This window comes from Mycolicibacterium austroafricanum, assembly GCF_902705885.1.
GTDB lineage: Bacteria > Actinomycetota > Actinomycetes > Mycobacteriales > Mycobacteriaceae > Mycobacterium > Mycobacterium vanbaalenii_A.
Genome location: NZ_CACSIP010000076.1, coordinates 115,343 through 173,013 on the forward strand (window position 1 = coordinate 115,343; position 57,671 = coordinate 173,013).

The 57,671-nt window shown below is 69.0% G+C and carries 46 protein-coding genes (2 of these 46 running past the window's edge); 15 read left to right on the plus strand and 31 right to left on the minus strand.

The window, feature by feature from the left end:
- Positions 1-1,587 carry the 5' portion of a dihydroxy-acid dehydratase gene (ilvD, locus tag BEMPMBAN_RS32165; RefSeq protein ID WP_159235512.1) on the minus strand. The gene continues 264 nt to the left of window position 1, outside the view, so 1,587 of the gene's 1,851 nt are visible here — the first part of the coding sequence; the start codon lies at positions 1,585-1,587; its stop codon lies beyond the left edge, outside the window.
- 79 nt (positions 1,588-1,666) lie between these two features.
- Between ilvD and BEMPMBAN_RS32170 the strand changes: the two genes are divergently transcribed.
- On the plus strand, positions 1,667-2,494 hold the full coding sequence (locus tag BEMPMBAN_RS32170; protein WP_159235513.1) for a helix-turn-helix transcriptional regulator: 828 nt from the start codon (positions 1,667-1,669) through the stop codon (positions 2,492-2,494).
- A 1-nt stretch (position 2,495) separates the two neighbouring features.
- On the opposite strand, the gene BEMPMBAN_RS32175 is transcribed toward BEMPMBAN_RS32170, so the two are convergent.
- Complete coding sequence (locus tag BEMPMBAN_RS32175; RefSeq protein WP_159235514.1) at positions 2,496-3,065, minus strand: TetR-like C-terminal domain-containing protein; 570 nt, start codon at positions 3,063-3,065, stop codon at positions 2,496-2,498.
- 169 nt (positions 3,066-3,234) lie between these two features.
- Here BEMPMBAN_RS32175 and BEMPMBAN_RS32180 point away from each other — a divergent pair, with 169 nt between their 5' ends.
- Positions 3,235-3,978 (plus strand): MBL fold metallo-hydrolase, encoded by a 744-nt coding sequence (locus tag BEMPMBAN_RS32180; RefSeq protein ID WP_159235515.1) that lies wholly within the window; start codon positions 3,235-3,237, stop codon positions 3,976-3,978.
- Between the two features lie 88 nt (positions 3,979-4,066).
- Here the strand turns inward: BEMPMBAN_RS32180 and BEMPMBAN_RS32185 are convergent, their stop codons facing one another.
- From BEMPMBAN_RS32185 to BEMPMBAN_RS32205, 5 genes are all read right to left on the minus strand, one after another.
- Positions 4,067-7,471: an ATP-binding protein gene (locus BEMPMBAN_RS32185; protein ID WP_159235516.1), complete on the minus strand. Its 3,405-nt coding sequence runs from the start codon at positions 7,469-7,471 to the stop codon at positions 4,067-4,069.
- Positions 7,464-8,174 (minus strand): DUF4194 domain-containing protein, encoded by a 711-nt coding sequence (locus BEMPMBAN_RS32190; protein ID WP_159235517.1) that lies wholly within the window; start codon positions 8,172-8,174, stop codon positions 7,464-7,466. Before BEMPMBAN_RS32190 ends, BEMPMBAN_RS32185 begins: the two co-directional genes overlap by 8 nt.
- Positions 8,171-9,640: a DUF3375 domain-containing protein gene (locus tag BEMPMBAN_RS32195; RefSeq protein ID WP_159235518.1), complete on the minus strand. Its 1,470-nt coding sequence runs from the start codon at positions 9,638-9,640 to the stop codon at positions 8,171-8,173. The genes BEMPMBAN_RS32190 and BEMPMBAN_RS32195 overlap by 4 nt, the downstream gene beginning before the upstream one ends.
- An 85-nt stretch (positions 9,641-9,725) precedes the next feature.
- Positions 9,726-10,319 (minus strand): TetR/AcrR family transcriptional regulator, encoded by a 594-nt coding sequence (locus BEMPMBAN_RS32200; RefSeq protein ID WP_159235519.1) that lies wholly within the window; start codon positions 10,317-10,319, stop codon positions 9,726-9,728.
- Between the two features lie 131 nt (positions 10,320-10,450).
- Positions 10,451-10,753 (minus strand): hypothetical protein, encoded by a 303-nt coding sequence (locus BEMPMBAN_RS32205; protein WP_159235520.1) that lies wholly within the window; start codon positions 10,751-10,753, stop codon positions 10,451-10,453.
- 175 nt (positions 10,754-10,928) lie between these two features.
- On the opposite strand from BEMPMBAN_RS32205, the gene BEMPMBAN_RS32210 reads away from it, so the two are divergent.
- Entirely contained in the window at positions 10,929-13,262 is a 2,334-nt protein-coding gene (locus BEMPMBAN_RS32210) for an esterase-like activity of phytase family protein (protein WP_159235521.1), read from the plus strand.
- A 23-nt stretch (positions 13,263-13,285) separates the two neighbouring features.
- Here the strand turns inward: BEMPMBAN_RS32210 and BEMPMBAN_RS32215 are convergent, their stop codons facing one another.
- From BEMPMBAN_RS32215 to BEMPMBAN_RS32230, 4 genes are all read right to left on the minus strand, one after another.
- Positions 13,286-14,392 carry a serine hydrolase domain-containing protein gene (locus BEMPMBAN_RS32215; protein ID WP_159235522.1) on the minus strand — a complete coding sequence of 369 codons (1,107 nt, stop codon included), beginning with the start codon at positions 14,390-14,392 and terminating at the stop codon, positions 13,286-13,288.
- A gap of 63 nt (positions 14,393-14,455) precedes the next feature.
- A complete protein-coding gene (locus tag BEMPMBAN_RS32220) occupies positions 14,456-15,580 on the minus strand; it encodes a baeRF11 domain-containing protein (protein ID WP_234897820.1) in 1,125 nt (374 codons plus the stop codon).
- Between the two features lie 166 nt (positions 15,581-15,746).
- Positions 15,747-16,781: a threonine aldolase family protein gene (locus BEMPMBAN_RS32225; protein WP_159235523.1), complete on the minus strand. Its 1,035-nt coding sequence runs from the start codon at positions 16,779-16,781 to the stop codon at positions 15,747-15,749.
- Positions 16,782-16,823: 42 nt separating this feature from the next.
- Positions 16,824-19,115 carry an AAA family ATPase gene (locus BEMPMBAN_RS32230; protein ID WP_234897823.1) on the minus strand — a complete coding sequence of 764 codons (2,292 nt, stop codon included), beginning with the start codon at positions 19,113-19,115 and terminating at the stop codon, positions 16,824-16,826.
- Between the two features lie 191 nt (positions 19,116-19,306).
- Here BEMPMBAN_RS32230 and BEMPMBAN_RS32235 point away from each other — a divergent pair, with 191 nt between their 5' ends.
- The gene (locus tag BEMPMBAN_RS32235; protein WP_159235525.1) at positions 19,307-19,537 is read left to right on the plus strand and encodes an antitoxin; all 231 of its coding nucleotides are present in this window, start codon (positions 19,307-19,309) and stop codon (positions 19,535-19,537) included.
- On the plus strand, positions 19,534-19,932 hold the full coding sequence (locus BEMPMBAN_RS32240) for a TA system VapC family ribonuclease toxin (RefSeq protein ID WP_159235526.1): 399 nt from the start codon (positions 19,534-19,536) through the stop codon (positions 19,930-19,932). Before BEMPMBAN_RS32235 ends, BEMPMBAN_RS32240 begins: the two co-directional genes overlap by 4 nt.
- Positions 19,933-19,954: 22 nt before the next feature.
- On the opposite strand, the gene BEMPMBAN_RS32245 is transcribed toward BEMPMBAN_RS32240, so the two are convergent.
- Positions 19,955-20,644, minus strand: a complete 690-nt coding sequence (locus BEMPMBAN_RS32245) for a TVP38/TMEM64 family protein (protein WP_159235527.1) — start codon at positions 20,642-20,644, stop codon at positions 19,955-19,957.
- Positions 20,645-20,683: 39 nt separating this feature from the next.
- On the opposite strand from BEMPMBAN_RS32245, the gene BEMPMBAN_RS32250 reads away from it, so the two are divergent.
- From BEMPMBAN_RS32250 to BEMPMBAN_RS32275, 6 genes are all read left to right on the plus strand, one after another.
- Positions 20,684-21,298, plus strand: a complete 615-nt coding sequence (locus BEMPMBAN_RS32250) for a hypothetical protein (protein ID WP_159235528.1) — start codon at positions 20,684-20,686, stop codon at positions 21,296-21,298.
- Positions 21,298-24,417, plus strand: a complete 3,120-nt coding sequence (locus BEMPMBAN_RS32255; RefSeq protein ID WP_159235568.1) for a helicase HerA domain-containing protein — start codon at positions 21,298-21,300, stop codon at positions 24,415-24,417. The genes BEMPMBAN_RS32250 and BEMPMBAN_RS32255 overlap by 1 nt, the downstream gene beginning before the upstream one ends.
- 102 nt (positions 24,418-24,519) lie before the next feature.
- Positions 24,520-24,816, plus strand: coding sequence for a DUF732 domain-containing protein (locus tag BEMPMBAN_RS32260; RefSeq protein WP_159235529.1), 297 nt, complete (start codon positions 24,520-24,522; stop codon positions 24,814-24,816).
- Positions 24,817-24,881: 65 nt separating this feature from the next.
- On the plus strand, positions 24,882-25,721 hold the full coding sequence (locus BEMPMBAN_RS32265) for a sulfurtransferase (protein WP_159235530.1): 840 nt from the start codon (positions 24,882-24,884) through the stop codon (positions 25,719-25,721).
- Positions 25,722-25,748: 27 nt separating this feature from the next.
- On the plus strand, positions 25,749-26,165 hold the full coding sequence (locus BEMPMBAN_RS32270; RefSeq protein WP_200846203.1) for a pyridoxamine 5'-phosphate oxidase family protein: 417 nt from the start codon (positions 25,749-25,751) through the stop codon (positions 26,163-26,165).
- 56 nt (positions 26,166-26,221) lie between these two features.
- The gene (locus BEMPMBAN_RS32275) at positions 26,222-27,076 is read left to right on the plus strand and encodes a DUF4344 domain-containing metallopeptidase (protein ID WP_159235532.1); all 855 of its coding nucleotides are present in this window, start codon (positions 26,222-26,224) and stop codon (positions 27,074-27,076) included.
- 4 nt (positions 27,077-27,080) lie between these two features.
- Here BEMPMBAN_RS32275 and BEMPMBAN_RS32280 read toward each other — a convergent pair whose 3' ends face one another.
- Together BEMPMBAN_RS32280 and BEMPMBAN_RS32285 are read right to left on the minus strand one after the other, a co-directional pair.
- On the minus strand, positions 27,081-28,115 hold the full coding sequence (locus tag BEMPMBAN_RS32280; protein WP_159235533.1) for an esterase family protein: 1,035 nt from the start codon (positions 28,113-28,115) through the stop codon (positions 27,081-27,083).
- A gap of 121 nt (positions 28,116-28,236) precedes the next feature.
- A complete protein-coding gene (locus BEMPMBAN_RS32285) occupies positions 28,237-28,917 on the minus strand; it encodes a phytanoyl-CoA dioxygenase family protein (RefSeq protein WP_159235534.1) in 681 nt (226 codons plus the stop codon).
- Positions 28,918-29,139: 222 nt separating this feature from the next.
- Here BEMPMBAN_RS32285 and BEMPMBAN_RS32290 point away from each other — a divergent pair, with 222 nt between their 5' ends.
- Positions 29,140-29,595, plus strand: coding sequence for a MarR family winged helix-turn-helix transcriptional regulator (locus tag BEMPMBAN_RS32290; protein WP_159235535.1), 456 nt, complete (start codon positions 29,140-29,142; stop codon positions 29,593-29,595).
- A complete protein-coding gene (locus BEMPMBAN_RS32295) occupies positions 29,592-30,539 on the plus strand; it encodes an endonuclease/exonuclease/phosphatase family protein (RefSeq protein ID WP_159235536.1) in 948 nt (315 codons plus the stop codon). Before BEMPMBAN_RS32290 ends, BEMPMBAN_RS32295 begins: the two co-directional genes overlap by 4 nt.
- Here BEMPMBAN_RS32295 and BEMPMBAN_RS32300 read toward each other — a convergent pair.
- Positions 30,460-31,242 carry a TspO-related membrane protein gene (locus BEMPMBAN_RS32300; protein WP_159235537.1) on the minus strand — a complete coding sequence of 261 codons (783 nt, stop codon included), beginning with the start codon at positions 31,240-31,242 and terminating at the stop codon, positions 30,460-30,462. The two genes, BEMPMBAN_RS32295 and BEMPMBAN_RS32300, sit on opposite strands and share 80 nt — an antisense overlap.
- A 149-nt stretch (positions 31,243-31,391) precedes the next feature.
- On the minus strand, positions 31,392-33,914 hold the full coding sequence (locus BEMPMBAN_RS32305; RefSeq protein ID WP_159235538.1) for a glycogen/starch/alpha-glucan phosphorylase: 2,523 nt from the start codon (positions 33,912-33,914) through the stop codon (positions 31,392-31,394).
- A 163-nt stretch (positions 33,915-34,077) separates the two neighbouring features.
- Between BEMPMBAN_RS32305 and BEMPMBAN_RS32310 the strand changes: the two genes are divergently transcribed.
- Positions 34,078-36,021 (plus strand): sensor domain-containing diguanylate cyclase, encoded by a 1,944-nt coding sequence (locus tag BEMPMBAN_RS32310; protein WP_159235539.1) that lies wholly within the window; start codon positions 34,078-34,080, stop codon positions 36,019-36,021.
- Here BEMPMBAN_RS32310 and BEMPMBAN_RS32315 read toward each other — a convergent pair.
- The 5 genes from BEMPMBAN_RS32315 to BEMPMBAN_RS32335 all read right to left on the minus strand — a co-directional run bounded on the left by BEMPMBAN_RS32315 (position 35,938) and on the right by BEMPMBAN_RS32335 (position 41,644).
- Entirely contained in the window at positions 35,938-36,972 is a 1,035-nt protein-coding gene (locus tag BEMPMBAN_RS32315; RefSeq protein WP_159235540.1) for an NAD(P)/FAD-dependent oxidoreductase, read from the minus strand. The genes BEMPMBAN_RS32310 and BEMPMBAN_RS32315 overlap by 84 nt on opposite strands.
- The gene (locus tag BEMPMBAN_RS32320) at positions 36,969-37,472 is read right to left on the minus strand and encodes an isoprenylcysteine carboxyl methyltransferase family protein (RefSeq protein WP_159235569.1); all 504 of its coding nucleotides are present in this window, start codon (positions 37,470-37,472) and stop codon (positions 36,969-36,971) included. Before BEMPMBAN_RS32320 ends, BEMPMBAN_RS32315 begins: the two co-directional genes overlap by 4 nt.
- Positions 37,473-37,474: 2 nt before the next feature.
- Complete coding sequence (locus BEMPMBAN_RS32325) at positions 37,475-38,536, minus strand: type III polyketide synthase (protein ID WP_200846205.1); 1,062 nt, start codon at positions 38,534-38,536, stop codon at positions 37,475-37,477.
- A gap of 22 nt (positions 38,537-38,558) precedes the next feature.
- Positions 38,559-40,826, minus strand: a complete 2,268-nt coding sequence (locus BEMPMBAN_RS32330; RefSeq protein ID WP_159235542.1) for an MMPL family transporter — start codon at positions 40,824-40,826, stop codon at positions 38,559-38,561.
- An 83-nt stretch (positions 40,827-40,909) separates the two neighbouring features.
- Positions 40,910-41,644 (minus strand): M15 family metallopeptidase, encoded by a 735-nt coding sequence (locus BEMPMBAN_RS32335; RefSeq protein WP_234897821.1) that lies wholly within the window; start codon positions 41,642-41,644, stop codon positions 40,910-40,912.
- Between the two features lie 159 nt (positions 41,645-41,803).
- Between BEMPMBAN_RS32335 and BEMPMBAN_RS32340 the strand changes: the two genes are divergently transcribed.
- Positions 41,804-42,025 (plus strand): hypothetical protein, encoded by a 222-nt coding sequence (locus BEMPMBAN_RS32340; protein ID WP_159235543.1) that lies wholly within the window; start codon positions 41,804-41,806, stop codon positions 42,023-42,025.
- An 8-nt stretch (positions 42,026-42,033) separates the two neighbouring features.
- Here the strand turns inward: BEMPMBAN_RS32340 and BEMPMBAN_RS32345 are convergent, their stop codons facing one another.
- The 10 genes from BEMPMBAN_RS32345 to recC form a co-directional block, all read right to left on the minus strand.
- Positions 42,034-43,086: a tartrate dehydrogenase gene (locus BEMPMBAN_RS32345; RefSeq protein ID WP_159235544.1), complete on the minus strand. Its 1,053-nt coding sequence runs from the start codon at positions 43,084-43,086 to the stop codon at positions 42,034-42,036.
- Between the two features lie 84 nt (positions 43,087-43,170).
- Positions 43,171-44,508, minus strand: a complete 1,338-nt coding sequence (locus tag BEMPMBAN_RS32350; RefSeq protein ID WP_159235545.1) for a trimethylamine monooxygenase — start codon at positions 44,506-44,508, stop codon at positions 43,171-43,173.
- A gap of 17 nt (positions 44,509-44,525) precedes the next feature.
- Positions 44,526-46,817 (minus strand): trimethylamine N-oxide demethylase, encoded by a 2,292-nt coding sequence (locus BEMPMBAN_RS32355; protein WP_159235546.1) that lies wholly within the window; start codon positions 46,815-46,817, stop codon positions 44,526-44,528.
- Positions 46,818-46,860: 43 nt separating this feature from the next.
- Entirely contained in the window at positions 46,861-47,235 is a 375-nt protein-coding gene (locus BEMPMBAN_RS32360) for a cupin domain-containing protein (protein ID WP_159235547.1), read from the minus strand.
- A 295-nt stretch (positions 47,236-47,530) separates the two neighbouring features.
- Positions 47,531-49,927, minus strand: a complete 2,397-nt coding sequence (locus BEMPMBAN_RS32365; RefSeq protein ID WP_159235548.1) for a lysylphosphatidylglycerol synthase transmembrane domain-containing protein — start codon at positions 49,925-49,927, stop codon at positions 47,531-47,533.
- A gap of 130 nt (positions 49,928-50,057) precedes the next feature.
- Entirely contained in the window at positions 50,058-50,384 is a 327-nt protein-coding gene (locus BEMPMBAN_RS32370) for a hypothetical protein (protein WP_159235549.1), read from the minus strand.
- Positions 50,385-50,515: 131 nt separating this feature from the next.
- Positions 50,516-50,824, minus strand: a complete 309-nt coding sequence (locus BEMPMBAN_RS32375) for a hypothetical protein (protein ID WP_159235550.1) — start codon at positions 50,822-50,824, stop codon at positions 50,516-50,518.
- A gap of 205 nt (positions 50,825-51,029) precedes the next feature.
- Positions 51,030-52,748 carry an exodeoxyribonuclease V subunit alpha gene (recD, locus tag BEMPMBAN_RS32380; protein ID WP_159235551.1) on the minus strand — a complete coding sequence of 573 codons (1,719 nt, stop codon included), beginning with the start codon at positions 52,746-52,748 and terminating at the stop codon, positions 51,030-51,032.
- On the minus strand, positions 52,745-56,041 hold the full coding sequence (gene recB, locus BEMPMBAN_RS32385) for an exodeoxyribonuclease V subunit beta (protein ID WP_159235552.1): 3,297 nt from the start codon (positions 56,039-56,041) through the stop codon (positions 52,745-52,747). The genes recD and recB overlap by 4 nt, the downstream gene beginning before the upstream one ends.
- Positions 56,041-57,671, minus strand: partial view of an exodeoxyribonuclease V subunit gamma gene (recC, locus tag BEMPMBAN_RS32390; RefSeq protein WP_159235553.1) — the 3' portion only. It continues 1,675 nt past the right edge of the window; only the last 1,631 of its 3,306 coding nucleotides appear in the window; its start codon lies off the right edge, out of view — the gene reads right to left on this strand; the stop codon is at positions 56,041-56,043. Before recC ends, recB begins: the two co-directional genes overlap by 1 nt.

Sequence of the window (57,671 nt, forward strand, 5' to 3'; positions counted from 1 at the left end):
GTGGCCGACCGAGAGCCCCGACGAACCACCGGAGAACCGGCCGTCGGTTACCAGGGCGCACACGCCGGCCAGCCCACGACCCTTCAGAAACGAAGTGGGATAGAGCATCTCCTGCATTCCCGGCCCACCCCGGGGCCCTTCGTAGCGGACCACCACCACATCACCCGGCTGTACCCGGCCCGACAGGATGGCCTCGACCGCGTCCTCCTGCGACTCGACCACCACAGCCGGGCCGGAGAACTTCAGGATCGACTCGTCCACGCCTGCGGTCTTGACGATGCAGCCGTCCGTCGACAGGTTGCCGCGCAGTACCGCCAGCCCACCGTCCTCGGAGTAGGCGTGCCGCACATCACGGACACACCCGGCCGCGGCGTCGGTGTCCAGGCTCTCCCAGCGCTGCGACTGCGAGAACGCCGTCGCCGACCGCACACACCCGGGCGCGGCGTGGAACAGCTCGACGGCGTGACCCGATGCCGAACCACCGCGAATGTCCCAGCGGCGCAGCCATTCCGCCAGTGAATCGGCGTGCACCGCGTGCACGGTCTCGTGCAGTAGTCCACCGCGCCACAACTCACCCAGGATCGCCGGGACGCCACCGGCCCGATGCACGTCCTCCATCAGGTAGTGCCCGTTGGGCGCCACCTTGCACAGGCAGGGCACCGCCCGGCTGCGCTTTTCGATGTCCTCCAGCGTGTAGTCCAGCTCCGCTTCCCGGGCGGCCGCCAGCAGGTGCAACACCGTATTGGTGCTGCCGCCCATCGCGATGTCCATCGCCATCGCGTTGTCGAACGCGTCGCGGCCGGCGATCGCGCGGGGCAGCACCCGCGCGTCGTCGTCGTCGTAGTAGCGGTGGCACAGTGCCATCACCGTGCGCCCGGCGTCCTCGTACAGCGCGCGCCGCGCGGTGTGGGTGGCCAGCGTCGACCCGTTGCCCGGCAGCGCCAGCCCCAGCGCCTCGGTCAGGCAGTTCATCGAGTTCGCGGTGAACATGCCCGAACACGACCCGCACGTCGGGCACGCTGCCTCCTCGATGCGGGCCAGGTCGGGATCGGACACCTCGTTGTTCACCGAGTCGGCGACCGCGGTGATCAGGTTGAGCCGGGTGCGCACCGTGCCGTCGACCAACTCGGCAGAGCCGCCCTCCATCGGCCCACCGGAGACGAACACCGTCGGGATGTTCAACCGCAGCGCGGCCATCAGCATCCCGGGGGTGATCTTGTCGCAGTTGGAGATGCACACCAACGCGTCGGCGCAGTGCGCATTGACCATGTACTCGACGGAGTCGGCGATCAGCTCCCGCGACGGCAGCGAGTACAGCATGCCGCCGTGACCCATCGCGATGCCGTCGTCGACGGCGATGGTGTTGAACTCCCGCGGCACCCCACCGGCCGCCGTGACGGCCTGCGACACGATTCGCCCGACCGGCTGCAGATGGGTGTGCCCCGGCACGAACTCGGTGAAGCTGTTGGCAACCGCGACGATCGGCTTGCCGATGTCGTCGCCGGCCACCCCCGACGCGCGCAGCAGCGCCCGCGCCCCCGCCATGTTGCGTCCGTGGGTGACCGTACGTGATCTCAGAACCGTCATGACGTCCACGCTGGTACCGCGGCCGTTCCCCGGGAAGTCGGCGCTGATGCTAGTAGTGCCGGTACTAGCCTGAGGTGTCGTGGACAAACGCGCGCAGCAACGCCTCGCCCTGGGCGAGTTCCTGCGTGCGCGCCGCGAGGCCGCGCCGCGCGCCGAACTGGGGCTGCCCACCGTGCCGCGGATGCGCACCAGCGGCCTGCGCCGTGAGGAGGTCTCGGTCGAAGCCGGGGTGAGCGTCACCTGGTACACCTGGCTCGAGCAGGGGCGCGACATCAATCCGTCCCGGCAGGTACTCGACGCCGTCGCCCGCGCGCTGCGGCTGAGCGCCGCCGAACACGAATACGTACTCGCGTTGGGCGGCTATGCCGCCGAGTCGGCGGGGTCCGGCGGCCCGCTGCCGGCGCAGATCCAGCGGTTCCTCGACGCGCTGGCCGGCTACCCGGCGTTCGCCATCGCACCGGACTGGGAGATCGTCGCCTGGAACGGGGCCTACGCCGCGCTCTACCCGAACATCGAGCACACCGCCGCGGCCGACCGCAACCTGCTGTGGCTGGTGTTCATGGACCCCTACATCCGTGACCTGCTGCCGGACTGGGACACCGACAGCCGCCGCTTCCTGGCCGAGTTCCGCGCCGACGCCGGCCCGCGGGTGGGGGAGCCATCGGTGACGGCGCTGGTCGATCGGCTGCTGGGCGCCAGCGACCACTTCGCCGAGGCGTGGCGGGCCACCGGCATCGAGCGCTTCACCTCCCGCGAACGCCGATTCCGGCACCCCGTCGTCGGCGACCTGTTGCTCGAACATCACCAGGTCGCACCGGTCGACGTCCCCGACATCCACATCGTCGCCTACCTGCCGGGCGCCGAAACCGTTGATGCGCAACGGCTTCGGCGGCTGATCGGGCAGTGACTCAGACGGCTGCCACCGCCCGGTAGACCAGATCGGAGACAGTGTGGCAATAGTCGTCATCAACCGGCTCACCGGTGTACAACGCGCGCATGTTGATCGGGGCGAACAGCAGTTCCAGCGCGTGGAGGAAGTCGACCCCGCTGCGTAGCTCACCGCGTTCGCGGGCACGGTCGAAGACCACACTGAGGCTGGCGGCACGGTCCCGCCACACCGTCTGCCGGATTTCGACACTGGAGATGTGGGCGTCACCGATGAGGTGCCCGCCGTGCAGCTTGCGGCCGGCCGCCGAGCTCACCAACGTGGCCATCCGGACCGCCAGCATGAACAGATCGCTGCGCAGGGATCCGGTGTCGGGCGGCCCGTCGGCATCACCGGGCCGGTGGGCCAGCGCGTCGCGGATCAGGGCGTCGGCGTCGGGCCAGTGCCGCAGAATCAGCTGCTCGTCCAGCCCGTGGTGATGCGCCATCGAGGCGAGGTTGAAGCGGTCGAGGCCCCAACGGGCCACTTCTTCGTGGACGGCAGCGACTATCCGATCCCGGTCATAGTCTGCCAGTGGATGGTCGTCCACCATCGGCTCTTCCTTTCAGCGCAACCCCCTCGCAGCTGATCCAGCAAACTCCAGTGTGCCACAGTTCGGGGCCCGGCAGCGAAGCGTTCGGCAAACTCCGGCCGGAGGTGGAGTCCGTTCGCGTCTACCATGAACGATGGCCGGCCGACGCCGATCGTCGAAGGGGAATCCGATGTCACTGATCGTCGAGCATTACGGCGACATCGGCATCACCCGACTGTCGCGGTGGATCTTCAACTGCTACCTCATCCACGGTGACCGGTCCTGCGTGGTGGTGGACCCCGGATTGCCCGGCAGCCGCGACGACGTCGCCGGGGTGCTTTCGGTGCTCGGTGGGACGGTCACCGCGGTGGTGGCGACCCACGGCCACAGCGACCATGTTGCCGGGGCGCCCGCTCTTGTCGGGGAAAGCGGTGCTGCGCTTCATCTCCCGGCGGTGACGGTCGGCTACCTGGACGGGTCGCAGCAACCGCGCACCCCCTCGCTGTCGAAGGTGGCGCAGATCTGGCCGACCCTGCTGAGTCAGCCGCTGGACACCGCGGCGCTCATCGGCTTCGTCCGCGGCGCGCAGATCGCCGGTTACGGCGGAGCCAAGGGAATGGTCGGTCAAGCGTTGCGGGGCGCCCGCCCCCTCGTCGACGGACAGCCCCTGCCAGGGGTGCCCGGCTGGGAGATCCTGTCGGTGCCAGGGCACACCGATGACTCCACCGCGTTCTGGCACGCCCAGAGCGCGACGCTGATCTCCGGCGACGCAGTGCTCAGCGCAGGTGATCGCGCGTGGTTCACCCCCGAGACCGTCGACGACGGGGCCGCCGCCCGCACCGAGGGACGATTGCGCGAGCTGCCGGTCGAGCACCTGCTGCCCGGCCATGGGCTGCCGGTACACAGCCGCGACGTCTGGGTCGACCGCCGCTGACGGGCCGACCTGTCGTTCAGACTGCGCTGGCGGCGGGCGCTTCTCGCACTTTGTCGCCGCCTTCGCAGTCTGAACGCATGGGGGCGCCCTATACCCCGGCAGGCACCCTGGCGCCGGACCGCATCTCCTGACGCAGCGTGTTGAACTCCGAGATGGTGCGGGTCGCGACGGTGGCGACCGGACGGGCATTGCGGCCGGTCGCCTCGGTCTTGGACACCATCACCACACTGTCGATGTAGGGCTGGATCGTCGTCGCGTTCTGCACCGTCGCCACGATCACCAGCTGGAAACCGAACTTGCGGAACGCCTGCAGCGCCTGCTGGGCAAACTGCGGATCCGACTTGGAGAAGGCCTCGTCGAGCATCAGCTGCGCAAACACCGGCCGGTTCGCTTCGTTCGTTCCCGCGTCACCGGGCGCCGCAAGGTTGAAGCTCAGCGCGCCGGCCAGACAGAACGCCATCAGCTTCTCCTGCTCGCCCCCGGAATTGTCCCCGGCGTTGCTGTGCGTACGGATCAGCTCGTCGGTGCTGACATCCCATTCCGCGCAGTCGAAGGTGAAGCGGTTGCGCACATCCAGGGCATCCCGCGTCCACGCCCTGTCCTCCGGCGCCGCCGACGCCAACCGGTTGCGCAACCGCAGGATGTCGGCGTACTGGTCCAGGATCGCCTGCTTGTCCCCCAACCCCACCTCGGCGATGCGCCGCGAGATTGCCCGCACGATCTCTGTCAGCTCCGACACCGCCGCCAGCGCCCGCGGGGTGGCCCGCAGCGTCAACCGGGTACCGCGATTGAACTCCACCGCGCCCAGGCCTGTGTTCACCCGGTCGATCTGCTCGCTGATCCGCCGCGCCTCCTGCTCGGCCACCCGGTGCAACGTCAGGATGGCATCCGGGGCCTGCTCGGTGACCAGCCGCATCATCCGCTCGTAGGCCTCCGGCAGTTCCCGCTCGTCGATGTGGCGGCACAGCGCCACGTAGTCGTGCACCCGCTCGTCGAAATCGTCCGAGTCGTTCGGCACCGCGTCCGGGAAGGCGGTGTCGAACGTGTTGAGGATGCGGGCCAGCTCGTCGTAGGACCGCCGCCGGCTCTCCCGCAGCTGTTCGCGTTCCCGCTTGATCGCGGCGAAGAGCGCCTCCCGGTGCGGCTCGGGGTTGAGCAGCTCCAACGACACCGGGATCTGCGCGGCGTAGCGGTTCAGCAACTCGGTCAACGGTTCGGACACGAATCGAGGCTCGTCGCGCGAGCGCCCATCGGCCGCCGGCGCCAACCGCTCGGACAGCTCCAGCAGCTGGGTCCGGCGCCCGTCCAGATCGTCGCGACGGGTCTGCACCGCGCCCCGGCGTGTCATCAGTTTCTGGATCTGCGACCAGCATTCGTCGGCGCGGGCGTTCAACGCCTCGATGTCGGGATGCTCGGCGAGCAGCAGTTCGTACTGTTCGCGCAGCCGGTCGGCGTGCCCGTCGGCGGTCTCGATGTCGATCTGGCTCCACTGCGGGTACTGCTCGCAGATCGCCTTGCACGCCGCGGCGCGGTCGCGCCACTGCTGGCGCTGGGCGGCGATCTCGTCGGCCGCGCGGCGCGCCTTCTGATAGGTCTCCTCCGCGGCGGCCAGATCCATGGTCAGCGCGTTGATCTTGGCCGACACGTCGCCCTGGTACAGGTACTCCGACTGTTTGAGGGGACGCCGGTCGTCCTTGATCGCCAGCCGGTCGGAGTCCTTGTACAAGCCGGTGTCGGTGACTGCGCGGCGGAACCGGCTGAACACCTCGGGGGTGTCGACGCAGATGTGGTCACCGGCGCTGCTGACGATGTCGACCGCCTCGGCGGCGCACGGGTGTGTCGGATCGACCGTGAACAGCTTGCCTGCCAACGTGTTCGGCTCGGGCTCACCGGGCACGGCGCCGAACGAGTTGACGCGGACATGGTGCAGGGCCAGCCGGCCGCGCATGTTGGTGTCGTTGACGAACCGCAGCACCTTGGCGTGGTGCCGGTCGGGGACCAGCAAGCGCAGACCGGCGCCGCGCAGCACCTTCTCCACCGCGACCCGCCACCGGTTCTGCTCCGGCCGCAGGTCCATCAGCTCGGCGACGTAGGGGAGTTCGGTAGCCTCGACACCGATTGCGGCGCAGATGTGTTCGCGCATCGTCAGCGCGAACTCCGGCAGCGCCGACCCGACGTGCTCGACGCGTTTGAGTTCCTTGGCGGCCTCATCACGGGTGATGCGGGCCGCCTTCTGGGCGTACTCGGCGTCGGTGGAGGCTTCCCGGTTGCGTTCCACCCGGGCCAGCAGCTCGGTGGCCTGGGCGAGCAACTCCTCGCGCAGGTTCCAGAACTCGTCGGCGCTGTCCGGGATGTCGAGGCCTTGGGCGGCGAGTAGATCCTCGTAGCCGTTGCGGCGCCGCGACACCTGCTCGGCCTCGGTCTCGGCGGCGGTGACCTGCGACTGCAGCGGGCCGATGCTGGAGCTGGTCCCGCTGATCTGGGCGTTGAGCGAATCCGCTTCGGCCTTTGCCAGATTCAACGACCGGGTGACGTCCTCGTATTCATTGTCGAGCTGGTCGACGGTGGTGTCCAAGGTCGCGATCTGCGTGGGGCACTGCGCCAACCGGACATGATCGGTGAACGCCCGCACCATGGGCGCGTCGACCAGATCTATGATCCCCAGATCCGAGGACTCCGAGGCGTAGCGCTGCTGGATGGTCTCGATATCGCCGAGGATCTTGCGTTTGCGCTGCGCGACGGCCAGCAGCTCGCGGGCTTCCACCAGCGGGTCGATCTGCTTGAGCGCCTCCGGCAGCCGGGCCAGGCTGCCCGGCTCGTCGAGCATGAACTCCCGGACGAACTGTTCCAGTCCGCCAACACTTTTCAGCGACTTGGCCTTGCCCAGCAGCTGCTGGGCGGCATCGGAGGCGCGGATGCCGATGGTCGCGTACAGCTGGGCCAGGTACTGCGACTCGACCTTCGTGGTGAACCGCCAGCCGTCACACTTGAACACGCCGGTGTCGAAGCGGCCCGCGGCCCAGCGGTTGCACACGTCCTCGATGTCGAGGTCGCCGTCCCCGAGGACGAAGCGGCTCGACGAGTCCGAACGGGATTCCCCGGTCAGCCATTTGAGCACCAGGCCGGTGACGGTGCGTCCGGAGTCGCCGGCGTAGGTGACCGCGACGGCCGACCAGGCGGTGCCCTCGCCGCGCAGATACATCACCCGGCTGGTGCCGCCGTCGCTGCGTTGCCCCCATGCGCCGCGCACGTACTTGTCGACGGTGCGCCGGCCGGCACTGGATCCGGCGGCGGTGTTGTCGCCGGAGGCGTTGAAGTTGCGCCGGTTGAACGGCAGAAAGCCCAGCGAAATCGCGTCCAGCAGTGAGGATTTACCACTTCCGGAGGCGCCCGCGATCAGCGCTCCGCCCGCGCTGAACGGAATCGAGTGGTACCCGTCGAACACGCCCCAGTTGATGACCTGCAGCCGGGACAGATGGAACTGCTCAGTCATCGATCGCAACTTCTTCCTGGTCCTGCGGGCTTTCGCCGCGCATCAGCAGCTCGAACTGCTGTTGGAGCTCGGTGATGACCGAGGCGGTCATGATCGCGGAGATCACCGGGCTGATGGTGTAGCTGTCCTCGTCGTCGCGGCTGCGGCGCAGGATCTCCAGCCCGGCGAGCCGGGCGATGGCACCGTCGACGCGCGCGGTGAACGTGACCGCGTCGCGGTCGGTGTCGTTGAGCACGCCGGAGAACAATCCGTGCATCTCCTCCCGGCTGATCAGCACCGCCTGCCCGCCCGAGGCGCGCATCATCTGCGCCAGGTGCAGCGCCAGGATGGAGTCGTAGGTGCCCAGCGGCTCGCGGCGCAGAAGCTTGATGCCCCTGGCGGATTCGTAGCGGGCCTGCTCGACGAAGGCCACTGCGTCCGTTTCGAAGGCTCCGTCGACGACGCGCAGCATCAGGTCGAGCTCGGAGAGCCGGACACTGAGCTGGTCGCGGTACTCGAGCACCCAGCGGTAGACGTCGGCGTCGGTTTCGGCGCTGATGTAGCGACGGGTCAGCAGGTGCTGCAGCGCCCAGCAGGCACGGTCGGGCAGCTCGGAGACGTCCCCGTCGAAGCGTGGCCTGCGCTGGTGCGGCGGCCGGGTGGTGGAGTCCACCTCCGGCAGCTGCGAGAACGCGGCGAAGTCGGCTTCGTGGTCGGTCGTCACTGTGCTGCTCCGACGAGGGTGGAGATCGGCTCGGTGAACATCAGATGCGGGACCTCGATTTCGCGGTCGTGGCCGTCGAGCGAGCGGAACCGGACCGTGCTGGACGTGCAGACCTCCGCCGCGGTGGGTTGCTTGAGCGCCCAGGACCACAGCACGATGACGTGGCCCAGGTACGCGGCCTCCAGCAGCCCGACCGCGTCCGGGAGAGACACCGGACCGTTGGTGAGCGCGGAGTTGATGGTGTCCGACATCGCCGGCGCGTCGACCTGGGTGGTCAGGGCGGCGAAGCTGGTCAGGTCGATCTCGGTGCCGCCTGGCTGGGCCGGTCTGGGGTTGGACAGGTCCCCGATCTTGAAGCTGAGCGCACCGACCGAGCTGATCGCGTGCCGGGCCAACGGGACGTCGATGTCCAGCCGGGAATCGGTCAGCGAGGTCTTGAGCAGGCCGCGCGCTGCGCCGATCGCCTCGTTGAGCTGACGGGCCAACCCGCGGCTCTGCTCCAGCGTGCCGAACGCGGTGAACCGCTTGACCCGCTGGGCGCAGCGCTGCTGGATCCGTTCGACCTCGTCGATCTGGTGGCCGACCAGCTCGAAGAATTCGGCCATCACCTTGCGCAGCGCCGGATCCAGGTCCGGCAGCGCCTCGGCGACCGCGGCCACGTCGGCCTCGAATTCGGCGCGCTGGTCGGGGTCGTTGATCATCCGCAGGAACGCGCGGTGGGAGTCGCGGCCCTGGGAGTCCCACGCCGCCTGGTAGTCGGTGTACATCTGGCGCTGCCGGTCGCGGTAGGCGAGGTTGCTGTCGATGGGGTCGTCGAGGGCGGCGGTGGCCTGCTCGATCATCGTGCCGTACTGGCCGATGTCGGTGATCAGCCGTTCCATCTGCAGGGCGATGGCGCGGGCCTCGTCGTAGGAGTCGGTGACATCCGGGGCGGGCCGCTCCCCGGCGTCGAGTTCGTCGAGTTCGGCCTGCAGCAGCGTGATCTCGGCCTCGATGTGCTTGCGGACGCGTGCCGGGTCGTTGCCGACGCGCACGGCCACCTGCTTGAGCCGGGAGGCGATGCCGTTGATCGAGCCGCCGGTGGCGATGGTGTCGTTGCGCCGCATCCCGCGGACGAAGTCCAGCGCGCGGCGCGCGTCCTGGGTCAGGTAGCAGATGTTCTGGTCGTGGCGCTGGGCTCGGGTGTCCACGATGCGGTGCAGCCAGCCCTGGCTGGCCCAGGACTTGATCAACGCCAGCCCGGACTGCCCGTCGGGATGGTCGAGCTCGGCGAGGTCTTGCTCGAGCCGCACCACCAACTCGGTCTCGGGGACGGCGCCGCCGATGAGGTGGCGCTCCATCAGCGTCGCGTACAGCCCCAGATTCAGCGTGGCCAGCAGCCGCAGCGCGCGGGATCCCTGCACGTCACGGTTGAGTTCGAGCAGCTCAGCGGCCGACAGCGCAGCGCCGTCGGGGGTTCCGTCCACGTGGGCTCCTCGATGCGTCTGGCGTCTTCGTCGGACGGTCCAAGATAGGTCACCGCGCCGACACGGGCGGCGCAGGGGTGAGGGGTCAGCACAGCCTGTCGTCGAGCACCGACAGTGCCTGCTCGAGCGCGGCCTGGGGCAGCGGGATGCCGTGTGAAGTCACCATGATCACGCCGACGATGGCGCTGGCCATGACCTGACGCTCCTGCTCGTCGGCAGGGCCGTCGGGCCGTCGCAGCAGTGCCGTGGCGACGAGGTCGGCCAGCCGAAGGTAGGCCGAGTACACCAGCCCGCGCGCCTCGGGGACCGTGTAGAGGATCCGCTGACCGGTGAGGGCATCCTCGCGCTGGTCTGGGTCCAGCGACCCGAACACCGAGGTGACGGCGTGGCGATACGCCCGGACGTAACCGAGGTTGGCAGGGGCGTTGACGAAAGCCTCGACGATGGGCGAGATGTGGTCGTCGGACAACAGCAGCCCCTCTTTGCCGCCGAAATACCGGTACAGCGTGCGGGGTGACACCTCGGCGGCCGCGGCAATCTGTTCGACGGTGGTGTCGGCGTACCCTTGCTGCTCGAACAGGCGGAACGCCTCGCGGCGAATCGCCAGGCGGGTTCGCGTCTTCTTGCGCTCTCGGAGGCCTCCCGAGCGGTCTGACGACGCCGGATCAGTGCTGTTCATCAGCGGGCGACGCTATCGGAAAGCAGCTCACCGTGCGCGCGCTTCAGTGCAGCTGCGTCGGCAGCGCACGTTCGGTAGCGCCGCATCGGGGTGCCTGAAACGGGCACCGCCCGGCGACGTCGACCCACGCCTCACTCCTTCTTGAGCATCCATGCCGGGATCCAGTGCGTCACCAGGTCGCACCTGGGACCGTGGCTGACCGGGTAGCTGACCAGTCCCCACCAATGGCCCTGCTCGCACATTCCCCAGCGGGTCAGTTCGCCGCGGACCACCTTGTGCATCTGCAACCCGAACGGGTGGTACCGGCCGTGGCTGTGCGGTTCGCGGGGGAACAGCGCGGCCAGATCCACCAGTACGTCCTGCGGTGGGTCGACCGCGCGGAAGACCACGGGGGTCGGCTGACCGCCGTGGCCGATGCTCTGCAGATCACCCACCACTCGATCATATGTTCGACTGGATCGAGTGCGGTGTCGAAGCGGCGGAATCGTAGAAGTGGTACGGCGCGGCTGTTCAGCGATCCGTTGCCTCGTGTTCACCAGCTGACCGCCCTGCCATCACTCGCTCGCGCCAGGGTGGCTCGACGCAACGGCACAACTGAAGAGGTGACGCATGACGGGGAATGTGGTGCGAGCGGCGACCGCGGTGACGGTCACAGCGCTGATGGTGGTCAGCTGCAGTACCGACAGCCAGGACGATGCCACTGATTCGCCGGCACCCGACACGCCACGCGCCACCTCGCCGATCGACTGGAACCTGCCGGCGGCCCAGCGCTTCCACCGCACGTCGACCTACCCGGTGTACCTCAACAAGCCCACCGGGGAACCCGTCGAGGACGAGACCGTCGCCGAGATCTCCACGGTCACCCCCGACGGGAACACCGTCATCTACACCGACGCCGCCGCCAAACGCATCGGGTTTCTCGACGTGCGGAACCCCGCGCAACCCGTTGGCCTGGGCACACTTTCGCTGAGTGAACTCGGCAATGCCGACGACCAGCCCACCTCGGTGGCCGCCGTCGGCGAGTTCGTCCTGGTGGTCGTCGACACCACCGGTGGTGACTTCCCCAACCCGTCAGGGCGCGTCGACGTGGTGCGGGTGGGCGACCGGACCCGGGTGCACAGCATCGACCTGAGCGGGCAACCGGATTCGATCGCGATCAGCCCGGACGGGTCGTTCGCCGCGATCGCCATGGAGAACCAGCGCGACGAGGAGTTCACCCCGCCCGGCGGAGAGGAGGGGGACCTGCCGCAACCGCCGACGGGTTTTGTGCAACTCATCGATCTCGCGGGCGCCCCCACGGGCTGGACGCCGCGCCGGGTCGACTTCGACGTCGAGCAGGCCCGCGCCGCCGGACTCGACACCCCGGAGGACCTCGAGCCGGAGTACGTCAGCATCAACTCCCGCGGCCAGATCGCGGTCACGCTGCAGGAGAACAACGGCATCGCGGTGATCGACGGGCGCACCGGCGAGGTGACCCGGATCTTCTCCGCCGGAACCCGATCCGTCGACGGCATCGACACCGCCGAGGACGGCACGATCGACCAGACCGGCTCGATCCCGGACTCCCCGCGCGAGCCGGACGCGCTCGGCTGGATCGGCGACGACCACGTGGCCACCGCCAACGAGGGTGACTGGAAGGGCGGTACTCGCGGCTGGACGATCTTCGACGCGAACACCGGCGAGGTGGTCTGGGACGCCGGCAACAGCTTCGAACAACTCGCGGTGCGCGCGGGCCTGCACATCGAGAGCAGGGCCGAGTCCAAGGGGCCGGAACCGGAAGGCCTGGCGATCACCGAGATCGGCGGTCGACCCACGGCATTGGTGGCCTCGGAGCGCAGCAACTTCGTCGCCGTCTACGACGTCAGCGACGTGACCTCGCCGCAGTTCCGTCAGCTCCTACCGACCACTCCCGGACCCGAAGGCATCCTGGCGGTTCCGTCCCGCAACCTGCTGGTCATCTCGTCGGAGGCCGACGACGCCGAGGCCCGGGTGCGCGCCGCGGTCAACCTCTACGGATTCGGCGACGAGTTCGCCGGTGACTCAACTCCTTTCCCGTCCATTGTCTCCGGTGACGTCGACGGGGTGCCGATCGGCTGGGGCGCACTCGGCGCACTCAGTGCCGACCCGGCCGACGAGAACCGTCTCTACACCGCCACCGACATCGCCTACGGGCCGGCTCGGGTGCTCGGCGTGGACGTGGCACAGACACCGGCGTTGATCGACAGCGAGCTGGCGATCACCGAGGACGGGCAGCCGGTCGCCCTCGACGTCGAAGGCGTCTCGGCGCGACCCGATGGCGGGTTCGTGCTGGCCGTGGAGGGTGAAGAGGGACCCGGCAACGAGCTGGTGTACGTCGCCGCCGACGGCAGCATCGAGAACCGGGTGCCGCTGCCCGGTGATATCGCCGCCGAGCTGGGTGGTCAGGGAATCGAAGGTGTTGTCGTAGAGGGTGATACCGCCTGGGTTGCGTTACAGCGCGAGCTCCGCAGCGATCCGCCCGGGGTGGTCCGGATCGGGCGCTACAGTCCTGACGGAGACAGCTGGGAGTGGTTCGGCTATCAGCTGGATAGCACCGACGTCGAGGGCGACTGGATCGGTTTGTCCGAGATCGCGGTGTACGACGGCGCGCTGCTGGTGCTGGAACGGGACAAACTCAACGGCCCCGACGCGCGGGTGAAGGCGATCTACCGGGTGGCGATGCCCGACGGGTCGGGTGTGACGTCGGCAGGGCAAGAGCCACAGGTTCTTTCGAAGACCCTGGCCCGCGACCTGCTCCCCGACCTCGCGGCGAGCAACGGCTTCGTGCAGGAGAAGGTCGAGGGCTTCGCGATCGCGGGTAACCAGAACCTCTACGTGGTCACCGACAACGACGGACTCGACGACGCCAACGGCGAGACCGTCTTCCTGGACCTCGGCCCGGCGGGGGAGGCACTCGGCGGGTAGGTCTCAGGAGTACCCCGAAAGGTCTATCCCGCAACCGCCGCGCGGAACCCGTCGAGCACCTCGGCCCCTTCGGGCCCGTCCCACAGCACCTGGGTCAGCAGCAGGTCGGCGGTGCCGGTGCGCGGGTCGGTGCGCCACCCGGTGCCCAGGCCGCCGTCCCAGCCGTAGCGTCCGTCGGCTTCCACGCACAGCCCGTAACCCCAGCCCGCGCCGCCGAGGAACACGTCGGCATCGGCGCGTTGCTGCGGTGTCAGGTGATCGGTGGTCATCGCCGTCAACGACTCGGTCGAGATCAGCCGCCCGTCCCGCAGCGCATCGGTGAACGCGATCAGATCGTCGATCGTCGACACCAAACCAGCGGAGCTCAGCGGGAATTCGGGGACACCGGCCCACATGCCGTCGACTGGATCGAACACCGCGAAGCCGTCGTGGTGGCGTGCCAGCTGCGGAACGAAGCGGTGCAGCTTGTCGGGGCCCACGTGAAAGCCGGTGTCCACCATGCCCGCCGGGTGGAAGACCCGCTCGGTGAGCACCTCGGGCAGCGGGCGGCCGGCCACCCGCGACAGCAGCACCCCGAGCAGATCCGCCGGCGTCTGGTACAGCCAGCGGCTTCCCGGCGCGGCGATCAGGGGAAGTGCCGCCAGCCGCCGCACCCATTCGTCGGGCGGCGGCGGCGCATACCTGCCGGGCGGACCGTCGCTGCCCAATTGTGCTTCGGCGTAGGCCAACTGGATCGGGGCGTCCATCGGAAACCGCGGCAGCATGCCGTCACCGCACCGGAACGTCAGGACATCCTCCACGGTGACCTCGCGGGACGTGGGCACGGTGTCGTCCAGCGCCGCGTCCTCGGCCCGCAACACCGGCCGGCCGACGAGTTCGGGCAACGAGCGTGCGATCGGATCAGCCGGCGCGATCTCGCCGGAGTCCACCATGGCCAGTGCAGCCGCAGCGACGATCGGCTTGGAGATTGACGCGATCCGCATGATGGTGTCGCGCCGCAGTGGCGACCCGAAGCCGTCGTCACCGCCGACGTAGATCGCCGGCCCACGCCCGGGGGCCGTCACCGCGGCGATGGCGCCGGGCACCTTGCCCGCGGCGATCGCGTCGTCCAGCACCTGTTCGAAGCTCATACCGGTACCGACCGTCCGGCCCGCCCGGAATCATCGCGCGGTTCATCGCGTGGGTCTGGGCCGTCAGCTCAGCGGGAACCGCAGCCCCGCCACCGCCGTGCCGGTCCAGATGTCGGCGGTGACCTCCTCGGGACGCACCGCGATCACCTCGCCGCCCCTGTCGAGCACGGTGACCGCGATCCGCGACAGCAGGTCGTAGCCGTCGTCGTCATAGGTGATCGTGCCGTTGGCGTCGTCGAGCCGACCGAGGATGTCGACGGTGAAGTCGTACACCAGCGTCGAGACCGCCCCGGCGACCGCGGCCCGGCCGATGTCGACGAGGTCGGTGGCCACCAGCCCGCGGGCCACTCCGTCACCGATGTCGTCGACGAGTCTGTTGGTGCGCTGCGCGTTCAGCGTCGACAGGGATTCGCGGATGGCGTCGTCGATCTGGTCGGGACGCAGCGAGTCGGGGGCGCCCGGAACCGGCACGATCTGGCGCTTGTGATCGAGGCCGCGGTACAGGTCGAGCAGGGGATCGGTGGCGAACAGGAACAGCGGTGTCTTCGCCGACGGATCACTGTGCCCCAGCTCGGATTCGACTGCCTCGGCGACACGTTTGGCGTAGGTCTCCAGCAGCACCTTCTTGCCTTCGTCGCCGACGAGCTTGCCCACGTGGTCGCGATCGCGGATCGTCGTGCGGTTGGTCGCGTCGGCGGCGTCGGTGGCGTACTCGCCGATCAGCGGAAGTTCCTCGGCGCGGGTGCTGGCGGTGGCCCGCCACAGATTCCACCCATTGGCCGACAACGTCAACGCGAACGCCTGCTGCGGGCTGGTGACCGCCCGCGCCAGCTGGCCGATGTCGAAGTACGCACCCACCTGTGACTGGTTCTGCAGCGCGTTGGGCAGGACGTACACCTCGTGGAAGTCGTCGGCGATGAAGATCGCCAGCGACCGGGACAGCCGCAGCCACAGGTCGGACTCGGCGATTTCGGTCCACCGGTCACGCAGTTGCTGCTCGACGGCATGGCGGCCGCCCCGCTCGCGGATGCTGCGCAGCGCACGGTCGACGGCGCTCTTGGCCGTCAGCAGGTTCTTCTCCCGCTGGTCGGGGACCGGCGAGGTCTCCACGTAGACCGTGATGGCGTGTTCGTGCGGCTCGCCGAGCCGCATCAGGGTGGCTGTGTCGGGCAGCTGGTATCGGGGCACCACTCACTCCTTTGTGTCGGGTGTGTTCTTTCCACCATAGGCACGTGTTGGGAGTGCGCACCGCCGCCGAACTGCTCAGGGGTTGCGGCCGCGAAATATCATTCCGGGTCGTGATCCGACCGGAAATCACAGCCGTGGGACAACTTTCGCGGCGCGGCGAAGCTGCCTAGAGCAGCACGCGCAACGTTGCCAGGGCGTCGTCCACGTCGGATTCGGTGGTCGACCAGGCGCACACAAACCGCACCACCGGCACCGCCGGGTCGGGCTGGTGCACGGCGTAGGACGGCGCGAGTCGCCGGTGCACGTCGGCGGGCAGGTGCACGAACACCTCGTTGGCCTCCACCGGCGAGGCCAGTCGTAGGCCCATCGCGGTCATCCCGGTGCTGAGCCGGCGGGCCATGGTGTTCGCATGTCGGGCGGTGTCGAGCCACAGACCGTCCTCGAGCATCGCCAGGAACTGGGCGGCGACGAACCGGTGCTTGCTGGCCAGGTGACCGATCTGCTTCTGCACGAAGTGGATGCCGCTGAAATGCTCGGGACGACGGACCAGCAGGGCGTCGCCGAACAGCATGCCGTTCTTGGTTCCGCCCACGGTGACGATGTCCGCGTCGGCGATCGCCTCGGCCGGCGAGACATCGAGCGCGGCAACGGCGTTGGCGATCCGCGAGCCGTCGACGTGCACCAGCAGGCCGCCGGCGTGGGCGTGGTCGACGAACTCGCCGATGGCGGGTGCGCTCCACACCCGACCGTTCTCGGTGGACTGGGTGATGGTGACGATGCGGGGCTGGGAGTGATGCACCGCGCCGAGGCGGGCAAGCCGGTGGTCCAGCTGGGCGGGTGCGATCAGCCCGTCGTCGCTGGGCAATCGGGTGAGCTGGGCGCCCGAGAGCCGGACCGGCCCGCCTGCTTCGTCGAGCAGCACGTGGGCGACGTCGCTGCAGAGGATCTCGTGCCACGGCTGGACCGCCGAGGCCAGCGCGATGATGTTGGCCGCCGTGCCGGTGAACGCGAACAGCACCTCGGCGTCGGCGGCATCGAAGGCCTGTCTGAGGGCGTCGGCCGCACGCCGGGTGACGGCATCGGTGCCGTAGGCCGCCGCGGTGCCCTCGTTGACGTCGTGCAGCGCCTGCAGCGCCCGGGGGTGCGCCGGGGCGGCGTTGTCTGAGGCGAACGCGGTGGAGGCAGCCGACACGGTGCCCATTCTGCGCCGAGAGTGAAGCCAGGGCTGTGATCGGGCCCGGGATCACGACCCGGAATGATATTTCGCGGCGGGGTGGGCGGCGACCCAGGCGAAGAACTCGTCGGCGCACACCACCGGCTTGCCGAACTCCGCGGCCTTGCGCGCTTTACCCGACTGGGTGCCCGCCTCGGCGGTCACCAGCACATCGCAGCGGGTCTTGCTGACGGTTTTCACCGGGGTCAGCCCGGCCGAGACCGCGAGCTGTTCGACCTCGTCGCGTTCCAGCACCCGGCCCGCCGCATCCTGCGCGGTCCCGGTGAAGCAGATGCGGGTGCCCGGTGCCAGGAGCGCGTTGATGTCCGGACGTTCCAGAATCATTGTCTCGGACAGGATTTCGGTGTCCAGCAGCGCCTCGACCGCGCGTACTCGCTCGATCACCTCGTCGGTGAGCGTGACCCGCGCCGCCGCTGCCCGCAGCTGGTCGGCAACCGACCGGCGCACCGCCGGATCCTCATCACACGGCGCGTCGGCCGTCCCCCCGAGCAGCACCGTTCCCACGGACTGGCTCACCCGCAGCAGCGCCGACAGCGCAGGCAGGTGCGCGGCCGTCGGCGTCGCGGTGTGGTGGTCCCGGCTGATCAGCAGCCCGGACACCTCGGCGGATTCCGGTTCTTCGAACGCCGACGAACCGGTGTCACCCATCCCCGACTCGGTGAAGGCCGCCATGGTCGCTGTCGCGACGTCCAGCGCGGACCGCCCGGTGGCGCCGGTGCGGCGCGGCAGGTCCACACCCATCGGCATCGGCACCACCTGGCCCAGCCGTTTGAGCTCGAAGTCGATCAGGCCCATCGTCTCGTCGACGCCCACCCCGACGGGGGTGCATCCGGTCAGCATCGGCGCGATCACCGCCCACGCCTCCCGCAGCGTCGGAGCCAGCAGCACGTCGGACACGCTGATTCCGTAGGCGATTCGGGCATCGGCGAGATCACGCTGCGGGTTCACCAGCGTCGTCACCGCGGTGCCGTCGTCGAACGCCACCGCCAACTCCACCGGTCGCGGCCGGGACATCCGGCCCTCCTCGCCGACGGTGAGCACGGCGATCGCGCAGTAGCGGCGGGCCTGGTCACCGGGCACCGACGCGCGCAGGAACCGGGCGATCCGGCGGTCGGTCTTCATGTCCTTGGGCAGCACCGGCCGTTTGAGGACCAAACCCTGCAGCGACGTGCAGCGGCTCAGTGCGACGTAGAGCTGCCCGAAGGAGAACATGCCACCGCTGAGATCCACCACCAGCCGGTGCAGTGTCTGCCCCTGGCTCTTGTGGATGGTGATCGCCCACGCGAGCTTGAACGGCATCTGCGTGAAGGCGCCGACGACCTCGCGCCGCAACGAGCCGCCGTCGACGACCGGGCGGGTCGCCTCCCAGGTGAACGGCGTGACGTCGGCGGTGGTGCCGTCCGGGAACTCCACCACGACGACGGCCCCGTGGCGGTCGTGGTCGACGCCGACGACGCGGGCAATCGTGCCGTTCACCCAACGGTCGGACTGGTCGTTGTTCAGCATCATCACCTGCGCACCGACCTTGAACCGCACCGTCTCCTCGACGGGCGGGTCGAACAGCGACAGATCTCCCGAGGTTCGGGCGTGGTGCACCATCTCGTCACCGGGCAACCGGTCCAGCTGGGTGCGGTTGCGCGCCGTCACCAGCCGGTTGGTGCCGGCAAGCGTCATCCAGAACTCGTCGTCGGGCGGGACGAAGTCGGGGTCGGTGCGCGCGTTGAGCTGCTCGCGGGCATGCCCGAGCAACACGCCTTCGCGAATATCGTTGAGAATGGCCGCCATCCGGTCGTCGCCGAGTTGCCGGAACACCTTTGTCAGGGCGACGGTGGGAAAGTCGTCACGGTCGAACGATCGTGCGGAGAAGAAGTACGGCGTCTCATACGCGGTCGAGAAGAACTCCCGCTCGTGCTCGCTGACCACCGGTGGCAGCTGGTACAGATCACCGACCAGCACCACCTGCACGCCGCCGAACGGCCTGCCCGGATGCGGACCGAACTGGGTCAGCGCCGCCGCCAGCATGTCGAACAGATCGGCGCGCACCATCGACGCTTCGTCGATGATCAGCGTGTCCAGTGAGGCCAGGGTTCTGGCGAAGCGACCCGGCCGGTAGTCGCCGGAGCGCACCTCGTGCAGACCCGTGGTGGTGCGGAAACCGAACAGCCGGTGGATCGTGTAGCCGTCGACGTTGAGCGCGGCGATCCCGGTCGGTGCGGCGACCACGACGTTGCGGTCGGTGTCGGCCATGAAACGGCGGATCAGCGTCGACTTGCCGGTGCCGGCCTTACCGGTGAGGAACATGTTCTGCCCCTGCGCCAGCAGCGTCAGGGCCCGCTGGAACTCGTCGGTCAGGACGATGCCGTCGGGCGTTCGGTCAGGTGAGGTCGGTGTGATCGGGGTCTCGCTCTGTGCGTCGATGTCTGCCGACCGGCACTCTACCGGGAGCGATCTGCGCATCCCTGCATCATGATGCACAGATGCTATTGTGTGGTATGCGCACCACGATCGACCTTCCCGAGGATCTGCACAGGCTGGCGCAGGCCATCGCTCGCGACACCCACCGAAGCCTCAGCGAGACTGTCGCAGACCTCATTCGGCGTGGTCTTGTCGCCGGGAATTCGACGGCGGCGGTGTCCAAGGACCCGAGAACGGGTTTGCCGCTCGTCAGCGTCGGAACCATCGTGACCTCTGAAGATGTGCGGTCCCTGGAGGATGAGGAGTGACCGCACTGCTGGACGCGAACGTGCTCATCGCACTCGTCGTCAGCGACCATGTGCACCACGACGCTGCTGCGGAATGGCTGTCGACCTCCGACACCGCGTTCGCCACGTGTCCCATCACCGAGGGCGGTCTCGTCCGATTCCTGTTGAGAGCAGGTCAGTCCGCAGCCGCCGCACATGAGGTCGTTGGCGCCGTCAGTACCCATGAACGTCATGAATTCTGGTCCGACAGCATCTCTTTCGCCGATGTGGCACTGGGCGGCGTCATCGGGCACCGACAGGTGACAGACGCCTATCTGGCAGAGCTCGCCCGCCGCAACGCCGGTGAACTGGCAACGCTGGACAAAGGCCTCGCGCACCTGCACAAGGATGTCGCGCGGCTCGTCCCGACCTCGTGAACGCGACCGCTGGCGTGCCGGCTCACCCGGACCGGCCGGCTCGCCACGAGCGCCAGCCCCGATGCGCCGCGAACGCCCCGAGGACCGCCGTCACACACCACACCGCGATCGCCGAGTACGCCAACGGCGCCGAGAACTCGCCGATCGACGCGCCGACCGCGGTGTAGACGAACGCCCGCGGCGCCGACCCGATGAACGCCCCGACCACCATCTGCCACAACGGAACTCCGAACGCGCCGAAGGCGTAGGAGGCCAGCGCGTCGGAGATGCCCGGCACGAACCGCTGGCCGACCACCGCCCACAGCCCGCCACGCTCGATCAGCCCGTCGATGCGTGCGGAACGCTGCGGGCCCAGCAGCCCGCGGGCGCTGTCGCGGCCGGCCCGCCGCCCCGCCAGGCTCGCGATCGTCGCGGTGCCGACCGTGGCCCCGAGCGTCGCGAACGTGCCCACCAGCGGACCGAACAGGAACCCGCTCGCGGCCGCGAGCAGCGGCCCGGGCACCAGCACCGCACCCAGTAGCGCCGACACCACCACGTACGTCAGCGGCGCCAACGGGCCCGTCGAGGCCACCACGCCGCGGACCCGTTCGACGTCGATCACCTGTTGCACGGTGACCAGATAGAACAGCACCGCCAGCAACCCGACGAACAGCGCCAACCGTGCGACATGGCGTCGCCGGGACGTCTCGGGGGTACCTTCGCTGTCAACCATGCCGAACGCAATCCTGCCGCAGCCGGTTAAGTTGGCTGCGTGAGTGTGACCCCGGCGGACCTGACGGGCACCGAACGAGCGGTGCTGCTGGTGCTGATGGCCGAATCGCGCCCGGTGCCCAACCCCGAACTCGTCGCCCTCGGCCCGGCGCTGGACAAACCTGGCCGCGACAAGCTCAACCGCCTCGGGCTGATCGAATCCGAACGCGTGGGAAACCGGTTCGTCCACGAGCTCACCGACCGCGGCTGGCGGCTCTGCGGCGACATCATCTCCGCAACAGCCCCGCCACGCTCCACCGGACCGGCCAAGACGCTCTACACCGTCCTCGGCGGGCTGGGCCGCTATCTGCAGCGAGCCGACCTCAGCCTCGCCGAGGTGTTCGGGCCCGCGGCCGAGGGCTCGGTCGAGGAACGGGTGCGCGCCGCTTACGTCCGGCTGGCCACCCGTCCCGGCGGCTGGGTGGCGCTGAGCAGGCTGCGCGCCGAACTCGACGATCCTCGCGACGACGTCGACGCCGCGCTGCGCGCCCTGTACCGCGTCCCCGGCGTCAGCCTGATCCCCGAGGAGAACCAGAAGGTCCTCACCGCCGACGACCGCGCCGCGGCCGTGGTGATCGGTGGCGGGGCCAAGCACCTGATCGCGTTCGAGCCGTGATGGACCCCACGCACCGCGAAGCCCTCGCCTCGCTGCGGCTGACATGGGCACCCACCGTCGACGACCTGTGGCGCCCCCAGGCGGCCACCCACGTCGGCGGGCTCAACGAGTACGCGGTCGACGACGTGATGGACGCCTTCGGTGACGCGCTGCACGACGCCGCGTCGACCCCGCTGGGCGTCGTGGTCCGCGGACCCGCCGGGTCGGGCAAGACCCACCTGCTCGGCCAGATCCGCGAACGGGTGCAGGCCGGCGGCGGGTACTTCTTCGTCGTCGAACTTCTCGACGCCGCCAGCTTCTGGCAGTCGGTGCGCAACGGCATCCTGGAGAGCCTCGGGCGTCCCGGAGCGCAACGCGAGACCCAGCTCAAGGACCTGCTGTGGGAACTGTCGTCGATCGCGCACGTGTCACGCGCCGACCGCCGCGCCATCATCGGGGACGACGACCTCGACCCCGAGACCCTGGACCGGTTCGTCAACGCGCTGGCCGCGGTACGCAAAGATCCTGTGCGGCAATGTCATCAGACGTTGCGGGCGCTGGTGCTCCTCGGTGCGGCAGATCTGGTGGCCCATGATGTGGGTGAGGCGTACCTTCAGGCCAGCGAGGAATCCGGCTCCGGGGACGACCGGGACCGCTGGCGGCTGCGTGCCTCCCCGGCGTCGGCGCAGGACTGTGTGCGTGACATCTCCCGGCTGATTGCGCTGGCCGGGCCGGCGGTGCTCGCCCTCGACCAGATCGACACGCTGCTGGCCGCCTCGCTGGCCCGTACCGAGTCGGGCGGGGGCGGCGATGGCGTGCTGGAGCAGGTTGCGCACGGGCTGATGTCGCTGCGCCAGACGATGCGCCGCACGGTGTCGGTGGTGGCGTGCCTGCCCGCGGTGTGGGAGAGCATCCGCGACCAGGCGACGGCCAGCGTGGCCGACCGGTTCCGGGTGACCGCGGTGCTGCACGGGGTGCCGACCTCCGACATCGGCCGCGCCATCCTGGAGCGCCGGTTCCTCGCCGGCTATGCCGCGACCGGATTCACCCCGCCCTATCCGAGCTGGCCGATCCGGCCCGCGGCGTTCGAAGACGCCCGCGACTACACGCCTCGGAAGCTGTTGATCCGAGCCGACACCCATGTGCGTGAATGCCTCAAGCACGGTGCCGTCGTCGAGCTCGAGCACCTGAGTGCGGACGTGCAACCGACATGGGAATCGCCGCCACAGGACGACGGCGCCGCCCTCGGGACGTCCGGGCTGGACCGCCGGTTCGCCGACTACCGCCGCCGCGCGGTGCCGGCCGCCGCCTTCGACCACGAGGGCGAGGACATCACGATGCCCGAGCTTCTCGCGGCGGCACTGACCGCGTGGGTCGCCGAGCGCGACGGTGAGCAGGTGTACACCGTGGACCCGCCACCGGGATCGCACGTCGTGCTGCACGCTCGGCTTCGGCATAGCCTGGACAGCGCGACCGACGACGAACGGCACTGGGCATTCCGCGCGGTGGCGGCCACCAATGCGGTGGCGGCCCAGACCCGGATCAGAAAGGCCTACGCGGCAACGGGACTCAGCGCGGGCTCCGACCGACGGCAGCTGTTTCTGCTGCGGAACACCGCGTGGCCCACCGGCCCGAAGACCGCCGCCCTCATCGCGGAGATCCACGCCGCCGGGGCGCGCACCGTCCAGGTGTCCGACCACGACGTGCGCACCATGACCGCGCTGCGTGACCTGATCAACGACGACGACGCGGAACTGCCGGGATGGCTGCAGGCGCGCCGGCCCGCCCACGGGCTGGCATTGCTGCGTGAGGCACTGGGTGACGACGGCGCCGCCCCGGCGTCCGCGCCGGCCGAGCCGGAACCCGAACCTGAGCCGGAGCCGGTGGACGCGGTCGCCGTCGAGGCACCCGGCGACGAAATGCCGTTGGGCTCCGATCTGCATTCCGGGCAACCCGTATCGGTCGAGTTGTCTGCGCTGCGCAAGCACGTCGCGATCTTCGCGGGCTCGGGATCGGGCAAGACAGTGCTGATCCGCCGGCTGGTCGAGGAATGCGCGTTGCGCGGCGTGTCGTCGATCGTGCTGGACACCAACAACGACCTGTCCCGGCTGGGCACCCGGTGGCCACAGCCGCCCCGCGGCTGGCGTCGTCCCGACGACGCCAGGGCAGCAGAGTATTTCGCGAACACCGAGGTGAAGATCTGGACGCCGCGACGGTCGACCGGACGTCCGCTGGCATTTCAGCCGCTGCCCGATTTCAGCTCCGTGCTCGACGACTACGACGAATTCAACGACGCCGTGGAGTCGGCGTGCGCCGCACTGGAACCGCGCGCGCTGATCTCCGGGCAGACCCAGAAGGCCAACCGGGCCCGCGCCGTTCTGCGAGAAGCGTTGCAGCGGTACGGCAGAACTGCCGCGCCGACCCTCGACGGCTTCGTCGATCTGCTCGCCGACCTACCCGACGACGTCAGCAACATCGCCGACGCCCGCAAGATCGCCGACAACCTGGCCCAGGACCTGCGCGCCGCCATGATCAACGACCCGATGTTCGGCGGTGAGGGCACGCCCGTCGACCCCGGGGTGCTGCTCACCCCATCGGACGGTCACCGGGCACGGGTGTCGGTGATCAGCATGATCGGCCTGTCGTCGGACGAGCAGCGGCAGAGCTTCGTCAACCAGCTGCAGATGGCGCTGTTCGCGTGGATCAAACAGCACCCGGCCGGTGACCGGCCGCTGTCCGGGTTGCTGATCATGGACGAAGCCCAGAACTTCGCTCCGGCAAAGGGGTTCACCACCTCGCTGCGCAGTACGCTGGCGCTGTCGTCGCAGGCGCGCAAGTACGGGCTCGGGTTGGTGTTCGCCACCCAGGCGCCCAGGGGCCTGCACAACCACATCCCGGGCAATGCGGCCACCCAGTTCTACGGCCTGCTGAACTCGCCCGCCCACATCGAAGCGGCCCGGGAGATGGCGCGCGCCAAGGGGGGCCTGGTGCCCGACATCAGCCGGTTGCAGGCCGGCAACTTCTACGTCGCGACCGAGGGGGAGGCGTTCCACCGGGTCGTCGCGCCGTGGTGCCTGTCGTATCACCCGTCGAGTCCGCCGTCTGCCGAAGAGGTTCTGGGGCTGGCCAGTTCGGGATAGGTCCCGCTGTCCGACGCTATGTTAGATAAGCTAAACTGACGCCTACCCGGTGTCGGCGCCGGGGACATGTGACCGTTCACCGACGTCGTGAGGATCCCCGAGGTGAGTTCGTACCAGCGCAGGCTACTTGCGGCGGCGGCGACGGCGGCCTGTGCGGCGCTGTTCGCCGAGACCGCCCCCGCCGCGGCGGACTCGGCGGGCTTCCTGTCGGTGCTCGAACCCCGCCACACGTCGTGGACATCGCAGGAACTGCTGGCCGCCGGACACACCGCGTGCTCGATGATCAATCGCGGAACCCCGGCATCGGTGGTGACCGACCACCTCGACCGGGAGATGGGATTCGGCGTTGCGCTGGCGTTCGACATCGTCAGCGCGGCGGTCATCCACCTGGGATGTTGAGGCCGGACGCCGCCCCGTCGGCACGACCCCGCAGGGACTCTCGCGGCCCGGAATACCATTTCCCGATGGGTGCGCGCGAGGACGTGTTGATCACCGCCGAGGAACTGGCGCGTCTGCTGGACGCAGGCGAACCGGTGACGCTGCTGGATATCCGCTGGGAGCTCAGCCAACCTGACGGCACCGCGGCATACCGACGCGGCCATCTGCCCGGGGCGGTGTACGTGTCCCTCGACGACGAACTCACCGACCACTCGGTGACCGGGCGCGGCCGTCATCCGCTGCCGTCCGGGCCTGACCTGCAGGACGCGGCACGACGCTGGGGCGTGCGCACCGGTGTCCCGGTGGTGGTCTACGACGACTGGAACCGCGCCGGGTCGGCACGCGCATGGTGGGTCCTCACCGCCGCAGGCATCCCCGGCGTCAGGATCCTCGACGGTGGGCTGTCCGCCTGGAGGGGCGAATTGCACACGGGCACCGTCACTCCCGAGCGCGGCGACGTGACCGTCGCCCACCCCGACCTGCATGCGGCGGCCCGCAGAACCGTCGGCGCCGACGGGGTGGCCTCGGCTGAAGTGCTCCTCGACGCCCGCGCCCCGGAGCGTTATCGCGGCGAGGCCGAACCCGTCGACCCGGTGGCCGGGCACATCCCCGGGGCGCTCAACGTCCCGAGCACCCGCCTGCTCGCCGAGGACGGCACGTGGCGCTCCGACCCCGAGCTCACCGGACTGTTCGACGAACACGGGGTGCGCGCCGGAACCGACGTCGCGGTGTACTGCGGCTCCGGCGTCACCGCCGCGGTGACGATCGCGGCGCTGGCGGCCATCGGTGTCGACGCCGCGTTGTTCCCCGGCTCGTGGTCGCAGTGGAGTGCGGATCCCAACCGCCCGGTCGCGCGGGGAATGTGACGGCGGTCGCAGTCGTTGGCACCTGGCATGGCGAAGATGACCGGTGATGAGCGTGAGCAGTATCTGGCCGACGTGCACGTCGGAGTGATCTCGGTGGAGCGGCCCGGGCGGGCGCCGCTCGCGGTGCCCATCTGGTACGGCTACCGGCCCGGCGGCGAGGTGCTGCTGTGGACCGAGGCGGACTCGGTGAAGCACAAGCTGATTCGTGACGCGGGGCGCTTTGCCATCACAGTGCAGGACGAACAGCCGCCGTACAAGTACGTCACCGCCGAGGGCGACGTCACCGGCATCGGACCGGCCGACGACGCCGAGGTCCGTGCGATCGCGGTGCGTTATCTCGGCGCCGAGGCCGGCGGCCAGTTCACCGACGAGAACCTCACGCCGACCTCGGTACTCATCCGGATGCGTCCTCAGCGCTGGCTGAGCACCGATTACTCCAAGTAATCCCACCCGCCGCGATAGTCTGCGACCGTCACGGTGGCGGAGCGGGGGGTGGGCGGATGCGTGCACGGGTGATGCCGATACTGGCGGCAGGACTGCTGGTGGTCGGCTGCGGCGGCGACCCGCAACAGTCGCAGGCGCCGACATCCCCGCCGGGAAAGGCGACGGCCCTGAGCGCGGCCGCCGAAGGTGATGCGCCCGACGGCGACGGCGTGATGACCTTCACCTACGAGGACGCCCAGAGCCCCGAGGCGATCGCCGGGCGCACGCTGATGCAGGACAACCAACTGCTCGAGGACCTCACCGACGACATCAATGAGGGCCTGGTGTTGCCCTACGACATCGCCCTGCTGGGCGCGCAGTGCGACGAGGCCAACGCCTTCTGGGATTCAGAGGAGCAGTCGATCACGCTGTGCTACGAGGACGCCGCCCTGGCTCAGGAGATCTTCACCGAGGCAGGCGATCCCGACCCCGATGCGTCCGCGCTGAACTCCGAGTACGCGACCTTCTACCACGAGGTCGGCCACATGGCGATCAGCATCTACGAGCTGCCGGCGACCGGACGCGAGGAGGACGTCGCCGACCAGCTCGCTGCGTACGTGCTGCTGCAACCCGACGACGACGGCGAGCCGGACCCGGAGTCGGTGCAGGCGGTCAAGGACTTCGCCCGGACCTTCGGCGCGTCCGGTGACCAGCGTGTCGAGCTGAGCCCGGAGGATTTTGCGGACGTGCATTCGCTCGACGAGACCCGGATGTTCAACCTGCAGTGCTGGATCTACGGATCGAGTCCCGACTCCAACGGCGACCTGATCGCGTCGGGCGACCTGCCCGCTGAGCGTGCCGACGGCTGCGAGGACGAGTGGATTCTTCTCGACAGGTCGTGGTCGACGCTGCTGGAGCCGTACTTCAAGTGAGGGGTCAGCCGCCGGCAGCGGGGGGCGGCGGCGCTCCCGGTGGTGGCGGCGGCGGTGGTGGTGGTGGCGGGGCGGTCAGGATGCGCACCATGTCCGCCTTCATCGCCTGCAGCTGCGCGCCCCAATAGCCCCAACTGTGGGTGCCGTTGGGCGGGAAGTTGAACACGGCGTTGCGCCCGCCGGCGGCCAGGTACTTCTGCTGAAACTCCTTGTTGGTGCTGACGGTGATGTTCTCCAGATACTGGGCGCCGAAGTTCGCAGCGAAATCCCGGCTGGTGTCGAGGTCTGAGGTGACACCGTTGCCGCAGTAGATCCACAGCGCGGTCCGATTGGCCACCAGCCGGTTGACATTGACGGTCGGGTCGTTGCGCTGCCAGGCGCCGGAACCGGGGCTGCCCCACATGTCGAGGGAGTCGAAGCCGCCGGCGTCCTGCATCGCGATGTCGATCATCGTCGGCCAGAGACCGCGCGACGGGGCCAGATACCCCGACAGCGAGGCGGCGAACTTGTATTGGCGCGGGTACCAGGCGGCCATCGTCAACGCGCTGCTGCCCGACATCGACAACCCGACGACGGCGTTGCCGAACGGGTCCTGGCCCTTGTTGGCGGCCAGCCAGGTCGGCAGTTCCCGGGTCAGGAACGTCTCCCACTTGTAGGTCACCGTGCCCGCATTGTTCTTGGCGGGCCGGTACCAGTCGGAGTAGAAGCTGGACTGGCCGCCGACGGGCATGATCACCGAGATCCCGGACTGGTGGAACCACTCGAACGCCGCGGTGTTGATGTCCCAGCCGTTGAAGTCGTCCTGGGCGCGCAGGCCATCGAGTAGCAGCACCGAATGCGGCCCGCCACCCTGGAATTCGACGCGGATGGTGCGCCCCATCGCAGCCGACGGCACGTCGAGCTGTTCGATCGGCAGGCCGTCGCGGGAGAACGCGTCGGCCTGCGTCACCGGGGTGAGCGTCGTCAAACCGGCAGCGAGCAGCACCACGACGGCCAAGCGTGCGCCGACGCGGCGGACCCGGTGTCCGAACAGCGCCATGGGCGCGAACGTAACAGCGGCGGGCGGTGTGTCCACGGGGCCGCGCGGGGCAGTGACCGGGTTGTGATGTTGGCGATTTCGGCGTGGTGGTCGCCGCTGAGCGACGATGCACACGCCGAAGTCATGGGAGCGGGCGGGTCAGCATGACCGGTGCCTGGGCCATGAAACGTGGCGTGCTGCCGCGGTGTTCGTCGGCGGCGTGCACCGTGAACGGGTGTACCAGATACATGTCGCCGGGCACGCCGGTCGCGTGCACCACCGGACGCGTCCGGCTCGCGGCGTCGGCCAGGCCGCCGGCGGTGACGGCATCCAGCGCGTCCTCGCCGAGGACCCCGGCGACGTCGTGGTGGGAGCCGACCCGGATCCGCGTCGGCGCGTCGTCGATCGTCACCTCCGACAGCAACGTCAACAGCAACAGGGTGTGCGGCCGGCCGGTGACCGCCCAAGACCCGTCGGGCTGCGGGGTGTTCAGATCGATGTGCCAGCCGCGGTCCTCGGCGGGCGGGCTGACCGGGAACCTCACCGGGATGTTACCCAGCGAGCCGCGGGGGACCCAGCCACCTACGCCGCACACGGCATCCAACGCCTCGGCGAGCGGCCGGCTTCGGATCAGCTCACCGAACGGGCCCCGGCCTGTCAGGTCCGAGGTCCACATCACCGGTTGCGTCCACGACGACGGATCATCCGGTGACACACCGAGTTGTGCCCACAACAGTGTCCTGGCGGCGTCGGCGGCGGCGCGGGGAGCAGCCTGTGTGACCTTGACGAATCCGTCGGAGAAGAACGCGTCCACATCCACCACGGCGCCGAGCGTGGCAGAACAGGACGCCCTCCCGCCAATGGTTTTCCATCGCCGGAACGGTATTCCAGCAGGGCGTTGCCCGGGTTTTGGCTGCTGGAATACCGTTCCGGCGAAGAGGGGCACCGTCAGCGCTCCCCGCCAACTCAACCCAGCGACATGCACATCTCCAAGTGGTTATCGATTGATAGTTATCATCACATAACTAGCAGGTATGGTGGTGTCGTGCCCGCCCGACCACCGCGCACCGACCAACTGGCCGATCTCGCCGACACCGTGCTGGCGGTGGCGCGGGCGGTGAAGACACAGGCTTCCGCGGAGCCGTCCGTGCTGGAGCTGTCCGCCACCGAGGTCACGGTGCTGCGCTACCTCGACCACCACCCCGGGGTGGGGCCCAGCGTCGTCGCCGCCGCGACCGGACTGCAACGCAGCAACTTGAGCAGAGCGCTGCGCGACCTCGAGGCCGAGGGGCTGGTGCGGCGGTCGCCTGATCCCGTCGACAGCCGACAGGCGGTGCTTCGGTCCACCGAGTTGGCGGCCGAGAACCTCGCGCGATTGCGGGGGATCTGGGCGCGGTTGCTGGGCGAGGCGATCGAGGCGTCCGGGGAGCAGCACGACGTCGAGTCGGCGCTGGCGCTGTTGCGGGCTGTGGAACGCGGGCTCGACGCGGTCGTGAGATGAACCTGTTCCCACGTCGGCGCCGCGCCGTGCCGGTCGGACGCTTCGACGCGGCCGCCGATCGGTGGCGTGATGTGGGTGACGGCGGATCCGCGAAGCGCGATCAGCTGACGGTGGCGACGTTCAACATCTGGTTCAACGACCTTCACCGCGAGCAGCGCTACCACGCGATCGCGGCACTGCTGTCGCGAGAACTCCCTGACATCATGGTTTTTCAGGAAGTGAACCGCACCGCGCTCGAGGTGTTCCTCGCGCAGCCCTGGATCCGGGAGCACTACTGCCGCGCCGCGGTTGCCGGTGACGGCAACTACGGCATGCTGGTGCTGTCCCGGCTCCCGATTCGCCGGAGCACCTACACGCGGTTGCCCACGCAGCTGTCGCGCGGCTACCTGACAGCGGAACTCACCATCAACGGCATCGACCAGAAGATCGTGTCCGTCCATCTCGAAAGCGGGAAGAAGGCCCGGCAGTTGCGGGCTCGTCAGCTGTCCCGCCTGTTCCGCGCGTTGGGTGACGACGCAAACGTCGTGCTGCTCGGCGACTTCAACCTGCGAGACGACGAGAACCACGTACTCGATCCGCAGTACCAGGACGTGTGGCCGAGCCTGCGGCCGGGCGAACCCGGATTCACCGAGGACACCTCGATCAATCACATGCGCTACGACATGAAGAACAAGCACCGCCACGTCAGGTTCGACCGGGTGCTGGTCAAGGGCCCGGCATGGAAGGCCGACGACATCGTGCTGCTCGGTCGGGAACCGATCGCGCCGTCACTGCCGAGAATTTTTCCGTCGGACCACTTCGGCGTGCTGTGCCGCCTGACCGCTCAGCCGGTCGTGCCCCGGAATCGGGCGCGCAAACCGACCGTCACGGTCGCTGCGCGCGCCGCACTCGCACGGTGGCGGCGACCACCACCAGTGCCGCGGCGCCCGCCGTCACCGAGATGACGGGGCTGTCGCGCTGGGCGGCGCCGATCGTGATCGCGACCAGTGCCCACAGCGCGCCGGCGAGGTAGCCCCACGGAGCGCGCAGCAGGGTGGTCAGCATCACCGCGAACGCCGCGGCGGCGACCAGGATCACCAACTGCCACCACATGCCGGTCGCCGACACGCCGGAACCGATCAGCGCCGCAGCCACATTGGCGAAGATCGCCGCGCCCAGCCAGCCCAGGTACAGGCCGAAGCCCAGCGTAGTCAGGGTGGCCAGCCAGGACGGGCAGGTCAGGTCGTCGCGGCGGCGGACCAGCAGCAACAGGATGTGGATCAGGGCGCCGACCATCACCGCCGCGACCACCACGCTGGCCCACAGCCAGCCCTGGGCCGCCACCGCCAGCCACCCGCTGTAGCCCACGAACACCAGGCAGGCGTCGATCAACAGGCTGGACTCCCACGGCGAGCCAAGGCCGAAACGCAGCACCGCCAGCGCGATGACCGCGCTCAGCAGCGTGATGACCCCCCACACGCTGAACGCGTAACCCGCGGGGGTGATCAGCGCCTGGTTCGTGGCGCCGGTCTGCAGGAAATTGCCCGCCAGGGCGGTGACCACCAGCGGAGCGGCCAACTGGGTCAGAGCCAGCGCGGCCGTGATCCACCGCAATGGCCGCACCGACGGCGAGTTCGTCGTGGGTGCGGTGCCGCTGGTTACACGCAAGAGCTTCTCCTCGATCAGATGCTGGTACTCCGTATTCGGAGCCCGGGTCTGATCAGATGGCCACCCCGCCGCCGGAACGGTATTCCAGCAGCCCCCGAGTCGACTTTTTTCTGCTGGAATACCGTTCCGGCGGGAAGGGGGGAGGAGCGCTAGAGGGTGACCGACATCGGGCCCACGCCCCAGATCTCGTCGCAGTACTCCCGGATCGCGCGGTCGCTGGAGAACATGCCGCTGCGTGCGGTGTTGCGGATCGACATCCGGGACCACATGTCGCGGTCCTGCCAGACCCGCGAGACCTCGTCCTGACAGTCGACATAGGACCGGTAGTCGGCCAGCGTCAGGAACGAATCGTGGTGGACGAGGTTGTCGACGATCGGGCGCAGCACCTCGGTGTCGCCGTGGGTGAACTCGCCGCGGTTGACCAGTTCCAGCACCGCCGCCAACTCCGGGTCGCTCTCGACGTAGCTCAGCGGGTGATAGCCCTCGGCCTTGACTCTCTCGACCTCGCCCTCGGTCAACCCGAACAGGAAGAAGTTCTCCGCGCCCGCCTCCTGGCGGATCTCGACGTTGGCGCCGTCGAGCGTCCCGATCGTCAGCGCGCCGTTGATCATGAACTTCATGTTCCCGGTGCCCGACGCCTCCTTGCCCGCGGTGGAGATCTGCTCCGAGAGGTTGGCCGCCGGGTAGACCAAATGGGCGTTCTTGACGTTGAAGTTCGGCAGGAACACCACCCTGAGGAAGCGGTTGACGTCCGGATCGGTGTTGACCGTCTCGCCGACGGCGTTGATCATCTTGATGATGCGCTTGGCCATGAAGTAGCCGGGCGCGGCCTTGCCCCCGAAGATGAACACCCGCGGCGGGATCGCCGACCCGGGGTTCTGTTTGAGGCGGTGGTACAGCGTGATGATGTGCAGCACCATCAGATGCTGGCGCTTGTACTCGTGGATCCGCTTGACCTGCACATCGAACATCCAGCTGGGGTCGAGTTCGATGCCCGTCGTCGAGTGTACGTACTCCGCCAGCCGGGACTTGTTGGCGCGCTTGACCTCTCGCCACCGCTGCCGGAACGCCGGATCGTCGACGAAGGACTCCAGCCCCTTGAGTCGCTGCAGGTTCGTCAGCCACCCCGGGCCGATCGTGTCGTCGAGCAGCCGGCGCAGACCGGGGTTGGACAGCGCCAGGAACCGCCTCGGCGTGACCCCGTTGGTGACGTTGCCGAACTTCTCCGGCCACATCTCGTAGAAGTCCTTCAGCACGCTGGCTTTGAGCAGTTCGGAATGCAGCGCCGCCACCCCGTTGATCGCGTGGCTGCCGACGGTGGCCAGGTGTGCCATCCGCACGCACTTGCCGCCGTCCTCACCGATCAGCGACATCCGCCCCACCCGGTCCTCGTCGCCGGGGAACCGCGCGCGCACCTCGTCGAGGAAGCGCTCGTTGATCTCGTAGATCAGCTCGAGATGACGCGGCAGCGCCTCGCCGAACATGGCCAACGGCCAGGTCTCCAACGCCTCGGGCAGCAGCGTGTGGTTGGTGTAGCCGAATGTGCGCACCGTCAGGTCCCACGCCGTGTCCCAGGACAGCTGGTACTCGTCGATCAGCAGCCGCATCAACTCGGCCACCGCGATCGACGGATGGGTGTCGTTGAGCTGGATCGCCCACTTGTCCGGCAGCGCCGAGAGCGGCAGATGCGCCCGCTTGAGGTGGATGTTGAGGATGTCCTGCAGCGAGCACGTCACGAAGAAGTACTGCTGCAGCAACCGCAGCCGCTTGCCTGCCTCCGGCTCGTCATTGGGGTAGAGCACCTTGGACACCGTCTCGGAGACGACCTCCTCGTCGACGGCCTTGTAGAAGTCGCCGGTGTTGAACGCGTCCAGCGCGAACGACTCCACCGCGCGTGCGCTCCACAGCGTCAGCGTGTTGCAGGTGTTGACGCCGTAGCCCTGCACCGGGGTGTCGTAGGAGACGCCTTTGAGCACCCGCTGCGGCACCCAGCGCGCCCGGAACTTGCCGGTGACGTCCTCGTAGGTCTCGGTGTGGCCGCCCCAGTTCACGAAGTAGGTGGCGTCCGGCTTGTCGATCTCCCACGGGTTGCCGTGCACCAGCCAGTTGTCGGTCTTCTCGACCTGCCAGCCGTCGGCGATCTCCTGAGAGAAGATGCCGAACTCGTAGCGAATGCCGTAACCGATCGACGGCCGCTCCAGCGTGGCCATCGAGTCCAGGTAGCAGGCGGCCAGCCGGCCGAGGCCGCCGTTGCCCAGCCCGGGCTCGCCTTCGCAGTCCAGGATCACGTCCAGGTCCTGTCCCAACTCCGCGAGCGCCTCGCGCGCCGCGTCCTCGATGCCGAGGTTGAGCAGGTTGTTCCCCAGCTGCGGGCCCATCAGGAACTCCGCCGACAGGTAACACGTGACCTTCGCCGACAGATCCAGCCAGTCCTGCGTGGTGGCCATCCAGCGCTTCTGCATGCGGTCGCGGACGGCCAGTGACAGCGCCCGGTAGTAGTGCTCGGGTGTCAGCACCTGTGGCGGGCGGGCGATCGAGTACAACAGATGGTCGGACACCGCGTGCCGCAACGCGTCCGCGGTCATCCCGGTGCGGGTCTGGCCCGTCGGGCCGATCTGCGTGCCGTTGACCTCCGTGGATTCGTCGGCGGCGGGGTTCACGAGGTCGGTCACGGGGTCTCCTGTGGTCTGGCCGAAGTGGCGCGGCCGAGCCATTGTGTCGGTCACGTATTTCCTGAAGGCGTCCAGGGTGTGAACTCCGCGCAAGCTCGGGACAATCAGGACCGGGCTGGCGAAACCGTTGCCGAGACGAATCACCACGCGGTTGACTAGACAGATGTCGACGGGCGCACCATCTGCGCTGTCCGGCGCGGCCGGTCGGTGGGATGGTCTGCGAGCCCGGTTGGCCGCCGCCGATCTGCTGCCGCCGGTGTGGCATCTGCTGGGGTGGACGGCGGGCGTGGCCGCGGCGTCCTACCTGGTGCGCTGGCTGGCGCTGGTCGACGGCCGCACCTTCACCGTGGTGTGGCTGGCCGCTGCGCCGCAGCTGGTGGCGCTGCTCACCGCCCGCCGCCGGCACTGGCCGGTCTACCTGGTGTCGTTCGCGGTGTTCCAGTACGGGCCCGCCTGGCTGGTGCTCGGGCAGCGGCCGGAGCTGGCCGCACTGTCCACGATCACCGCGGTCGTGTTCGCGGCGTGGGTGCTGCAGCCGGACCAGGACTGGGTGTGGGGACGCAATGATTCGCTACGCAGTTGGCGCCGGTTCGTCGTCTACGGCGTGGTGGTCGCGCCGGCACTGGCCGGTGTGATCGGCGCGGCCAGCGTGGTGGTGCACGGGCAGGGTCCCACCGACGTGCGGTCGCTGGCCACCGTCGCACTGATCTGGTACCTCGCCGAGGCGGTCGGCATCGCGTTCCTGACGCCGGTGATGTTGCGCTGGCGATGCTCCTGGCGTCGGCAGTCCTGGCGGCAGCGCGCGACGACGGCCGGCTTCTCGGTGCTGATGGTCGTGCTGTGCCTGGTCGCGGCCGCCGAGTCGAACTTCGTGCTGCTGTTCCTCACCGGGGTGCCCGCGCTGCTGGTCCTCATCGACGCGGGCATCGCGGCGGCCTTCTGGCAGATGACCGTCGGTGCGGTGATCATCCTGGGTTCCACCTTCGCCGGATACGGACCGTTCGTCGAGGACGCGGCCAACCCCACCCAGGCGATGATCTATGCGCAGGTGTTCCTGCTCGCCGGTTACGCCATGGTGGTGACCATCGCCGCGGCGCTGGAGGACAGGAACCGGCTGACGGCGCTCGACCACGCCAGCCACCAGATCTACGGCCTGGTGGCCGAGCTGACCGGTGATCTCGTGCTCGTCCTGGACTCGTCGGGCAACGTCCTGCACCATGCCTCCGGTGGCCAGCCCAACATCGAACCGCGTACCGAACGCGTCGCACAGGCGGACTGGCTGCGCCACATCCACGCCGACGACCGGCATCGGATCACCGAGCAATTGACCTCGGGCCGGTCCGGGGCGTCGCCGCCGTTTCGGGTACGTGGTTACGACGGATCGTGGTCCTGGTTCGTCGCGCACAGCCGGCAGGCGTCCAAGGGGTTCTTCGCGGTCATCCTGCGCGACGTCACCCTGGAACGCGAAGTGCAGGAGTCGCTCACCGACATGGCCAACACCGACGCACTCACCGGGTTGGCGAACCGGCGCGGGCTGTCCCACCGGGCGCACGAGATCTGGCTGCGCGCACAGGAGCTGGGGCAACCGTTGACGGCGTTGTTCGTCGACGTCGACCATTTCAAGGGTTTCAACGACCATTTCGGGCATCAGGCCGGCGACGAATGCCTGCAGGAGGTCGCCGACGTGCTGGCGCACCTGGCCGAACCGGAGACCTGTGTGGCGGCCCGTTACGGGGGTGAGGAGTTCGCGATCGTGCTGGCCGGGTGCGAGGACCCGCAGGCCTTCGCAGCCGGCCTGTCCTCGGCGATCCGCGCGCTCGGGATCCCGCACCCCGACTCGTCATCCGGCGTCGTCACGATCAGCATCGGTGTGTGCACGGGGGATCCCCGCGATGAGCTCCGCTACCGCGGTGTGGACCCGGACGCCGCGGTCACCGAGCTGCTCGACCTCGCCGACCAGGCGCTCTACACGGCCAAAGCCGAAGGCCGAAACCGCATCTCGGTGGCCCGCAGGGACGTGGCGCTAGTCGGCGAGCAGGTTCACCAGCCCGGTGAACACCCGCGGGAGGCGGTCGGCGGCGGGCACGATCAGCGGGCGCAGCGGTGACGTGCTCGCGTGCAGCATCCCCGCTGTCATGAGCCGGTAGCGGCGGGTGGTGCGGCGCCACCGCCGCTCGTAGTCACCGGGACGGTCGGCGACGACGCTGTCCACCAGCAGCCGCGACGCCGCGAACGCCAGCCCGAGGCCTTCGCCGGTGAGTGCGTCGACGTAGCCTGCCGCATCGCCGACCAGCAGCACCCGCCCCGCGACCCGGCTGCGCACCTTCTGCCGCAGCGGGCCGGCGGCCATGTCGGGCTGGTGCGGGTGCCCGGCGACGCGGTCGCGCAGCGCGGGGAACGCGGCCAGATGCTGCTCGAAGCGTCCCTGCTCGGAGGTGAGTATCGCGATGCCGACGCAGTCGTCGGCGACCGGTGTCACGTAGGCCTCCCCGGCGCCTGGCGTAGCGGACCAGTACACCTCGACGCAGTCGCTCCACGGCGGCACCGCGACGTGCCGTCGCAGACCCCAGCGCCGGGTGCCTCCCGCATCCGCGTGCAGACCGAGCGCGGCCCGGATCGGGGAGTGCAGCCCGTCGGCCGCCGCGAGGTAGCGGGCGCGGATCCCAGCCCGGCCGGCACTGACCGACACCGAGTCCGCGTCCTGGGTGATCGCACCGATCTTGTCGTGAACCAGCGATACCCCCGCCGCCGCCGTCTGCTGCAGCAGCGCCGCGTGCAGCGACGTGCGCCGCACGCCGAGTCCGGACCCGGAGCCGAACTGTGCTGTGACACAACGGTCGCCCTGCAGATAACGCACCCCGCGGAACGGTCTGCCCACCGGCTCGACGCCGAGCAGGTGGAGCTGGCGCACCGCGTGCGGCATCAGGCCTTCACCGCACGCCTTGTCGATCGGCCCGGTGCGCTTCTCGACGACGACGACCTCGAGCCCCGCGCGGGCGGCGTGGATGGCGGTGGCCAGGCCGGCAGGCCCACCGCCGGCCACCACCAGGTCGATCATGACAGCGACTCGAGCGCGGTGTTCTCGACCGAGATCCTGACCCGCAGCAGCGCGGCATTGAGCACGGTGAACACCAGCGCGGTGATCCAGGCGCTGTGCACCAGCGGCAGTGCGATGCCCTCGACGACGACCGCGACGTAGTTGGGGTGCGAGACGAACCGGTACGGGCCGCCGGTGACCCGTACCGCGTCGGGAACGACGACGACGCGGGTGTTCCACTGCCGTCCCAGCGTGGTGATGCACCACCAGCGCAGTGCCTGCGCGGCGACCACGACGGCCAGCATCGGCCACCCCAGCGCCGGGATGAACTCGCGGTGGGCGGCCTCGAACAGACAGCCGGCGAGAAGCGCGGTGTGCAGCACGACCATCACCGGGTAGTGACGCGCGCCGAACTCGACACCGCCACGGGATCTGCTCCACTTCAGGTTCCGTTGGGACACCACAAGTTCAGCCACCCGCTCCAGGGCGACCGCAGCGATCAGCACGGTGTAGCCGAGCATGGTCAGCGCCAACGCAGCAGCACGAGTTCGGAGCAGAACCCCGGGCCCATCGCCATCAGCAGCCCCGGCTCACCGGCGGTCGGCTTCTTGGCGCGAGTGTCGCGCAGCACATGCAGGACCGACGACGACGACAGGTTGCCCACCTCGGCCAGCGACCGCCAGGTCAGCTCGAGGGCATCGCTGTCGAGGCCGAGCGTCTCGGTGATCGCCTCGATCACCTTCGGGCCACCCGGATGGGACACCCACGCGTCGATGTCGGCGACGGTGAGGCCGTGATCGTCGAGGAAGCCGGTCATGTCGTCGGCGAGGTAGCGCTCGACGAGTTCGGGCAGGTTCGGCGAGAGGATGAGCTGGAACCCGTTGCGGCCCACCTTCCATCCCATGGTGTCCAGCGAGTCGGGGTACATCCTGCTGCGGGAGTCGAGCACCTCGGGGCCGGCGGCGTCGATCGCGGCGGCGCGGTTTTCCCCGGCGGCGACCACCGCCGCCGCTCCGTCGCCGAACAGCGCGCTGCCCACCAAGCTGGCCATCGTCGGCTCAGCGGCCGGGTAGGTCAGCGAACACAGTTCCACCGACACCAGCGCGGCGACGTGATCGGGGGCGCCGCGCAGATAGTCGTGCATGCGCGCGATACCTGCCGCGCCGGCCACGCAGCCCAGGCCGAACAGCGGCACCCGTCGCACGTCGGGGCGCAGCCCCAACCGGCCGGCGATCCGCGCGTCCAGTGACGGCACCGCGACACCGGTGACGGTGGTCGTCATGATCAGGTCCAGATCGCCTGGCCGCAGGCGGGCTTCGTCGAGCGCCGCCGTCAGCGCCTCGCACGCCAGGTCCACCGCATGGTCGAGGTAGAGGTTGTTGGCCTCGCCGAAATCGCTCAGGCTCGGGTAACGCTCCAGCGGAAGCACGAAGTGGCGGCCGTTGACCTTGGCGTTCTGATGGAGCGCACGCACGACGTCGCCGAGGTCGGCGAAGGCCGGGGCGCGGAGGAACGCCTCGGTGATCTCGTGCTGGGGGTAGCGGTGGGGCGGCAGTGCCCCCTGCACACCTGCGATGACGCTGATGGGATTCGTGTGGGTCACGTGATCACCTGCTCTGTCTGGCTGTCATTGTAGGTCCGCGTCCGGCTGCTTCGCTGAAGCCGAGACGGTTGTGCACCCCGCGCAGCCAGTGCGGCGCCCACCAGTTCCACGCCCCCATCAGGTGCATGAATGCGGGCACCAGCACCATCCGCACCAACGTGGCGTCCACGAGAACGGCCAGCGTCAGGCCGAGGCCGAACATCTGCAGAACCGACACGTTGGCCGCGATCAGCGCAGCGAACGAGATCGACATGATCAACGCGGCGGCGGTGATGACGCGTCCGGTGTACGCGATGCCCAGCGCCACCGCTTCGTCGTTGCCGGGTTGGCTTGGGTCGAGCCAGAATTCGCGGATCCGGGAGATGAGGAACACCTCGTAGTCCATCGAGAGTCCGAACGCGACACAGAACAGCAGCACCGGCATGTTCGCGACGAGCGTGCCGGTGGGGGTGCTGCCGAGCCCGGACAGATTACCGTCCTGGAAGATCCACACCAGGGCGCCGAACGCCGCGGTGAGCGAAAGGATGTTGAGTAGCAACGCCTTCAGCGGCACCACGACGCTGCCGGTCAGCAGGAACAGCAGCGCGAACATGATCACCGCGATGACCCCGAGCACCACCGGCAGCGTGGAGGTGATGGCAGCGACGCTGTCGCGGTTGATCTGGGCGGTGCCGGTCATCTCCACTGCGCGGCCGCCCGGACCCGCGATGGCGTGCAACCGGTCGAGTTGCGCCTCGGAGTCTTCGGAGAACAGCGGCGCGGTGCTGGCGACGGTGAGGAACACACTGCCCTGATTCTGACCGGCCGGCGCGGACGGGGGGCCCACCCGATCTCCGTCGACGAACGTGCCGGTGGGTGCGGACACGGCGGGGACGTCGGGCACCCGGGACAGGTCGGCGGCATAGGTGGACAGGTCGGCCGGCGCGAGACCGTCGGCGTCGGGCACCACGATCGTCACGGCGGTGTCGGAGTTCTGTGCGAAGTCGCGGCGCAACTGGTCGCCGACCTGATGCGCCGACGCGGATTGCGGCAGTACCCGGTCGTCGGGGAATCCCCACCGCACCCCGAGGAACGGCGCACCCAGCACCAGCAGCAGGACGACGACGAGGAGGCCGAGCGGCAGCGCCCGCCGCATCACCGCCTTGGCGCAGCGGTACCAGAAGCGACGTTGCACCGGGACAGGCCGGGGCGCAGGCCTGCGAAGGATCTTGCGCGCGAGCCGACGCACATCCAGGGAGTCCAGTCGGTCGCCGAGCACCACCAACGCGGCCGGGGTGACGATCACCGCGGCAGCGGCGGCGAAAGCGACCGTGGCTACTCCGGCATAGGCGAACGACTTGAGGAAGTGCATCGGGAACAGCACCATTGCCGCCATCGACAGCGCCACGGTGATCGCCGAGAAGATGACGGTGCGACCGGCGGTGGTCATGGTGCGGGTGAGGGCCTCGGTGCGATCGGTGCCCGCTGCGAGTTCGTCCCGGTAACGACTCAGGATCAGCAGCGTGTAGTCGATCGCCAGCGCCAGGCCCATCGCCGTGGCGAGGTTCAGCGCGAAGATCGAGACGTCGGTGCCGAAGGTCACCAGCCTGAGCACGGCCAGCGCCCCGATGATCGCCATCACGCCGATCGCGACCGGCAGCGCGGCGGCCAGCAGCCCGCCGAACACCCAGACGAGCACCAGGAAGATCAGCGGGATGGCCAGCGATTCCATCAACAGCAGGTCGCGCTGGGACTGCTCGGTGATCTGGACGTTGACCATGGCGGTCCCGCCGGTGCGTACCGTCACGCCATCGGCGCTGCCAGCGTCGCGGGTGACCTCCTCGGAGATCTCCTCGGCATAGATCTGCTGCTGGGCTTCGGTGCCGGTGATGCCGGCGATGATCAGCCCGGCAGTGCGGTCGTCGCTGACCAGGTCGGCGGCCGCGGCGGGCGGCGAGGACCAGGGCGAGGAGACGTCGGCGACGTGCGGGTTGTCGCCGAGCTGGTCGACGATGCGGGCGCCGGCCTCGCGGGCGGCGGGGCTGTCGATGCCGTCGGGGGACGAGACGACGACGAGCATCTGCACATCACCCCGGCCGAACTTCTCGGTGAGAACCTGCGCGGCGCGGGTGGATTCGGAGTTCGGATCCTGAAACCCACTGGGGGACAGGTCCTTGGCGACGGGCACCCCGAATACCCCTAGGGCAACCGTCAATAGCGCCGCAGCGAGCAGGATGCGGCGCGGCGCGGCGATAGCCAGCGAAGCGAGTCGGTTCAGCAGCGGAGCCTCCATCGTCAGGAAAGGCGCCTAACCGTACGACACGAAGGACAATGCGTGGGGGTTCACACATCTGTCACATCCGGCGCCGGCCCCGGCTACCGGAACTCGAAGTGCTGGTAGTCCAGCGGGGTGCGCCAGTGACCGCCCCACCGCCAGCCCCGGTCGGTGAATGCGCGCACCGCGGGGTCGCCGTCGTGCAGCATCCCGGGATCGATCCGCGATCGGTCGACGTACAGCCCGGCGTTGGCGGGCTGATAGTCGCCGCGACTGTCGACGTAGGGGTTCAGCCGGGGGTTGATGTCCACCGCCCGGCCATAGGCGTGCAGTGACCAGCTTCCGGTGCCGGGGATGTCCCTGCAGTTGAACGCCGAGGTGTTGTTGTCGCGCATCGACAGCTCGTCATCGGCGCCCGGGTAGAGGTCGACGGTGTGCATTCGCTCGATGGGGAACCGCAGCCGGTACAACTGGTCGAAGATCGCGATGAGCTCGGCTGTCAGGTCCTGGTGCACCACCAGCCGGCCGCGGTGGGGCTGCTCGTCGAACCCCCAGTAGTCGAGATCGACGGCCCGCAGCGCTTCCGGCGGCAGCGGGCAGCCCGGACGCCACGTCGTGGCCAGGTCGGCCGCGGTGACCGGGTGCACCGTCGCGGGCGCCGGCTGCTGCGGCGGTGGTGCCGTCGGCTCGGGGGCGACCGGCGTCGCCGGCTCGGGGGCGAGCGTCGTCGGTGACGTCGATGACGGGGCCGCCTCCGGAGTGGGGTCAGGCGCCGGGGCGCACTGCACCAGCGCGGCCGCCACGGCGGTCAGCGCGGCCAGCCTCGCGATCGTCACCGATACCCAAGGTACCGAAGCCGCAGCTACGGTTAGCCACCCTAATCAGTTCTCGTGGTTCAGCTTTCGTCCGCGGCGCCAGGTCACAACCTCACGGCTAAACTGTGATGCGCACCATTACCGGGTTATATTGTGTTCGCAGTCACAGAGAGGACGGTCATGGTCGGAGTGGGCGAGGGCGCAACAGTCCCCCAAGAGGTCGAACCGCGACGTGCTGTACGCGCATCCAGCCAGGTCAACTGGGCGGTCATGGTCCTGATGATCGCCATCCTGATCGCGGCGGTGGCCGGCGTCTTCGTCGCGCTGTCCAGCGGTATGCCGAACGTCGCGATCCTGATCGCACTGGTCACCGGCGCCGTCTTCGCCGGCGTGGCCTGCTGAGGCCCGCCTCAGCTCAGCTCTGCCACCAGCGCGGCGGTGACCTGCTCGGTCGACGCGGTGCCTCCGAGATCCGCGGTCCGGGTGCTCGGGTCGGCGAGGGTCGCTTCCATCGCCGCGATCACGTCGTCGGCAGCGGCGGTGTGACCCAGATGCGACAACATCAACGCCGCTGACCACACGGCTCCGACTGGGTTGGCGATGCCGCGCCCGGCGATGTCGGGGGCCGAACCGTGCACCGGCTCGAACATCGACGGGTGCTTCTTGGTCGGGTCCAGGTTCGCCGACGGTGCGATGCCGATCGACCCGGCGACCGCGGCTGCCAGGTCGGAGAGGATGTCGCCGAACAGGTTCGAACCCACCACCACGTCGAACCGCTGCGGTTGCAGCACGAACTTCGCCGCCAACGCGTCGATGTGCTCACTGTCCCACTGCACCTGCGGATGGTCGGCGGCCCGCTCGGCGACGATCTCATCCCAGAACGGCAGCGTGTGCACGATTCCGTTCGATTTGGTGGCCGAGGTGACGTAATTGCGCCGGGTCCGGGCGAGCTCGAACGCGTAGTCGGCGATGCGGCTCACCCCGGCGCGGGTGAACACCGATTCCTGTACGGCCAGCTCTTCGGGCAGGCCGCGATTCATCCGACCGCCGATCTCGCTGTACTCCCCCTCGACGTTCTCCCGGACGACGACAAAATCGATGTCGGCGTTCGATCGCAGCGGACCCGTCACGCCGGGGAACAGCCGGATCGGCCGCAGGTTGACGTACTGCCGGAAGGCCCTGCGGATCGGGATCAGCAGACCCCACAACGACACATGGTCGGGGACCCCGGGCCAGCCCACCGCGCCCAGCAGGATCGCGTCGAACCGGCCCAACGTCTCCAGCCCGTCGTCGGGCATCATCGAGCCGACCTCGACGTAGCGCTCACATGACCAGTCGAATTCGGTGTAGCGCAGGTCGATTTCGTGTCGGGCCGCCACGGCGTCGAGGACCGCTCGAGCCGAGGCGGTCACCTCGCCGCCGATACCGTCGCCGGGGATGACGGCGATCTTCTGAGGGTTCATGCGCCCGTCCCCGCTGCGCCGATCATTGTCGTGTTCTGGACCACCCCTGCACCGTAGACGATCGCGTTTGCGGACGCGGCGGAGTCAGTGGTGCAGGAACCGCGCCAGGCTGTCGTCGAGCTCGTCCCACCACGTGGTGTGCGGCGCGGGGCCGACGGTGCCGGTGCACGGCGACGCGAAGCAACGATCGCGGTAGCCGGTGATGCTGGCGTCCTTGTCGTGCTCCCAGTCGACGAAGTGCCGGCGGACCAGGTCGATGTCGAACGCCGGGTAGTCGGTCATCGTCATCAGGTCGCGGACGTAGTCGGTCTGGAAGTCGATCTGGTCCATCACCCCGGCCACGTCGGCGTACCTGGCCCGCCAGTCGCCGATGTCGGCGTCCATCACTTCCCGGTCGGGCACCTCGACCCGGCCCAGTACCACGTCGCGGGCCAGGAAAGCTTGGGCGTCGAACATGTTGAACGTGTAGTACTGATCCTGCATACCCAGGTACATCAGCTTCGGGTTGGCCGTCCAGACCACGCCCTTGTAGAGCCGTTCGGGATAGAGGTTGTTGGTGGTCGACAGCCGCAGCTCCGGGTCGATGAACGGGAAGTGGTGCTGGTAGCCGGTGCACAGGATGATGGCGTCGACGCTGCGGCCGGTGCCGTCGGCGAAGTGTGCGGTGCGGCCTTGGAGGTGTTGCAGCGCCGGGACCTCGGAGATGCCTTCGGGCCAGCCGAAACCCATCGGGGTGGTGCGGTAGGAGATGGTGACCGACCGGGCGCCGTACTTGCGCGATTGCAGGGCGATGTCCTCGGCGGAGTAGCTGCTCCCGAGGATCAGCAGATCCTTGCCGGCGAACTCGACGGCGTCGCGGAAGTCGTGTGAGTGCAGGATGCGTCCCGGAAAGTGCTCGAAACCAGGGTATTCGGGCACGTTGGGAGTGGAGAAGTGGCCGGTCGCGACGATGACGTGGTCGAAGGCCTCGGTGCGCAGTCGACGGTCGTCATATGACTCGACGGTGACCTCGAACGCCTGGCTGTCGTCGTCGAACGTGATATCGCGGACGGCGGTGTCGAAGTGGATGAACTGGCGCACATTGCTCTTCTTGGCGCGGCCGACGATGTAGTCGAACAGCACCTCGCGGGGCGGGAACGACGGGATCGGGCCGCCGAAGTGCTCGTCGAAGGGGTAGTCGGCGAACTCCAGGCACTCCTTGGGCCCGTTGGACCACAGGTAGCGATACATGCTGCCGTGCACCGGATCCCCGTGCGCGTCCAGGCCGGTGCGCCAGGTGTAGTTCCACAACCCGCCCCAGTCGCTCTGCTTCTCGAAGCACACCACCTCGCCGACATCGGCGCCGTCGAGTCGGGCCTGCTCGAACGCGTGCAGCTGTGCCAGACCGCAGGGGCCTGCGCCGATGATGGCCGTTCGGGACATGGGATTCTCCTCGGTGCTCACGCGCGCGGACGGGACTTTTCGGGGTCATAGAACGGGATGGCGGTGACGGTGGCCGGCAGCCTCTTGCGGTGGCCGTCGAGCTTGCCGACTTCCACCCGGGTGCCCGGCTCGACGTGTTGAACGGCGATGCGGCACAACGCGATACTCGCGCCGAGTAGCGGCGAACGGACACCGCTGGTGACCACGCCGACCTGCGCACGGCCGATGTGCACGCAGTCGCCGTGGGCGGCGACCTCGTTGCCGTCGAGACGGAGGCCGACCAGCGCGCGCTGCGGGTGCGCCTTGCGTTCGGTCAGCGCGGCGCGGCCGACAAAATCGTCGGTCTTGGTCTTCAGCGGGACGGTGAATCCGATGCCGGCTTCGAACGGGTCGGTCTGATCGTCGAACTCGTGGCCCGCGGCCACCAAACCGGACTCGACCCGCAGCAGTTCGAGGGCGTCGAGGCCGAGTGGCGCCAGGCCGTAGGATTCGCCGGCGTTCCACACGGTGTCCCACAGCGCCCCGGCGTCATCGGGGTGCACCCACAGCTCGTAACCGAGTTCCCCGGAGTACCCGGTCCGCGACACCAGCAGCGGAAGTCCGTCGGGACCCCCGAGACGCCCGATCAGGAAGCGGAACCACCCCAGGTCGCGCAGTGCCGGCTGGCCGGGTGGACTCCAGACCACCCCGGCGAGCAGGTCTCTGCTGGCCGGGCCCTGGACCGCGATGTTGTGCATCTGGTCGGTGGAGTCCTTGATCCAGACCTGGTGCAGCCCTGATTTCTCCGCCTGGGTGCGCAGCCAGATCCCGTCGTAGGGATCGCCGCCGATGAAGCGGAAGTTGTTGTCCCCGAGGCGCAGCACGGTGCAGTCGTCGACAACCCCGCCGGTCTCGGTGCACATGGCCGAGTACACGACCTGGCCGCGGGCGAGTCGGCGGATGTCCCGCGTGAGCGTGGTCTGCAGCAGGGTCTCGGCGTCCGGGCCGAGCACCTCGAACTTGCGCAGAGCCGACAGGTCCATCACCGCCACCCGTTCGCGGCAGGCCCAGTACTCCTGATGCGCGCCGAAGTTGTCGAACGCGGTGGGCAGCCAGTAGCCCCGATACTCGGTGAACTGTTTTGTCAGCGTCTCCGTTCGGGACGCGAACGCCGTGGGTTTGGTCAGCACCGGCTCGGCGTCCGGGGTCAGCCGGTGTCCCACCGCCACGGAGAACCTCCTGGTCGAGTCGTAGACGCGCACGTGGATGTCGGTGGGGGTCCAGCCGTTGGCGGGATCGATGTCATCGGGACAGGCCGACGACGCGCACACCAGGTCCGTGCATGCCCGCAGCAGCACGTAGTCACCGGCGCGTGACCACGGCTCGTCGGAGATCAACTGGTGGTGGGCGTCGAATGCGGTGTTGTAGAACAGGTTCAGTGCCGGCCAGCCCGGGCGGGCGGCAACCCCGAAGCGTGAGAGCGTGGCGTTGAAGTTGTCGGTGCAGTTGACGTGGCCGGGATATCCCAGGTCGGCGTAGTACTTCGCGGTGCAGGCCAGCGCGAAGGTGTCGTGGCGTCCCACGGTGTCGCGCACCACCTCGACGAGCGGGCGGGCGCGGTTGTCGTAGAACCTGCCGAACAGTCCCGGTCGCGGGTACGCGGCACCGGCGATCGTGCGGGTGGTGGTGGCGTCGAGGCCGCACTCGGCGCCGTCGCCGAGTGCGTCGGCGTCGAACGCCAGGAAGTCCGAACACTGCCGTCCCGCCACGTCGATGATCTGGACGAACTGGCCGGCGCGCACCTGGTAGGACGACGCGGTGGCGGCGTCGATACGCATGTCCCACAGCGGTTCAGCCAGCGGCTCGGGAAGCTCGGGGTCAGCCGGGCGCGACGGGTCGGCGCGGTGCACCTCGACGAGCACCTCCGAGGGCGGGTTCGGGTCGGTTCCCGACAGGCACATCGGCACGGCCGGCGCGGCGATCAGCACCACCGCGTCGTCATCGACGGTGAAGCCCGCCCGGGCACCCGCGGGCGAGCTGTCACCGAACAACCGAAGGGCCGCCGCGTCATGCTGGTCGATCTGGTGGGTGGCCAGCATCGTCAGGATCCGCCCGGCGGCGTAGCCGTTTTCGTCCGGGCCGGCGACCAGGCGGCGCAGCACCGTGGCGGCGGCGTCGGGCCGCGCGTCCACCACCGCCCGGGGGTCGGCGGCGAGGACCGTCAACTCGGCCGGCTGACGTCCGTGGCGATCGACGACCACGAGCCGGTCACCGCCGGCCACCGTCACCGCGGTGACCGAACCCGGAGCGACGCGGAAGCGTTCGACCATGTTGTCCTACGACGTTGTTCTACGACGTTGTTCTACGACGTGGTCACGGAGCGAAGGAGCGGTAGCCGACGTAGAACGCCAGCGCCCGATCCGGGGTCGAGAACAGGATGCGGGAGCCCTTCGGGAAGAAGATGGCGTCCGTTGCTTTGGCGATCTGCACCTGGCCGGTGTCCGGGTTCTCCAGGCGGAACTCGCCTTCCAGCACGACCTTCATCTCGTCGTAGTCGTAGTAGTAGTCCAGCGGGGCATCGGTGTTGCGCAATTCGAAGTAGCCCGAGCACATCGGCACGCCACCCGGGTTGGCGTAGACATCGTCGATGAAGCCCTCGGTACCCGGATACTGCTCCAACGGCATCCGTGGCAGCGACTGCCAGAAGCCGGATGTCACCAGGAAGGGCGGTGCGGCGGTACTCGTCATGGGGCCTCCAGCTGATCTCTCGTATGAAACAGAGTCTGATGAGAGGAAACCATGTGTGGGTTTCGGGAAGATTACTCTTCGTAGCCACGAGGTATCGCTTGGCCCCAGGGTGGCAGTCTCGCCCCCCCTTTTCCGCGAAATATCATTCCGGGCTGTGAACAGGTGGCCGATCGCAGCCGTGGCTTCACGCTGGTGGTTGATTCGCACCGAGCCGCCCCCATGGCCACCAGAGTGAAGCGAGGGTCGTGATTCGAGTGAAATTCGCAGCCCGGAATGATATTTCGCGGCAGGGGCGCTAGATCATGTCGTTGCGGGTCAGCCACCGCATGATCGGCCAGCCGACGAACACCGGCAGCCAACAGGTCAGGATCCGGTAGAGCAGCACCGAGGGCACCGCGACCGCCGCGGGGACGCCGAACGCGGCGAGGCCACCGATGAGTGCGGCTTCCACGGCGCCGACGCCGCCCGGCGTGGGGGCTGCGGCGGCCAGGGTGCCGCCGACCATCGTCACGATCGTGACGGTGACGAAGCTGACGTCGCCGCCGAACGCTTCGATGCTCGCCCACAACGCCAGTGCGGCTCCGAGCGTGGTTGCCGCACAACCGAATACGATCAGCGCGAGGCGTTTGGGTTCGCGGGCCAGCTCGCGCAGGTCGTCCAAGACCTCCTTGACGCGGGGCCGGACCGCGGTGGCCAGCCAGCGTCGCAGCTTGGGGACGAACAGTGAGACTCCGACGGCTCCCAACGCCGCACCGGCGATCAGATACAGCACCGTGCTGCTCGGCACGAACCGCGACAGGTTGGCCGACACACCCAGCGCTGCGCTGAAGAAGACCAACAGGGTGATGTGGGTGATCACCTGCACCGACTGCTGCAGAGCCACCGCGGTGGTGGCGCGCAACGCGCCCAGCCCACCCTTCTGCAGGAACCGGGTGCTCAACGCCAGACCGCCGACACCGGCCGGGGTCGTGGTCGCGGCGAACGTGTTCGCCACCTGCATGATGGCCAGATTGCGGAACTTCACCATGCCGTCGGCACACGCCCACAGCGCGGCGCCGGCGCCCAGGTATTTCAGCGCGGACACCGCCAACCCGGCCAGCGCCCACCACCAGTTCGCCGAACGCAGTTCGGAGAAGAACACCGGCACCGAGGCGATGAACGGATACGCGACGTAGACCAGCGCGACCAGCAGCACCATCTGGATGAGCTGGCTGCGGGTGAACCGGGTGATGGTCTCCGCCTTGATCTGGTCGGCACCGGTCTGGCGCTTCACCTCGTCGCGGGCAGTGGACATCGCAGTGCCGGCGTCGCGCACCGCCGCCCGGACACGTTTCGGCACAGCAGATTTGGTGAGACGACGGGACGCCGCCAGCACGGCCTCGTTCCCGAACACCGTGATCGCGGCCCGCACCGCGGGTTCGGCGCCATAGAGGTCGGTGGTCGTCAGGAGCAGTTGCGCGATGTCGGTGTGCAGGTGCGCGTCGGAGGCACCGTACTCGGCATAGGTGAAGCCGCCGAACATCGGCGTCCCGTCGACGACGGTGATCTCCTTGCTGCGCAGATCACCGTGGGAGATCTGTTGGCTGTGCAGGACACCGAGCGAGTCCCACACCCGCGTCACAGGTGTCTCGTCGACGCACTCGTTGATCGTCACCCCGGCCGAGGGCTCGCGCGCGTACAGCGTCCAGCCACGGTCCAGGGTCGCCACCGCGATCGGGGACGTGTTGGCCAGCGCCAGGTCACCGACGGCCACGGCCATCAACGCCCGGTGCTCGACGGCGCGACGCATCGAGGTCTGCATGGGCGCGGTCTCGCTGTCACGCAGTCGCAGCTTGCTCCAGAACTGCCGCAGGGCACCGCCGCCGCGTTGATGCGGCCCGTACAGTTCGACCACCGCGGTGCCGGGTTCGGGGTCCGCGCCCGCAGCGCTCGCGTCTTGCGTCGCGGTGAGCACCAACGGTCCGCGCCCGGCCGGGCGGACCACCGTCAGCGCCGACACCGAAAACATCCGCCGCGACATCGCCCGCACTGCGCCGTCGAGCGGCACCTCCAGTGCCGGTGTTCCCACGACGAGCACCACCAGCGCGCCGACGAACCAGCCCACCGCGAGGCCGAGCAACGAGCGGGCCGGCACCACCGCGCTGACGACGAGATGGATCGGTACGAACGCCAGCAGCAGCGCCCACCACCAGTGCCGCCAGCGGGCCGGCAGCCACGGGCCCGACACGGTCAGCACCGCCGCCAGCATCGCGATCCACCGCGGATCGTCGAGGAATTGTGACAGCACGGTGTCGAGACGCTCGGTCAGGTCGAAGTGCCAGCGCGGCGCGGCGATGCCGTTGCCGGTGATCGACAACGACAGGATGGCGATCACCCCGGCCGCGGCATAGGCGCCCAGCAGCTTCCATTGGCGGGCGACGATCAGGCCGATCAGGATCATGAACGGCAACGCCAGGATCGCCACGCCGTAGATCAGATAGACAGCGTTGGACTGGGTGGGGCTGAGTACACCGACGAGATCGGAGAGCGACTTCTCCAGCGCTTCCCACTCGTTTCTGGTGATCAACGAGCTGGTGATGACGACGACGAGGAACGTCGTGGCGAGCATCAGACGCACGATGTCGTTGGTCCGCCGGGTCAACGGTTGGAGCAGGCTGCCGGAGACAGCGATGTCCCGCCCGTCAACTCGCATGTGGCAACGATCTCTCGGTTGGCTGGTGGGCCGTCGACGACCCACCAGACAACTTAGCGAGTGTTCGGTGCTCTCTGGTACATGTGGCAGGGGCACCCCTGGTGAGATGCTCCTCGCAGCGCGGCGGCGGTCAACCGATGTCGACGAAGTAGAAACGGCCGGTGGTCTCCACGACCCGGTCTGTCTGGTTGCGATCGTTTCCCTGACGTCCCATCTGTAGGACCACCTGTTTCATCTGTGGGCCCGGTCGGACCGCGACGACGTCGGCTTCCTCCAGGGGCACGGTGCTGACTCGATTGACGATGACGTAGTTGCCGTCTTCCTCGAGCATGTCGATGACCTGCATGGCGTTGCCGGCCCCACCGGGGGCGGCCGCAGCAGGGGCGGTCGATCCGACGATCACGGCGGAGAGTGCGGCGGCGAGTCCGGCGGTGCCGGCGAGGGTGATGATCTTCATGAGGGTCTGTGCTTTCTGGTTTGAAGGGCTTCTCTGCCGGTGGTGTGGTGCTGACCCGAATGCGTTACATCGACCGGGCAGAGCAGCAGAGAGGGCGCCCCAGTAGGGGCGCCCTCTCTGCGGTGTGCGGGTTACTTGACGTCGACGAAGTACACGTTGCCGGTGGTTTCGAGGACCTTGTCGTCGCCCTGGGCGTCCCAGACGTACTCGCGGATGGGCTGGCCCTGGCGGACCGCGACGACCTCTGCGTTGTCGAGTGCGGTCGATCCCTGGCGGTTGACGATGACGCGGTGGCCGTCGGCTTCCAGCGAGCTGATGGTGTCGGCGGCGCTGCCGGAGCCGGAAGGGGCGGCGGCGGCGGAGCCGGCCAGACCCATGAAGGCGGCGGTGAATCCGGTGGCGGCGGCGGTGACGGCGGTGGCGGCGGTGAGGTTCTTCATTGTTCTTCTCCCTATGTGGTCGATCTTGGTGTTCTGACCCGTCCAACCAGGCCTGCGCACGGATGATTTCCGCTGGCAGAAATTGATCGACCCCTGGCAGAAACCCGCCCGCCCTTCCCGCCGGAACGGTATTCCAGCNGCGAAAACCCGAGTGGGGACCTGCTGGAATACCGTTCCGGCGGGGAACTGGCGCGGCCGGCGGGGGTTAACGCAGCCGGTGGGCCAGCCCGGAGGCGCGCACCACCCGCCGCGAGATCGCCTCGCGGATGGCCGACTCCGAGCCCACCACCCGCACCCGCTTCTTGGCGCGCGTCACCGCCGTGTAGAACAGCTCGCGGGTCAGCAGCCGCGACTGTTCCTGCGGCAACAGCACGGTGATCTCGTCGCACTGGCTGCCCTGGCTCTTGTGGATCGTCATCGCGTGCAGGGTGTCGACTTCGGGGAGCCTGCCGGTGGTGAACTCCAGCGGCCCCGAGCCCGAACCGACGACTGCGCACAGCCCGCTGCCGCGCACCACGGTCACCCCGGTGTCCCCGTTGTACAGGCCCAGTCCGTAGTCGTTGGCGGTGACGAGCACCGGTCGTCCGGCGTACCAGTCGGTCCAGATCGGTTCACCTGTGACGTCGGTCAGCCACCGCTCGATCTGTCGGTTCCAGTGGTGCACTCCGTACGGCCCGCGCCGGTGCGCGCACAGCAGCCGGTGCTCACCGAGGGTCGCCAGCGCCGCCTCGCCGTCGCCGAGGATCGCCGCCTCCCGGAGCCGCAGAGCATGGGGGAGCAGCACTTTGCGCAGCCGGTCACCGGGCGCGTCGCTGTCGAGCCAATCGATGTTCTCGCCGCCGGCAGCCAGCAGGTCGAGCACCCGGTCGGCGTCACCGTCGCGGATGGCCGAGGCCAGAGCCCCGATCGACTCGCCGAACCGGTGCGACGTCTGCAGCGCGGCGACGCGCACGTCGGCGCGGTCACCGAGCCCGTCGACCAGATCTGCCAGCACCGCACCGGCTTCCACCGAGGCCAGCTGATCGGCGTCGCCGACCAGCAGCAGCCTGCTTTCTGGGCGCACCGTCTCCAGCAGCCGGGCCATCAGCGTGAGTGAGACCATCGACGTCTCGTCGACCACGATGACGTCGTGGGGCAACCGGTTCTCGCGATGGTGCCGAAACCGCGACGAGCTGTCCGGGCGCGGCCGCAGCAGCCGGTGCAGCGTCGAGGACCGCAACTGCGGAAGTCGGTCCCTGTCGCCCCGGTCGAGTTGGTCGACCTCCAACTGCACGGCCTCCAGCAGCCTCGCCGCGGCCTTGCCCGTGGGCGCCGCCAGCGCGATCCGCAACGGCGGCCTGCCCGCCAGCGCCGCCTGCTCGGCCAGCAGCGCCAACAGCCGCGCCACCGTGGTGGTCTTGCCGGTGCCCGGCCCGCCGGTCAGCACCGTGAGTGACTGTGTCAGTGCGACTTCGGCTGCGGCGCGCTGCTCCTCCCAGCCGGCCGGGAACAACCGCTCGAGGCCTGGCAGGGTGTCACCGGGCGGCGTCGAGGACAGCAAAGCCAGCACGTCATCACAGACCTGCTGCTCCTCGAGCCAGTACCGGTCGAGGTACAGCAGCTCTCCGGCATCGTGGCTCAGCAACCGCAGCACCGGCGGCGCGCCGGCCAGTGGGCTGGCCCGCACCGCGGCCAGCCACGACTCGGGGGACGGCCACGGCAGCTCCGGCATCGCCACCGCCTCGGCGATCGAGGACAGGTCGACGCACACCGACCCCGCTCGCAGCGCGCGCACCACGAACGCGACAGCCAGCGCGACGGACTCGTCGGTGTCCCCGGCCAGTGCGGTGAGCCGGCGTGCCACGTGAAAGTCGGCCGCTTCGAGCACCTCTGCGTCGGTGAACGCCCCGAGTAGCCCGGCGGCGGCGACGGGTCGCGGATTCACGGTGCCACCGACCCGGCGCCCAGCAGATCCGAGAGGTCCACGATCATCGGCGCCGGCGGCTTCCAGCTGAACACCCCGGCCGGGTGGCCGTCGACGACGGGGGTGGCCTCCCCGCACATCCCACGCACGAACAGGTACAGCACCCCGCCCAGATGCCGCTCCGGTGTGTACCCGGGTAGGCGCCACCGCAGGAAGCGGTGCAGCACGACGCAGTACAACAGTGCCTGCAGCGGATAGTCGGAGTGCAGCATGGCCTCGGCCATCCGCGCCTGGCCGTAATCGGCGGAGGTCAACGGCATCTCGGGTTCGCCCAGCCAGTTGGTCTTGTAGTCGGCGACGAGGTAGGTCTCACCGACGCGCAGCACGACGTCGAGTGAGCCGGTCAGATAACCCCGCAATGACTGCTCGGCGAGGGCTCCGTTCATCAACCGCTCCGCGTAGGGTGCCAGTGGGTCGTCGACCGGGACATGGCGCCGAAACAGTCGCCCGACGTCGGCCAGCGAAATCCGCGGCCCGTCCCCCCGCACATCACCACCGGCGAGAGGGAACTCGAACTCCATCTCCCGCAACCGATCCGGCAATCCGATCTGCCGCAGCGTCACTCCGGGAGCCAACGGGCCCAGCGGTGTGTCGTGCATCGGCACCAGTGCCGCGGCGAGGTCTTCGGCCGGAACGTCGACCGGCCACCAGACCGAGTGCTCGCGGATCTGGGCTTCGAGTTCGATACCCAGATCGGGTGCGAACGGATCGGCGGTCTCCAGCACGGAATGCACCAGGGTGCCGAACTTCGCGCCCATCGGCAGGTCGGCCATCGGCGACGGGACCTCCGCCACCGCGGCCTCGGCCGGTTCCGCCACCGGGATGTCACCGACCTCGTCGTCGAGTTCGACCACCTCGGGTTCGCTGGAGACGCCGCCGGAGGTCTCGGCGGCGCGGATCAACCCGGAGTACGACGTGCGTCGCCATGAGGCGTCGATATGACGCCGGAACCGGCGCACGTCCAAATCCGCAGGCGCGCAAGGTAACTCGACCTCCGCGCCGGGAATCACCACAGAGTCTTCCAGCACCGGGCCGCCCCGCTCGGCCCAGGCCCGCAGCGCGGTCATCGCGTCGGCGTCGTCCAGCGTCGCCGGGTCACAGCGGTCCGGTATCACCGGATCGCCGGGGACGCGGCCCCGCAGCAACCGGGACAGCCCGCCGTTCGGCTCATCCCACGACGGCGCCCACCAGGCCACCACCTGGCACTGCGCGCGGGTGAGCGCGACGTAGGTGAGCCGGATGTCGTTGGACGCGGTCTCCCGGCGGCCGAGTTGGGTGACCTCGGCGCAGTCCGGACTGGTCTCACCCCCGATGTGCAGGCACCGCCGTGTTCCGTCGTGGAACAGCACCGCCTCGTTGGTCCGGAGGTTGCGGTTGAACGCGAACGGCAGGTACACCACCGGGTACTGCAGGCCCTTGCTCGCATACACCGTCATGACCTGCACCGCGGCGGCGTCGCTGTCGAGGCGTCGGTTGCGTTCGGCGGCGCCGGTGCGCTCGTCGCGGTTGGTGCGCAACCAATCACGCAGCGCGGGCAGGCTGAAGTGTTCGCGGTGGGCGGTGTCGTGCAGTATCTGGGTGATGTGCGCCAGATCTGTCATCTGCCGCTCACCGTCGGTCCACGACAGCACCCGACGCCCCATTCCGGCGAGCTGCGCGGCCTCGAACACCGCTGCGACACCGCGCTCGCGGACGTGGTCGGCCCACTCGCGAACCGTGTCGGTCACCCTGTCGGTGAGGGCGTCGCCCTGCGCCGCGAGTTCTTCGGCGGTGTGACCGAAGAACATCGTGGTGGCGGCGGCCCTGATCAAGCCGGTGCGATGCGGTTGATCGAATGCCTCGAGCAGGCACAACCAGTCGTCGGCGGCGTCGGAGCGGAACACGTCGGAATCACCGGTGTACACCGCGGGGATGCCCGCCGCGGTCAGCGCGTCGAAGCACGGTCGGCCGTCCTTGTGGATCTCGACGATCACCGCGATGTCACCTGCCCGGATCGGGCGTCCGTCATAGGTGGCGCCGCTGGCCAGCAGGGCGCTGATGTCAGCGGCGAGATCCCGCGGAATGTGAGTGCGCAGTCGGTCGATGGGGATCGTCTTGTCCTGGCGCGTGCGGACGGTGTCACGGGAGACGACCCGTAACCGGAACGGGTCGTTGCGCGGGGCGCCGGCCAACCGGTGGCCGCGGTGATACGCCGTGACCGGGCGCACAACGATGTCACTGTTGCCGAGTTCGCTGTCGCGGAGCACGGCCTGCAGGGAGTCGACGAGCACGGCGTCGCTTCGCCAGTTGGTGCCCAGCGTCTGGCGTTCCCCGGCGGTGCCGGCCGCATGCAGGTAGGTGGCGATGTCGCCGCCGCGGAACGCGTAGATGGCCTGCTTCGGGTCGCCGATGAGGATCAACGTGGAGCAGCCGCTGAAGGCCCGGTCGATCACCTGCCACTGCACCGGGTCGGTGTCCTGGAACTCGTCGACCATCACGATCGACCAGCGACGGTGCATCCGGACCCGGGCGGGGGAGTCCCCGGACTCCAGCGCGGTGGCCAGCCGGCTGAGCAGGTCGTCGTAACCGAGGATGCCGCGTCTGCGTTTGCGCCGCTCCAGCTCGTCGCACACGGCGGCGGCGAAGTCGACGCGGACCGCGGCGTCGGTGCCCGCCGGTGGAGCCACCGGGCGCAGTTCCGCGCTCGGGTTCTGCACGACGGCGCGGGCCAGGTCGAGCGCATCTCGGCGCGACAGCGGCGGGTCGTCCCGCACCCGGCCGAAGTAGCCCAGGTAGAGGTCGTCGACGATCTCGGTCACCAGATCGTCGAGGCTCTCGGCCAGCGTCACCCCGGCATCGGTATCACCGGCCACGCCAAGCGATTTGAGGACGAGGTGGCAGAACTGATGCGTGGTCGCGATCGTCGCGGCGTCAAAACCGGCGAGAGCGTCGCGTAGCCGTTGCTCGCGGTCGCGGAGTTGCTCGGCGGTGCCCTCGAGCAGGTGGGCGACGAGCTGGTTGTCACCGACGGTCGACGGGTCGCCGAACGCCAGCACCGCGCCCAGGATCTGTTGACGCACCCGTTCGCGCAGCTCCTGGCTGGCGGCCTTGCTGAAGGTGATGAGCAGCATCTCATCGAGGGTCGCCTGCCCCTCGGCGAGGTACCGCGTCACCAGGCCGGCGAGCGCGAATGTCTTTCCGGTGCCGGCGCTGGCCTCCAGCACCGTGGTGGAGTCGGGTGCCGGCAGCGGGCCGAGAAGGTCGAACGTCTTCATCAGTCGGGGTCTCTCTCGGCCTGCAGCATCGGCAACCACAGCCGCGCGGCGTAAGCGCCCAGCCGGGTGGTCTCACCGTCGTACTCCTCGCCCGGTCGCACCGGCTCCAGCAGGACGTCGAGCTTGGAGTTGTAACCCCAGACGCGCTGGTGTGCCGGCTCTTCGTTCTCGCCCGGGAACCTGCCGGTGTTCCACTTGAAGCCCGCCTGCCGATTCGGGAGGCCGCCGGTGTGACGGGTTTCCGCCCACGCGTAGGAAGTCTTGAGCGGCAACGGGATCGGCTCCCGCCGGCCGGCGTCGTAGATCGCCACCAGATCGGCGAGCACGTCGACCGCCGGCACCGGTGGCGCGCCGAGCAACCGCACCCGTGGCCGACCGCCGCGCCTGGCCCGGCCGATGCATACGGCGGCCCACGCGTTGCCGGGGTGGCGAGCGGTCAACGCCAGCAACCGGATCCACGAGGCGAGAAGATGCCGACCGTCGAGCTTGGAGTAGGTGACGGAGACCAGCCGGTCGCCGTGGACCCCGGGAACCGTCCCGGTCACCCGTCGGCCACTGCCGACATCGATGTCGACGTCGTGCGCCTGCGGCGGCTGCGTACGGTGTTGGTGCGCGGCGATGGCCAGAGCCGCGGCCTGCTCGCGGATCTCCTGCGCCTTGCGCCAACCGAGTTGGCCGGGCGGTAGCGAACCGCGCCGCCACTCGGCCTGTTGCGCGTCCCTGGGATGCATGCCGCGCTGCATGTCGTCGAGCATCCGGTCGCCGACCTTCCACTCCTGCAGGGCGTCGATCTCGACCGGCATCGCGTCCTCGGTGGCGTCGACGTCCCACGGCAACGTGAAGTCCAGCGCACGGAAGAAGCCCTTGACCGGGTCGCGGAAGAAGCCGATCAGGTCGTCGAGTTCGACGTCGTCCGGCGACGGCGCCGGCAGCGGCCTGCCGAGCAGCGCGGGACGCGGCGCGCGTTCACCCGCGGCGACCTCGGCGGCGACCAGAGTGGTCTGGTCGAAGGTGAACGGTGTGCCCGGGGGCATGTTCAGCGCACCCGGGGTCACGTTCCGGATGTCGAACGGCTGCAACGGGTGTTCCACCAGCACCTGGCTCCGGGCCCGCTGCGGGGTGGTGAGGTCGAGGGTGTCCAGCAACTCCATCAGCGGCACCGCGGGCGGCTTGCGCTGTCCGGTCTGTTCGTCGGAGCCGGTGTAGGTGATCACCAGCTTCTCGGTGGCGGCGCCGATCGCGTCGAGAAGCAACTGCCGGTCCTCGGAACGGATGTCGCGTTCCCCGGTCATCGGCTCACGGGCCAGCGCATCATCTCCGTCGACGACGCCGAGCCGCGGGAACACCCCGTCGTCGAGGCCGACCAGGCACACCACCCGATGCGGCACCGAGCGCATCGGCACCATCGTGCAGACCGTCAGCGTGCCGGTGCGGAAGTTGGCGCGTGTCGGCCGGCCGGCGAGGTGGCGATCCAGCAGCGCCCGGACATCGGAGAGCCGCAGCATGGTGCCGGTGCGCGACCCGGCAGTGCTGAACACCTCGTTGAACTCCCGCTGGACCTGGCTGGACTGCCAGGCGTCGGTGTCCGTGACGCTGGTCAGCAGCGTGATGCCGGCCGTGAGCGCGGCCA

Coding starts and splice junctions, on each gene's coding strand:
- BEMPMBAN_RS32175 (WP_159235514.1), bottom strand. CDS start 3,065: ATGGTGGACGACCATCCACTGGCAGACTATGACCGGGATCGGATAGTC.
- BEMPMBAN_RS32180 (WP_159235515.1), top strand. CDS start 3,235: ATGTCACTGATCGTCGAGCATTACGGCGACATCGGCATCACCCGACTG.
- BEMPMBAN_RS32185 (WP_159235516.1), bottom strand. CDS start 7,471: ATGACTGAGCAGTTCCATCTGTCCCGGCTGCAGGTCATCAACTGGGGC.
- BEMPMBAN_RS32200 (WP_159235519.1), bottom strand. CDS start 10,319: ATGAACAGCACTGATCCGGCGTCGTCAGACCGCTCGGGAGGCCTCCGA.
- BEMPMBAN_RS32210 (WP_159235521.1), top strand. CDS start 10,929: ATGACGGGGAATGTGGTGCGAGCGGCGACCGCGGTGACGGTCACAGCG.
- BEMPMBAN_RS32215 (WP_159235522.1), bottom strand. CDS start 14,392: ATGAGCTTCGAACAGGTGCTGGACGACGCGATCGCCGCGGGCAAGGTG.
- BEMPMBAN_RS32225 (WP_159235523.1), bottom strand. CDS start 16,781: ATGGGCACCGTGTCGGCTGCCTCCACCGCGTTCGCCTCAGACAACGCC.
- BEMPMBAN_RS32230 (WP_234897823.1), bottom strand. CDS start 19,115: ATGTTCCTCACCGGTAAGGCCGGCACCGGCAAGTCGACGCTGATCCGC.
- BEMPMBAN_RS32235 (WP_159235525.1), top strand. CDS start 19,307: ATGCGCACCACGATCGACCTTCCCGAGGATCTGCACAGGCTGGCGCAG.
- BEMPMBAN_RS32245 (WP_159235527.1), bottom strand. CDS start 20,644: ATGGTTGACAGCGAAGGTACCCCCGAGACGTCCCGGCGACGCCATGTC.
- BEMPMBAN_RS32255 (WP_159235568.1), top strand. CDS start 21,298: ATGGACCCCACGCACCGCGAAGCCCTCGCCTCGCTGCGGCTGACATGG.
- BEMPMBAN_RS32265 (WP_159235530.1), top strand. CDS start 24,882: ATGGGTGCGCGCGAGGACGTGTTGATCACCGCCGAGGAACTGGCGCGT.
- BEMPMBAN_RS32270 (WP_200846203.1), top strand. CDS start 25,749: ATGGCGAAGATGACCGGTGATGAGCGTGAGCAGTATCTGGCCGACGTG.
- BEMPMBAN_RS32275 (WP_159235532.1), top strand. CDS start 26,222: ATGCGTGCACGGGTGATGCCGATACTGGCGGCAGGACTGCTGGTGGTC.
- BEMPMBAN_RS32280 (WP_159235533.1), bottom strand. CDS start 28,115: ATGGCGCTGTTCGGACACCGGGTCCGCCGCGTCGGCGCACGCTTGGCC.
- BEMPMBAN_RS32295 (WP_159235536.1), top strand. CDS start 29,592: ATGAACCTGTTCCCACGTCGGCGCCGCGCCGTGCCGGTCGGACGCTTC.
- BEMPMBAN_RS32310 (WP_159235539.1), top strand. CDS start 34,078: ATGTCGACGGGCGCACCATCTGCGCTGTCCGGCGCGGCCGGTCGGTGG.
- BEMPMBAN_RS32315 (WP_159235540.1), bottom strand. CDS start 36,972: ATGATCGACCTGGTGGTGGCCGGCGGTGGGCCTGCCGGCCTGGCCACC.
- BEMPMBAN_RS32320 (WP_159235569.1), bottom strand. CDS start 37,472: ATGCTCGGCTACACCGTGCTGATCGCTGCGGTCGCCCTGGAGCGGGTG.
- BEMPMBAN_RS32330 (WP_159235542.1), bottom strand. CDS start 40,826: ATGGAGGCTCCGCTGCTGAACCGACTCGCTTCGCTGGCTATCGCCGCG.
- BEMPMBAN_RS32340 (WP_159235543.1), top strand. CDS start 41,804: ATGGTCGGAGTGGGCGAGGGCGCAACAGTCCCCCAAGAGGTCGAACCG.
- BEMPMBAN_RS32345 (WP_159235544.1), bottom strand. CDS start 43,086: ATGAACCCTCAGAAGATCGCCGTCATCCCCGGCGACGGTATCGGCGGC.
- BEMPMBAN_RS32350 (WP_159235545.1), bottom strand. CDS start 44,508: ATGTCCCGAACGGCCATCATCGGCGCAGGCCCCTGCGGTCTGGCACAG.
- BEMPMBAN_RS32355 (WP_159235546.1), bottom strand. CDS start 46,817: ATGGTCGAACGCTTCCGCGTCGCTCCGGGTTCGGTCACCGCGGTGACG.
- BEMPMBAN_RS32360 (WP_159235547.1), bottom strand. CDS start 47,235: ATGACGAGTACCGCCGCACCGCCCTTCCTGGTGACATCCGGCTTCTGG.
- BEMPMBAN_RS32365 (WP_159235548.1), bottom strand. CDS start 49,927: ATGCGAGTTGACGGGCGGGACATCGCTGTCTCCGGCAGCCTGCTCCAA.
- BEMPMBAN_RS32370 (WP_159235549.1), bottom strand. CDS start 50,384: ATGAAGATCATCACCCTCGCCGGCACCGCCGGACTCGCCGCCGCACTC.
- BEMPMBAN_RS32375 (WP_159235550.1), bottom strand. CDS start 50,824: ATGAAGAACCTCACCGCCGCCACCGCCGTCACCGCCGCCGCCACCGGA.
- recB (WP_159235552.1), bottom strand. CDS start 56,041: ATGAAGACGTTCGACCTTCTCGGCCCGCTGCCGGCACCCGACTCCACC.